The 47,668-nt window shown below is 59.0% G+C and carries 46 protein-coding genes, 1 tRNA gene and 3 pseudogenes; 30 read left to right on the top strand and 20 right to left on the bottom strand.

Features of this window, described 5'->3' with window-relative positions:
• From AC1DPR_RS25370 to AC1DPR_RS25290, 17 genes and pseudogenes are all read left to right on the top strand, one after another.
• Nucleotides 1–89, top strand: a pseudogene (locus tag AC1DPR_RS25370) (IS6 family transposase); the annotation flags it as partial.
• A gap of 207 nt (nt 90–296) precedes the next feature.
• A complete protein-coding gene (locus AC1DPR_RS25365; protein WP_477817410.1) occupies nt 297–917 on the top strand; it encodes a TetR/AcrR family transcriptional regulator in 621 nt (206 codons plus the stop codon).
• A 98-nt stretch (nt 918–1,015) separates the two neighbouring features.
• The gene (locus AC1DPR_RS25360; RefSeq protein WP_477817409.1) at nt 1,016–1,876 is read left to right on the top strand and encodes an SDR family NAD(P)-dependent oxidoreductase; all 861 of its coding nucleotides are present in this window, start codon (nt 1,016–1,018) and stop codon (nt 1,874–1,876) included.
• A 161-nt stretch (nt 1,877–2,037) separates the two neighbouring features.
• A complete protein-coding gene (locus tag AC1DPR_RS25355) occupies nt 2,038–3,042 on the top strand; it encodes an HlyD family secretion protein (protein ID WP_477817408.1) in 1,005 nt (334 codons plus the stop codon).
• 7 nt (nt 3,043–3,049) lie between these two features.
• A complete protein-coding gene (locus AC1DPR_RS25350) occupies nt 3,050–4,810 on the top strand; it encodes an ATP-binding cassette domain-containing protein (RefSeq protein ID WP_477817407.1) in 1,761 nt (586 codons plus the stop codon).
• Complete coding sequence (locus AC1DPR_RS25345) at nt 4,807–5,946, top strand: ABC transporter permease (RefSeq protein ID WP_477817406.1); 1,140 nt, start codon at nt 4,807–4,809, stop codon at nt 5,944–5,946. Before AC1DPR_RS25350 ends, AC1DPR_RS25345 begins: the two co-directional genes overlap by 4 nt.
• Nucleotides 5,946–7,061 (top strand): ABC transporter permease, encoded by a 1,116-nt coding sequence (locus AC1DPR_RS25340; RefSeq protein WP_477817405.1) that lies wholly within the window; start codon nt 5,946–5,948, stop codon nt 7,059–7,061. Before AC1DPR_RS25345 ends, AC1DPR_RS25340 begins: the two co-directional genes overlap by 1 nt.
• A gap of 385 nt (nt 7,062–7,446) precedes the next feature.
• Nucleotides 7,447–7,806 (top strand): hypothetical protein, encoded by a 360-nt coding sequence (locus AC1DPR_RS25335; RefSeq protein WP_025662693.1) that lies wholly within the window; start codon nt 7,447–7,449, stop codon nt 7,804–7,806.
• A 98-nt stretch (nt 7,807–7,904) separates the two neighbouring features.
• Nucleotides 7,905–8,039, top strand: coding sequence for a hypothetical protein (locus AC1DPR_RS25330; protein WP_477817404.1), 135 nt, complete (start codon nt 7,905–7,907; stop codon nt 8,037–8,039).
• A gap of 41 nt (nt 8,040–8,080) precedes the next feature.
• Nucleotides 8,081–8,218: pseudogene (locus AC1DPR_RS25325) on the top strand (HlyD family secretion protein); the annotation flags it as partial.
• Nucleotides 8,219–8,611: 393 nt separating this feature from the next.
• The gene (gene fdnG / locus AC1DPR_RS25320; protein ID WP_477817403.1) at nt 8,612–11,707 is read left to right on the top strand and encodes a formate dehydrogenase-N subunit alpha; all 3,096 of its coding nucleotides are present in this window, start codon (nt 8,612–8,614) and stop codon (nt 11,705–11,707) included.
• Nucleotides 11,707–12,681: a formate dehydrogenase subunit beta gene (fdxH, locus tag AC1DPR_RS25315; protein ID WP_477817402.1), complete on the top strand. Its 975-nt coding sequence runs from the start codon at nt 11,707–11,709 to the stop codon at nt 12,679–12,681. Before fdnG ends, fdxH begins: the two co-directional genes overlap by 1 nt.
• The gene (locus AC1DPR_RS25310; protein ID WP_477817401.1) at nt 12,678–13,364 is read left to right on the top strand and encodes a formate dehydrogenase subunit gamma; all 687 of its coding nucleotides are present in this window, start codon (nt 12,678–12,680) and stop codon (nt 13,362–13,364) included. The genes fdxH and AC1DPR_RS25310 overlap by 4 nt, the downstream gene beginning before the upstream one ends.
• Before the next feature lie 207 nt (nt 13,365–13,571).
• A complete protein-coding gene (gene fdhE / locus AC1DPR_RS25305) occupies nt 13,572–14,492 on the top strand; it encodes a formate dehydrogenase accessory protein FdhE (RefSeq protein WP_477817400.1) in 921 nt (306 codons plus the stop codon).
• Between the two features lie 4 nt (nt 14,493–14,496).
• Entirely contained in the window at nt 14,497–15,894 is a 1,398-nt protein-coding gene (gene selA, locus AC1DPR_RS25300) for an L-seryl-tRNA(Sec) selenium transferase (protein ID WP_477817399.1), read from the top strand.
• A 144-nt stretch (nt 15,895–16,038) separates the two neighbouring features.
• A complete protein-coding gene (gene selB / locus AC1DPR_RS25295) occupies nt 16,039–18,000 on the top strand; it encodes a selenocysteine-specific translation elongation factor (protein ID WP_477817398.1) in 1,962 nt (653 codons plus the stop codon).
• A 5-nt stretch (nt 18,001–18,005) separates the two neighbouring features.
• Nucleotides 18,006–18,101 (top strand) — tRNA-Sec (locus tag AC1DPR_RS25290).
• Nucleotides 18,102–18,236: 135 nt separating this feature from the next.
• Here AC1DPR_RS25290 and AC1DPR_RS25285 read toward each other — a convergent pair.
• From AC1DPR_RS25285 to AC1DPR_RS25230, 12 genes and pseudogenes are all read right to left on the bottom strand, one after another.
• Nucleotides 18,237–18,617, bottom strand: a complete 381-nt coding sequence (locus AC1DPR_RS25285) for a hypothetical protein (protein WP_477817397.1) — start codon at nt 18,615–18,617, stop codon at nt 18,237–18,239.
• Between the two features lie 70 nt (nt 18,618–18,687).
• Entirely contained in the window at nt 18,688–19,737 is a 1,050-nt protein-coding gene (gene selD / locus AC1DPR_RS25280; RefSeq protein ID WP_477817396.1) for a selenide, water dikinase SelD, read from the bottom strand.
• Nucleotides 19,738–19,879: 142 nt separating this feature from the next.
• Nucleotides 19,880–19,978, bottom strand: coding sequence for a hypothetical protein (locus tag AC1DPR_RS25275; RefSeq protein WP_477817395.1), 99 nt, complete (start codon nt 19,976–19,978; stop codon nt 19,880–19,882).
• A 696-nt stretch (nt 19,979–20,674) separates the two neighbouring features.
• Nucleotides 20,675–20,824: pseudogene (locus AC1DPR_RS25270) on the bottom strand (response regulator); the annotation flags it as partial.
• A 368-nt stretch (nt 20,825–21,192) separates the two neighbouring features.
• Entirely contained in the window at nt 21,193–22,308 is a 1,116-nt protein-coding gene (locus AC1DPR_RS25265; RefSeq protein ID WP_477817394.1) for a TRAP transporter substrate-binding protein, read from the bottom strand.
• 74 nt (nt 22,309–22,382) lie between these two features.
• A complete protein-coding gene (locus AC1DPR_RS25260; protein WP_477817393.1) occupies nt 22,383–23,963 on the bottom strand; it encodes a TRAP transporter large permease in 1,581 nt (526 codons plus the stop codon).
• Between the two features lie 16 nt (nt 23,964–23,979).
• Nucleotides 23,980–24,528 (bottom strand): TRAP transporter small permease subunit, encoded by a 549-nt coding sequence (locus tag AC1DPR_RS25255; RefSeq protein ID WP_477817392.1) that lies wholly within the window; start codon nt 24,526–24,528, stop codon nt 23,980–23,982.
• A 119-nt stretch (nt 24,529–24,647) separates the two neighbouring features.
• Nucleotides 24,648–25,295, bottom strand: a complete 648-nt coding sequence (mctR, locus tag AC1DPR_RS25250) for a two-component system response regulator MctR (RefSeq protein WP_477817391.1) — start codon at nt 25,293–25,295, stop codon at nt 24,648–24,650.
• Nucleotides 25,292–26,677, bottom strand: coding sequence for a two-component system sensor histidine kinase MctS (mctS, locus tag AC1DPR_RS25245; RefSeq protein ID WP_477817390.1), 1,386 nt, complete (start codon nt 26,675–26,677; stop codon nt 25,292–25,294). Before mctS ends, mctR begins: the two co-directional genes overlap by 4 nt.
• Nucleotides 26,678–27,039: 362 nt before the next feature.
• Nucleotides 27,040–28,269 (bottom strand): FAD-binding domain, encoded by a 1,230-nt coding sequence (locus AC1DPR_RS25240; protein WP_477817389.1) that lies wholly within the window; start codon nt 28,267–28,269, stop codon nt 27,040–27,042.
• Between the two features lie 236 nt (nt 28,270–28,505).
• The gene (locus tag AC1DPR_RS25235) at nt 28,506–28,649 is read right to left on the bottom strand and encodes a DUF982 domain-containing protein (protein ID WP_477817388.1); all 144 of its coding nucleotides are present in this window, start codon (nt 28,647–28,649) and stop codon (nt 28,506–28,508) included.
• Between the two features lie 118 nt (nt 28,650–28,767).
• Nucleotides 28,768–29,199 carry a hypothetical protein gene (locus tag AC1DPR_RS25230; protein ID WP_477817387.1) on the bottom strand — a complete coding sequence of 144 codons (432 nt, stop codon included), beginning with the start codon at nt 29,197–29,199 and terminating at the stop codon, nt 28,768–28,770.
• Between the two features lie 1,137 nt (nt 29,200–30,336).
• On the opposite strand from AC1DPR_RS25230, the gene AC1DPR_RS25225 reads away from it, so the two are divergent.
• The 5 genes from AC1DPR_RS25225 to AC1DPR_RS25205 all read left to right on the top strand — a co-directional run bounded on the left by AC1DPR_RS25225 (nt 30,337) and on the right by AC1DPR_RS25205 (nt 33,169).
• Nucleotides 30,337–30,555: a hypothetical protein gene (locus tag AC1DPR_RS25225; RefSeq protein ID WP_162764101.1), complete on the top strand. Its 219-nt coding sequence runs from the start codon at nt 30,337–30,339 to the stop codon at nt 30,553–30,555.
• Between the two features lie 439 nt (nt 30,556–30,994).
• Nucleotides 30,995–31,219 carry a hypothetical protein gene (locus AC1DPR_RS25220; protein ID WP_477817386.1) on the top strand — a complete coding sequence of 75 codons (225 nt, stop codon included), beginning with the start codon at nt 30,995–30,997 and terminating at the stop codon, nt 31,217–31,219.
• An 80-nt stretch (nt 31,220–31,299) separates the two neighbouring features.
• Nucleotides 31,300–31,755, top strand: coding sequence for an invasion associated locus B family protein (locus AC1DPR_RS25215; RefSeq protein WP_477817385.1), 456 nt, complete (start codon nt 31,300–31,302; stop codon nt 31,753–31,755).
• Nucleotides 31,756–32,416: 661 nt separating this feature from the next.
• Nucleotides 32,417–32,818 carry a response regulator gene (locus tag AC1DPR_RS25210; protein WP_477817384.1) on the top strand — a complete coding sequence of 134 codons (402 nt, stop codon included), beginning with the start codon at nt 32,417–32,419 and terminating at the stop codon, nt 32,816–32,818.
• Nucleotides 32,819–32,845: 27 nt separating this feature from the next.
• Nucleotides 32,846–33,169, top strand: coding sequence for a hypothetical protein (locus AC1DPR_RS25205; protein WP_477817383.1), 324 nt, complete (start codon nt 32,846–32,848; stop codon nt 33,167–33,169).
• A gap of 284 nt (nt 33,170–33,453) precedes the next feature.
• Here the strand turns inward: AC1DPR_RS25205 and AC1DPR_RS25200 are convergent, their stop codons facing one another.
• Entirely contained in the window at nt 33,454–33,867 is a 414-nt protein-coding gene (locus AC1DPR_RS25200) for a hypothetical protein (RefSeq protein ID WP_113489059.1), read from the bottom strand.
• A gap of 86 nt (nt 33,868–33,953) precedes the next feature.
• Nucleotides 33,954–34,394, bottom strand: coding sequence for a MarR family winged helix-turn-helix transcriptional regulator (locus tag AC1DPR_RS25195; protein ID WP_025662445.1), 441 nt, complete (start codon nt 34,392–34,394; stop codon nt 33,954–33,956).
• A 250-nt stretch (nt 34,395–34,644) separates the two neighbouring features.
• Between AC1DPR_RS25195 and AC1DPR_RS25190 the strand changes: the two genes are divergently transcribed.
• On the top strand, nt 34,645–34,827 hold the full coding sequence (locus AC1DPR_RS25190) for a hypothetical protein (protein WP_477817382.1): 183 nt from the start codon (nt 34,645–34,647) through the stop codon (nt 34,825–34,827).
• A 51-nt stretch (nt 34,828–34,878) separates the two neighbouring features.
• On the opposite strand, the gene AC1DPR_RS25185 is transcribed toward AC1DPR_RS25190, so the two are convergent.
• Nucleotides 34,879–36,225 (bottom strand): chloride channel protein, encoded by a 1,347-nt coding sequence (locus AC1DPR_RS25185; RefSeq protein ID WP_477817381.1) that lies wholly within the window; start codon nt 36,223–36,225, stop codon nt 34,879–34,881.
• A 636-nt stretch (nt 36,226–36,861) separates the two neighbouring features.
• On the opposite strand from AC1DPR_RS25185, the gene nhaA reads away from it, so the two are divergent.
• The gene (nhaA, locus tag AC1DPR_RS25180) at nt 36,862–38,058 is read left to right on the top strand and encodes a Na+/H+ antiporter NhaA (protein WP_477817380.1); all 1,197 of its coding nucleotides are present in this window, start codon (nt 36,862–36,864) and stop codon (nt 38,056–38,058) included.
• Between the two features lie 480 nt (nt 38,059–38,538).
• Here the strand turns inward: nhaA and AC1DPR_RS25175 are convergent, their stop codons facing one another.
• Both AC1DPR_RS25175 and AC1DPR_RS25170 read right to left on the bottom strand, forming a co-directional pair.
• Nucleotides 38,539–38,769, bottom strand: coding sequence for a hypothetical protein (locus AC1DPR_RS25175; RefSeq protein WP_062369725.1), 231 nt, complete (start codon nt 38,767–38,769; stop codon nt 38,539–38,541).
• A 540-nt stretch (nt 38,770–39,309) separates the two neighbouring features.
• Nucleotides 39,310–40,299 (bottom strand): zinc-dependent alcohol dehydrogenase family protein, encoded by a 990-nt coding sequence (locus tag AC1DPR_RS25170; protein WP_477817379.1) that lies wholly within the window; start codon nt 40,297–40,299, stop codon nt 39,310–39,312.
• 99 nt (nt 40,300–40,398) lie between these two features.
• Here AC1DPR_RS25170 and AC1DPR_RS25165 point away from each other — a divergent pair, with 99 nt between their 5' ends.
• The 3 genes from AC1DPR_RS25165 (at nt 40,399) to AC1DPR_RS25155 (ending at nt 42,881) form a co-directional block, all read left to right on the top strand.
• Nucleotides 40,399–41,301, top strand: a complete 903-nt coding sequence (locus AC1DPR_RS25165; RefSeq protein ID WP_477817378.1) for a LysR substrate-binding domain-containing protein — start codon at nt 40,399–40,401, stop codon at nt 41,299–41,301.
• 537 nt (nt 41,302–41,838) lie between these two features.
• Nucleotides 41,839–42,288, top strand: coding sequence for a MarR family winged helix-turn-helix transcriptional regulator (locus AC1DPR_RS25160; protein WP_477817377.1), 450 nt, complete (start codon nt 41,839–41,841; stop codon nt 42,286–42,288).
• On the top strand, nt 42,285–42,881 hold the full coding sequence (locus tag AC1DPR_RS25155; RefSeq protein WP_477817376.1) for a gamma carbonic anhydrase family protein: 597 nt from the start codon (nt 42,285–42,287) through the stop codon (nt 42,879–42,881). Before AC1DPR_RS25160 ends, AC1DPR_RS25155 begins: the two co-directional genes overlap by 4 nt.
• Before the next feature lie 458 nt (nt 42,882–43,339).
• Here AC1DPR_RS25155 and AC1DPR_RS25150 read toward each other — a convergent pair whose 3' ends face one another.
• On the bottom strand, nt 43,340–44,317 hold the full coding sequence (locus AC1DPR_RS25150; RefSeq protein WP_477817375.1) for a quinone oxidoreductase family protein: 978 nt from the start codon (nt 44,315–44,317) through the stop codon (nt 43,340–43,342).
• 100 nt (nt 44,318–44,417) lie between these two features.
• Between AC1DPR_RS25150 and AC1DPR_RS25145 the strand changes: the two genes are divergently transcribed.
• Complete coding sequence (locus AC1DPR_RS25145) at nt 44,418–44,822, top strand: winged helix-turn-helix transcriptional regulator (RefSeq protein WP_477817374.1); 405 nt, start codon at nt 44,418–44,420, stop codon at nt 44,820–44,822.
• Nucleotides 44,823–44,904: 82 nt separating this feature from the next.
• Here AC1DPR_RS25145 and AC1DPR_RS25140 read toward each other — a convergent pair whose 3' ends face one another.
• On the bottom strand, nt 44,905–45,249 hold the full coding sequence (locus AC1DPR_RS25140) for an ArsR/SmtB family transcription factor (protein WP_477817373.1): 345 nt from the start codon (nt 45,247–45,249) through the stop codon (nt 44,905–44,907).
• Between the two features lie 105 nt (nt 45,250–45,354).
• Between AC1DPR_RS25140 and AC1DPR_RS25135 the strand changes: the two genes are divergently transcribed.
• Complete coding sequence (locus tag AC1DPR_RS25135; protein WP_477817372.1) at nt 45,355–46,575, top strand: MFS transporter; 1,221 nt, start codon at nt 45,355–45,357, stop codon at nt 46,573–46,575.
• Between the two features lie 307 nt (nt 46,576–46,882).
• Here AC1DPR_RS25135 and AC1DPR_RS25130 read toward each other — a convergent pair whose 3' ends face one another.
• Nucleotides 46,883–47,215, bottom strand: coding sequence for a helix-turn-helix domain-containing protein (locus AC1DPR_RS25130; protein ID WP_018860348.1), 333 nt, complete (start codon nt 47,213–47,215; stop codon nt 46,883–46,885).
• Nucleotides 47,216–47,341: 126 nt separating this feature from the next.
• Here AC1DPR_RS25130 and AC1DPR_RS25125 point away from each other — a divergent pair.
• Nucleotides 47,342–47,668 (top strand): LysR family transcriptional regulator (locus tag AC1DPR_RS25125; RefSeq protein ID WP_477817371.1); only part of this gene is annotated, 327 nt, incomplete at its 3' end.

Raw genomic sequence — 47,668 nt, 5'->3', positions numbered from 1 at the left:
ACATCCCGCGCCACGACATCACCTCCAGCCATCATCGCGAACTGCGTGCAGCAGCGATGGACCTGTGGAAGAAAATCGCTCGGGCATGACAGACAAAAATAAGCCGGCGTTGTGTTCTGCGGCCACTTTGCCGTTAAGTTTACGATGCCGCTGGCACTGCTGGTTCGCTGGGCAACGTTGCTTGCGTCAGAAGCTGCCTTCGGTCCGGCAAGAATAAATACTCGCTCTTGAGATATCCGAAGGTTGAAAAGGCAAACTCGCACGCCAAATGACTTTGAGGTCATTTGGAGGCGCACTTGGACGATAAGCCGAAATGGAGGCGCCGCAAGGACGCGCGACCGGCAGAAATCATCAATGCCGCTATGGACGTATTCGTCGAAAGCGGATTTGCCAACGCCAAATTGGACGACGTCGCTCGCCGCGCGGGTGTGGTAAAGGGCACGCTCTATCGGTATTTCGACACCAAGGAAGCGCTGTTCCGGGCGGTGGTTCAACATGTATTGGTCAACCATCTGCAGGACGTCGAGAATGCTGCGACAGCCTTCCAGGGTTCGTTCGCCGAGTTCGTGCCGATGTTGCTGGGGAGGGCCGCTCACCGGTTGGGTGACGCCCGTCTTCCCGGATTGGCCCGCATGGTCCTGACGGAAAGCCGCGCATTTCCGGACCTCGCGGCAGTCTGGCACGACGAACTGGCTGCAAGGATGCTCAATCTTGTCGCTCGCATGATCACCAGAGCGCAGGAGGGGGGCGAGATCCGTCCAGGTGACCCGAAGCTCTACGCCTTTTCGATCCTCGGTCCGATCGCTATGGGCGTTCTGTTCCATGAGGTGTTCGGTTCTAAGCCGACTGCTCCCGATCTCGATCAGCTCGCCGTTCAGCACGCGGAGATAATTCTGCGTGGGCTGGCGGTATCCTAGCATGACTACAAGGAAGTCGATTACCGGATACTAGCACATCACGAGTCCGCATAACGAGGCAGCGTCAGTTCGAGCAATCCGAACGAAGGAGCGTGCATATGAGGAGGGAGAACAAGGTGGCTTTGATCACCGGGGGATATGGGGGCATGGGCCGTGCATCCGCCCGTCTCTTAGCACAGGAAGGCGCGACGGTATTCATCGCCGGGCGCAGCGAGGAGCGCGGCGATGCCCTGGCAGCCGAGATCAACGATGCGGGGGGGAAGGCGCATTTCGTCGAGCTCGACGTAGTGAACCAAGCTCACTGGGACGCCGCCATAGCCGAAATAAAGGACAAGGCAGGAGCGCTCCACGTGCTCATGAACATCGTCGGGAGCAATGCGCTTGTTCGCCTCCCCACGGTCGACATCGATGAATGGAACAAGATTTTCGAGATTAACGTCACGGGTACGCTGAGGGGAATCCAGACCTGCGCTCCGCTGATCAAGGACTCCGGCGGCGGCTCGATCGTCAACATCGGATCAGTTGCTGGCATCGCCGGAAACTTCAGCACCGGCTACTCTTCGTCCAAGTGGGCACTTGAGGGACTGTCACGGTCGGCCGCATATATTTATGCCGACTGGGGCATCCGCTGCAACGTCATCCAGCCCGGATTTATCGAGACCGACCTCACAGCGTCTATGAGTTCAAACCCGCTTTTAAAAAAAATGCAGTCGAAGGTGATGAACACGACGATCCTGCTCCGCAGAAGCGGCAAGGCGGAGGAGATCGCCTTTACTGCCTTGTTCCTTGCCAGCGACGAGTCCTCCTATATCACCGGGACCGACATCGTGGTCGATGGCGGATGGTTTTCCTCAGCACCCTATCTCGGCAACGAGCGTTCCCACCACATGCTCAAGCTGCTGGAGACCAAGGACAAAGCTGAACATCTGTGGGACGATTTCCTCAACTACTTCCGCTAGTCCTGGGTCCTGTTCGAAGCAAGAATACTCCGGAGACGTTTTCGAATGGGAAGCTAGCCTTCTTCTCCGTGGTTGCGGAAAACATGTCTCGTCCCTCCTCAAGAGAAGTGCCGAAGCTCCTTGACCAAGAAGTCGATTAGCCCATGGAGATAAATGAAGCCATGAAGCGCATTGTGATCATCCTCATACTGGCTGTCGCCATCGCAGGTGTTGCGTGGTGGTTTCTCCACAACCGCAACGGATCGGGCGAGCTCCGTCTTTACGGAAACGTTGATTTTCGGCAGGTCGATATCGCCTTCAATGGCAGCGAACGTGTCGCCGAAGTCCTCGTCGAGGAGGGCGACCGGATCAAGAAGGACCAGGTGCTTGCCAGGCTTGATACCAGCAGGCTCCGTCCACAGGTGGCGCAGGCGGAAGCGCAGGCTGCAAGTCAACGCGCGAACGTTGCCCGGCTGAAGAACGGCAGCCGCCCGGAGGATATTGCACAGGCGCGCGCCAATCTCGAATCCGCAAAGGTCGAGGCGGCGAACGCCAGGGCGCAATATGAACGCCAAAGCTCACTTGCTCTTCGAGCCGTCGCCAGTCAGCGATCGCTCGAGATGGCGGCATCCGAATCCAAACAGGCCGAAGCGAAGGTAGAAGTCAATCAGAAGGCACTGGACCTGCTTGTGATAGGTCCTCGCATCGAGGACATCGAGGAAGCCGAGGCACAGCTACGTGCGGCGGACGCCAACGTCGCCCTCCTTCATCAACAGCTTGCGGAAGCCGACTTGATAGCCCCGGTCGAGGCCATCGTACGATCGCGCCTGATCGAGCCGGGCGAGATGGCGTCGCCGACACGCACGGCGTTTTCGCTCGCGACCGTTAGCCCAAAATGGGTTCGCGCATATGTCTCCGAGACACAAATCGGGCTGCTGCGCCCTGGGATGAAGGCCACCGTCAGCGTCGACTCCTTTCCGGGGAAGCCAATGCCGGGGTGGATCGGTTTCATCTCCTCGGTATCCGAGTTCACGCCGAAGACCGTGCAGACGGAGGAGCTTCGAAGCAGTCTCGTCTACGAGGTACGCGTTTACGTGGACGATCCGGATAATGTCCTGCGCCTCGGAATGCCAGCCACCGTAAGACCGGACCCCGGCAGTGGCGGCGCGGCGACAGCACAGAAGTAGGTCGACCATGAGTGCCCAAGAGACAGCGCTGGTCGCCAAGGACGTACGCAAGACCTTCAAGCGCGATGCCGGCAAGCCGGTCGACGCCCTTGCCGGGATATCTCTTCACGTCGCGCGCGGAAAGCTGACGGCCCTGGTTGGCCCGGACGGCGCGGGCAAAACGACGCTGTTGCGATTGGCCGCCGGCCTGGTCGCACCAGACGCCGGCAGCATCGAAGTTATCGGTATCGATGTCGTCCGGTCGCCGCAGCAGGTCCAGGACAGGATCAGCTATATGCCTCAGCGTTTCGGTCTCTACGAAGACCTTAGCGTTCAGGAGAACCTCGATCTCTACGCCGATCTGCATGGGATCGAACAGAAACAAAGAAACGAAATCTACCCACGCCTGTTTGAGATGACCCAACTCGGGCGGTTCAAGGAAAGGCCGGCGGGCAAGCTTTCGGGCGGCATGAAACAGAAGCTCGGGCTTGCCTGCACGCTCGTCCGCTCGCCGCAACTGCTGCTCCTCGACGAACCAACCGTGGGCGTCGATCCGCTATCTCGCAGGGAGCTTTGGGAGATCGTTTATAAACTCATCCAGGAAGACGAACTGTCGGTCATCGTATCGACATCCTATCTGGACGAGGCAGAGCGCTGCGAACACGCCGTATTGATGCATGCTGGCCAGGTTCTCGCCGAAGGACGACCCACGGACATTACTGAGAAGGCAAACGGCTGCTGTTTTCTGATGAGGGATAGGAACGGCATGGTGGCTCGATCCCTTCAAGCCCGACTGTTCTCTCTCCCAGGCGTCGTCGACGCGGTACCGGAGGCCGGACGCGTTCGCGTCGTGCGCAAATCGGCAGAGGACAAGCGACCGCTCGAGGTGGAGGGAACGAAGCTCGAGAGCGAGGCGGTGCAGCCTCGTTTCGAGGACGCTTTCATGATGCTCTTTGCCGATGCCGCCGGCGACGAACGACCCCGGCGCCCGACACAGAATGCCAGCGGACCCAGGTTCTCCGAGGAAACGATTGTCGAAGTCCGGGACCTTGTCCGGACATTCGGCGACTTTACCGCTGTGGACCATGTCAGCTTCGCGGTGAAGCGGGGCGAGGTGTACGGACTTCTTGGCCCGAATGGCGCTGGCAAAAGCACCACCTTCAAAATGCTATGCGGCCTTCTTCCGGCGAGCGGCGGGACGCTTCAGGTAGCCGGCGCGAACCTTTTGACCGCGGGCGCGAAGGCACGCCAGCGGCTCGGATATGTTGCACAGAAGTTCTCCCTCTACGCCCAACTCACTGTCGATGAGAACCTGGAATTCTTTTCCAGCGCGTATGGACTGCGGGGACGCGCCAAGCGCGACAGGATCAATACCCTGAAGGCGCAGTTCGAGCTTGGACAATTCTCTGGCCTTCCGAGCGGACAGTTGCCCGGCGGTTTCAAGCAGCGGCTCGCACTTGCGGCAGCACTGCTGCACGAACCCGACATCCTGTTCCTCGACGAGGCGACTAGCGGGGCCGACCCGCTGGCGAGGCGGCAGTTCTGGGGGCGGATCACCACACTCTCAGAACAGGGTGTCACGGTCATCGTGACGACCCATTTCATGGAAGAAGCGGAGTACTGCGATCGGATCATCATTCTGGACGCAGGCAAGAACCTTGCAGAAGGCACCCCTCTCGAAATCCGCGCTCGTGCGAAAAGTGCGGAAGACGAAGCCCCGACCATGGAGCAAGCCTTTATAGCGATCGTGGAGAAGGAGCGGCAGAAATCCAAGGAGAGCGGCTCATGAGCGATCAGGGACAAGGTGGGCTTAGCTCGGCCCTAAGACGTATACGTGCGTTGGTACGTAAGGAAGGCTGGCAGCTTCTGCGCGATCCGAGCAGTATCGCGATCGGCATCATCATGCCCGTGGCTCTGCTAGTGCTATTCGGATACGGCATAAACTTGGATATCAAGAATGTTCCCGTGGCGATCGTCATCGAAGACGATTCTGCGGCGGCGCGGGGCGTGGCATCGAGTTTCGAGCTCTCGGATTATTTTTCCCCCCGACGGGTTAAGACGATGATGGAGGCCGAGAAAATGCTGATGTCGGCCGATGTCAGGGCGATCGTTCGCATTCCCAGAGACTTTGCGCGCTCGATCCAGCTCGGCACCGCGGAGGTCCAGTTGCTCGTCAACGGCTCGGATTCGAATACGGCGCGGATTTCGCTCGGGTATGCACAGGGCGCCGTCGGCGTCTGGGCGACCAAGGAGGCGGCTCGGAGCGGTGGTCAGGTTTCGGGGATCACGATCGTCAGCCGGCTCTGGTTCAACGAGGCGAACGACAGCACCTATTTCCTGGTGCCAGGCCTCATCGTGCTTGTGATGACACTGATTGGCGCATTGCTCACTGCGCTCGTAATGGCGCGCGAATGGGAACGCGGAACCTTCGAGGCGCTGTTCGTCACCCCGGTCCGCTCCGTGGAAATCCTGYTCGGCAAGACAATCCCCTATTTCTTGCTGGGATTGGCGGGGCTGGCGCTCTGCGTCGTCGGGAGCAAGCTCCTGTTCGGCGTTCCATTTCGCGGCTCGCTGGCCATCCTCACAATCGTCTCAATGCTCTATCTGCTCGTCGCCCTTGGCCTCGGCCTTGTTATCTCCGCGGCGACCAAGAGCCAGTTCGTCGCGAGCCAGGTGACCCTTTTCGTAACCTTTCTTCCGGCCATGATGCTGTCTGGCTTCATGTACGATCCGCGCAGCATGCCGTTCGTCGTCCAAGTCATCACCTACATCTTTCCGGCGCGCTACTTTGTGACGCTCCTCCAGACTCTGTTCCTCGCCGGAAACATCTGGAGCGTCATCCTACCGAATGCCGCGGTGCTCGCGGGTATGGCTATCGTGCTGCTTGGCCTCTCCGTGAAACTTACCGCGAAAAGGATCGCATGATGCTGGCGTCGCTGCTTCGAATCCTTACCATCATCCGCAAGGAACTCCTCGTGATCCTGAAGGACCCCAAAAGCCGCGCAAGCGTAGTCCTGCCGCCGCTCCTTCAGTGCCTCATCTTCGGCTACGCAGCCAGCTACGATCTCGACACCGTCCCCTATGCGCTGGTCGACCAGGATCACAGCGCCACGTCGCGAGCCCTTGTCGCAAAGCTGGAAGGTTCCGGCGTCTTCCAGCGCCAGGCGACTCTCTCCCAGACGGCCCAGGCGGTCCCTTTGCTCGACAAGAAACAGGTGGTGTTGACCATCGTCATCGGACAGGACTTCGAACGAAACCTTGAGAGCAGCGGAGCTTCGGTCGTCCAGGTGATCGCCGACGGCCGAAATTCGAACACCAGCGGCGTCGCCCAAGGTTATGCAAACACGATCATAGGAGACTTCTCGCGAAATTGGCTGGCGCAAAAAGGCTCTCCCGGCGCGGTTCAGGTGACCACCCGCGCTTGGTTCAACGCGCAGCTAGAGACTCGCTGGACGATGGTTCCCTCGCTGATCGGAACCATAACAATGATGATGACGATGCTGCTGACGGCGATGTCGGTGGCACGCGAACGCGAAGAAGGAACCTTCGACCAGCTCCTCGTAGCGCCCTTCACAGCGACCGAGATCATGGTCGGAAAGGCCGTGCCATCGATGATCGTCGGGATCGTGCAGGCGTCGGTAGTCCTGCTGCTCGCGCTGTTCTGGTTCCGGATTCCCTTCGCGGGATCGTTTGCCGCGCTCTATCTAGGATTGGCTCTGTTTCTGGCCGCCGCGATCGGATTTGGGCTGTTCCTGTCGTCGCTCGCCGGAAACATGCAGCAGGCAATGGTCCTGTGCTTCCTCTTCCTCATGCCCTTCATGCTGCTGTCCGGATTGATGTCGCCGACGGACAACATGCCGAAGGTGCTGCAATACGCGACCGTGATCAATCCGTTGAAATACGCGATATCGATCACCCGCCGCGTTTACCTCGAAGGCGCGCATGTAAGCCAAATGCTCCCCGACATGTTGGCCCTGCTTATTATCGCCGCGGTCACCTTACCAATCTCGGCCTGGATGTTCACGCGCCGACTGAACTAGAGGGCTCGATATTCGCTATCGACGCGAGGGCTGACCAACGGCCGCTTTCATTCTGTATGGCCCACGGCAGCCAGCCCGTTATCGACTCCTAAACCGACGTCGCTTACTCACTGGGTCACCACCTGTGCGTTGGGGGAGCTGCGTCGGCAAGACTCTCGAAGAACTGAGGGCCTCGGGACAGGCGCACGACATCAGATAGCGGTGGGCCGACCGGGTAATTCCTTCTGGTCGTCCATCATGTGCGTTGGCAATAGCCCCCACGCTAGCTTCAAACAGTCTAAGATCGGACGTCCGCCCAAAATCTGGGCTGGTATTGACTACGCTCGATGCCCTGCCGCTGGGCGTACGCTATGTTCACAGCAAACCACCTTTGAGGAGCATTGAAATGATGAAGCTAGCGGCACTGCTTGGAATCGCAATCACAACCGCTACGGTCGCATGGCCGGTCGATGCGCAACAGACCCGGCGCGAATATCGCAGGATGAACTGGAGCGAAAGTCTTCCGGAATATGTTCGCACCTATCATGGCAAGCGATTATCCGTAGTTAGCTATCGAACCGCAAGCTTCTCGGAAACTGGTGCACATCCAACTCCCGACAGTGCACAGCACCAGAAGGCCATCAGAGACGCGGCAAAGTCGAACAAGTGGCTTGTCGGGCAACTCAAGGCCAAGGGGCTCAAGCCCGACGACATTGAGTGGGTCATGAGGGCACGCAACGGCAACATGGTGTTCTATGTGGAATGAGCTGGTGATCATTTGTGGCCGTACTTGCCGCCATGCTCGGCGTCTCATACGTCCCTGATCGTATCGATTGGAACGAAAGCGTTCCAAGAGGTGCCTCGATGTGGAAACCGATTTTGAAAGCGCCGCTCGCGCTCGAACTAAAGCTCGCAGTCCTGGACGACGAGGGGATGCATGCGCTTGTCTTTCCCTATAGGAAAACGCCCGGCAGGCCGAGCAATCGCTGGCAACTCTGAAAGCTGGCGAAGCGGGGTGAAACGTGCCGAGGCCGCTATAGCCATCGCCCAGCAGGGGGAATTTCACGAAAGTCGTCCAGAGACTTCCCGTTCGGATCGCCATTGATCATGACCAACCGATGGCCGCGAGGTTGCGGCCAGGAATGTCGGTGGTCACTCGCGTAGACACGTTGCAGTGATAAATTAGAATTTCCGATCGCGAGCGATGGCAAGCAAGCAGCCATTGCACGCCTCCCGATCGCGCAATACGTGACGGGGCTTGCTCGGCTAAGCCATGCCATCGCCACGGAATTCATCCAGCGCTGCTCATGCACAAACATCAACAGGCGTCGTCGCATTCAACCGGAGGGGTTGAGCGACGTCTATAGTGTAAGAGGCCTACGTTCTGGCCTTTAGCGAGAACGTGCCGCGTGAGCTGGAAGGCAACTGGCAAAGCTGCGGTCAGGCACCCTGAACCTGAACCTGAATCGTGACACCGTGCTTTTGCCGTCGGAACGCGACAAGGGATTCTTTGAATAGGACGGCTTCTGTAGTAGATTTCAATGAGCAAGTTAGAGCCTGGAGGTAAATCCATGACTGTAGACCTCTCGCGGCGTGACTTCCTGACAGGTGCCGGCGCAACGGTCGTGGCGACATCTCTCAGCGCGATGGGGTTTGACGAGGCCGAGGCCGCGGAAGCGGCGCATGTCCGGCCCTTCAAGCTGACCACCACCACCGAAACGCGAAACACCTGTCCTTACTGTTCCGTCGCCTGCGGCGTTATCATCTATTCCAAGGGTGACCTGAGAAAAGGCGAGACGGCCAACATCATCCATATTGAGGGCGACGCCGATCACCCGACGAACCGGGGGACGCTCTGTCCCAAGGGAGCGGCGCTGAAGGACTTTGTGCATGCGCCGACCCGGCTGCAATATCCGATGCATCGCAAGCCCGGCGCGGACAAGTTCGAGCGCATTTCCTGGGATGAGGCCTTCGACCGCATTGCGCGACTGATGAAGGATGACCGCGACGCCAATTTCGTGGCGAAAAACCTGGCGGGCCTCGCCGTTAACCGTTGGACGACCACCGGCATGCTCGCCGCGTCCGCGACCACCAACGAGACGGCCTGGGCGACCTTCAAGTTCGCCAAGAGCCTGGGAATAGTCGGTTTCGATAACCAGGCGCGCGTCTGACACGGCCCCACGGTGTCCAGTTTGGGCCCAACTTTTGGCCGCGGCGCGATGACGAACTCCTGGACCGACATCAAGAACACCGACCTCGTCGTCGTCATGGGCGGCAATGCGGCGGAGGCTCACCCCTGCGGTTTCAAATGGGTGACTGAAGCCAAGGCCCATCGTGGCGCCAAGCTGATCGTTGTCGATCCGCGTTTTACGCGCACGGCCTCGGTTGCGGACTTTTACGCTCCAATCCGCCAGGGAACGGACATCGCCTTCTTGAACGGCGTGATGAAATACTGCATCGACAATGACAAGGTGCAGTGGGACTACGTCAAGGCCTTCACCAACGCCCCCTACATCGTGAAAGACGGCTTTGCCTATAAGGACGGGCTCTTTACCGGCTATGACCCGGAAAAGCGCGACTACGACCGGTCGACCTGGGACTATGTGCTCGGCGAAGACGGCTTCGTCACCGCCGACCCGACGCTCGCAAATCCCCGCTGCGTCTGGAACCTTTTAAAGGAGCATCTGGCGCCCTATACGCCTGAGATGGTCGAGCGCATCTGTGGCACGCCGAAGGACAAGTTCCTGAAGGTGGCTGAGATGATCTCGCAATGTTCGTCGAAGACGAAGACCATGACCTCGATGTATGCGCTCGGCTGGACCCAGCATTCCAGCGGCTCGCAGAACATCCGCGGCATGGCGATGCTGCAGCTCATCCTCGGCAATATCGGCGTGCGCGGCGGCGGCATGAACGCGTTGCGCGGCCACTCGAACATCCAGGGCCTCACCGACGTTGGCCTGATGTCCCATCTTCTCACCGGTTACCTGACGATGCCGACCGAAAAGGACACCGACTTCGAAACCTACATGTCGACCAAGCTCTTCAAGCCGCTCCGCCCTGGCCAGACGAGCTATTGGCAGAATTACCGCAAATTCATGGTCTCCTTCCAGAAGGCCATGTGGGGGGATGCGGCCCGCGCCGACAATGACTGGGCCTTCGATTACATCTCCAAGCTCGACGTGCCGTCCTACGACGTGCTGCGCGTGTTCGAACTGATGTTCGACGGCAAGATCAACGGCTATCTTTGCCAGGGCTTCAACCCCATCCTGGCTTTCCCGAACCGGGAGAAGAACACCAAGGCGTTGTCGAAGCTCAAGTGGCTCGTCACCATGGATCCGCTCGACACGGAGACGGCGCGCTTCTGGGAGAACCATGGCGACTTCAACCCGGTCGACACCGCGTCCATCCAGACCGAGGTAATACAGCTGCCGACGACCTGCTTTGCGGAAGAGGAAGGCTCGCTCACCAATTCCGGCCGCTGGCTGCAATGGCACTGGGCCGGCGGCTCGCCGCCGGGCGAAGCCAAGCATGACACCTATATCCTCGCGCAGATCTTCCTTCGGTTGAAAGCGCTCTATGAGAAGGACGGCGGCGTCTTCCCCGACCCCATCGTCAACCTCTCCTGGGACTATGCCGATCCGGGGGAACCGACGCCCGAGGAACTGGCCAAGGAGATTAACGGCCGCGCACTGACTGATCTCACTGACCCCGCCGACCCTGCAAAGGTCATTGTGCCTGCCGGCAAGCAGCTCCTGAACTTCTCACAGGTGAGGGACGACGGTTCGACCATGTGTGGCTGCTGGATCTATTCCGGCTGCTTCAACGAGCAGGGCAATAACATGGCCCGGCGCGACAACTATGATCCCGACGAGACGGGCGCCTATCTCGGCTGGACCTTCGCCTGGCCGCTCAACCGCCGCACACTCTATAACCGCGCCTCGGCCGATCTTGAAGGCAAGGCCTGGGACCCGAGCCGCAAAATCATCGAGTGGGACGGCACAAAATGGTCGGGCTACGACGTGCCCGACATCGCGCCCAATGCCAAACCCGGCGACGTCGGCCCCTTCATCATGAACCAGGAGGGCACCGCGCGGCTCTTCTCCCGCGGGCTGATGCGTGACGGTCCATTCCCGGCGCATATGGAGCCGTTCGAATCCCCCGTCGCCAACGTTTTTAATCCGAAGATGCGCGGTAATCCCGTCGCCCGCATCTTCGAAACGGACCTGAAGCAACTCGGCACGTCGGACGAGTTTCCCTATGCCGGCACGTCGTATCGGCTGACGGAGCATTTCCACTTCTGGACCAAACACAATCGCGTCAATTCAGTGCTGCAGCCGGAGTTCTTCGTGGAAATCTCGGAGGAACTCGCGAAGGAAAAGGGGATCACCAACGGAGGCTGGGTCCGGGTCTGGTCGAAGCGCGGCTCGGTCAAGGCCAAGGCCATGGTGACGAAACGTATCCGGCCGCTGACCTGCGACGGCAAGACGGTGCATGTGATCGGTGTTCCGCTGCATTGGGGGTTCACCGGCGCGGCAAGGAAGGGCTTCGGTCCGAATTCCCTTGCGGCCTTTGTTGGAGATGCCAATATCGAGACGCCGGAATCCAAGGCGTTCCTCGTTAACATCGAGCCCTCGACGGCACCGAAGGACAGGGAGGGTATTGCCTAATGGATATGGACAGCCCGCGCACCGCCGTCAGCAATCCGCCGGTCCAGCCGATGGAGGCGAACCTCACCGAAGCCGATCTCATCCGCCGGTCGGCGACCTCGAGACTGCCGGCGCCTGCCCGGCAGCTCACCCCCGTTGCCAAGCTCATCGACGTGTCGAAATGCATCGGGTGTAAGGCCTGCCAGTCCGCCTGCATCGAATGGAACGACACCAACCCCGTCATGGAAGAGAATGTCGGGACCTATACCAATCCGCACGACCTAACTGCAGACATGTTCACACTCATGCGCTTCACCGAGTGGATCAATCCGGACAACGACAATTTCGAATGGCTGATCCGCAAGGACGGCTGCATGCATTGCGCCGATCCGGGCTGCCTGAAGGCATGCCCAGCGCCGGGCGCGATCGTGCAATATTCGAACGGCATCGTCGACTTCATCCACGAAAACTGCATCGGCTGCGGCTATTGCGTGGACGGCTGCCCCTTCAACATCCCGCGCATTTCCAAGGTCGATCATCGCGCCTACAAATGCACGCTCTGCTCCGACCGCGTGGCGGTAGGGCAGGGACCCGCCTGCGCCAAGGCATGCCCCACACAGGCAATTGTCTTCGGCACCAAGGAGGACATGAAGGCGCACGCTGAGGAGCGGATCACGGATCTCAAATCGCGCGGCTTCGACAATGCCGGCCTCTACGACCCTCCGGGCGTCGGCGGCACCCACGTCATGTATGTGCTGCATCACGCCGACAAGCCACATATCTATGCGGGCCTACCAGATAATCCGCGCATCTCGCCGGTTGTCCAGGTCTGGAAGGGCGTCGCCAAATATGCCGGCCTTGCCGTCATGGGGCTAGCCGCTGCCGGCGCGATCCTGCACGGTGTCTTCGCCAAGCCTAACCGCGTGCAGGCTGAGGACGAGGAGAATGCCGGGCGCCTCGTCGACCAAGCGGGGACGCGCGAGGAGGACACATGAGCGAGCCGAGAGACTTGAGCCCGGAAGACGAAATCCACCGGGGGCCGCCGATCACTGTCGGCCGCTACGGGCCGGGCAAGCGGCTAAACCACTGGATCACTGCAACGTGCCTTATCCTGCTCGCGCTGTCCGGACTGTCGTTCTTTCACCCCTCGCTGTACTTCCTGACGGGTTTTTTCGGCGGCGGGCAGAATGCGCGAATGCTGCATCCCTGGATCGGCGTCGTGCTTTTCTTCTCTTTCTTCATCTTCTTCGCGCAACTCTGGCGCGCCAATCTTCCAAACCGGGACGACGTGCAATGGTCCTCCCAGATCGGCGACGTTGTCGGTGGCCACGAGGAGCGGCTGCCGGAAATGGGCAAGTACAATCCCGGCCAGAAGCTGATCTTCTGGGGCATGGCCTTCTTCATCATCGTCTTGATCTCGACCGGTCTTCTGATCTGGGAGCAATATTTCGGCGAAACGACGCCGATTGAGCTCCGACGCGTCGCGATCCTCATCCATTCGATCAGCGCTGTGCTGATCATCCTGCTCTTTATCTTGCACGTATACGCGGCAATCTGGACACGAGGAACGTTACGCGCCATGACCCGCGGCACGGTCACCGGCGGCTGGGCCTGGCGGCATCACCGCAAATGGCTGAAGGAACTCGCTGGACGGGGGAGGATCGATCCGGCAGAATGAGTGTATTAACGGTTGTGCTGGAACATTTCCCCTCTGTCACTTCGTGACATCTCCGCCACAAGGGTAGATGGAGAGGACGCCATCCGCCCCCAGCCAATCTCCCCCTATGGGGGAGAAGCCCGGCAGGGCCGAGGGGGTGTTTTAACTGGTATCGTGAACGACGCGTAGGGACTTTCTAAAACTTGGCCGGTTGGTCCGCGAGGTCAAATGTCCGCATCTTCCATTCAGCCTGATCCCTTAGCGATCGGGCGCATCCCCAAGACCCGCTTCGCCTTCACGCCTAATCCGGCGGCGACGTTTCAAGTGCGCGCCGCCCGCTTCGAGGCGTTGGCGCAGGCTAGCCGGCTGCGGCCCTATCTTCTCTTCATGGCAGGCATTGCCCGCATCCAGGCAAGCCTTGCCGACAGGCTGTCGCCGATTGAGCCGATCCCGGCCGACGCGATCGAACGGGCGCGCGAGGGAGCGATGCCGCCGATCGACCGGCGGGCTATGGCCGGAACGGCGGCCTATCGCGAGACGCTGTCGCTGTTTTTTGAAGCGGTCGGCGTGCTGGAGATGCCCGCTTCCGCCGCTGCCGCTCTTGCCGCCCTGCGGGCCTCGGGGGAGGAGAAGACAGGCGAGATTTCGGCCAACGTGCTGTCCGATACGCTTACTGGCGAGAACCTTGCCGAGCATCTCTATGTCGCCGCCGCCACGCAGGTCCATGCCGTGTGCCTTGCCGCAACGTTGGATGCCGAACGGCTCGTGCCGGTTCACGTCGGCCTCTGTCCTGCCTGCGGCGGCAAGCCCGTCGCCTCCGTGGTGACAGGCGTGCACGGCGTCGAGGGTGTGCGCTATGCCGTCTGCGCCTGTTGTGCCACCTCCTGGAACGAAGTCCGCGTCAAGTGCCTCGCCTGCGGCTCCACCAAGGGCATCGGCTACCGGGCGGTCGAGGCCGGCGAGGAGGACGCGACGGTGAAGGCGGAGGTCTGCGATGGCTGCCAGAGTTGGATGAAGATCCTCTACCAGAACAAGAACCCGTCGCTCGACGCCGTCGCCGACGACGTGGCGAGCCTCGGGCTCGACCTCGTGATGAAGGACACCGGCTACCGGCGCGCCGGTTTCCACCCCTTCCTTGCGGGGTATTAAGCCAATGCACGAGCTTGCCAATCTGCGGGCGCTGCCCTCCGTCGACCAGATGCTCAACACTCCCGAAGTCGCCCCGCTGGTTGAGCGCCATGGTCGCTCCATGGTGACGGATGCGCTGCGCGCCCTGCTTGGCGAGATCCGCAAGGGAGTGCGCGCCGGCGGCACCCTGCCGATGCCGGGCGACGTCTTCGCCTCGCTGCTCTCAAGGCTCGAGTATCTCGATCGCTCGAACCTTCGCCCGCTCTTCAATCTCACGGGCACGGTGCTGCACACCAATCTCGGCCGTGCGCTGCTTGCTGAAGAGGCGGTTGCTGCCGCGGTGGATGCCATGCGCGAGGCGGCAGCGCTGGAACTCGACCTTGATACCGGCAAGCGCGGCGAGCGCGACAGCCACCTGCGGGCGCTGCTATGCGACCTCACAGGCGCCGAGGACGCGACCGTCGTCAACAACAATGCCGCCGCTGTGCTGATCGCGCTTGGCACGGTGGGAGAGGGGCGGGAGGCGATTGTTTCGCGCGGCGAGCTTATCGAGATCGGTGGCGCCTTCCGCATGCCTGACATCATGGAGCGCGCCGGCGTGCGCCTCGTCGAAGTGGGTACCACCAACCGCACCCATCCCCGCGACTACAGCAAGGCGATCGGCCCGGACACGGCGCTGATCCTCAAGGTGCACACATCCAACTACCGCATTGAGGGCTTCACCGCCGAGGTGTCCGGCGCAGATCTGGCCGCGATCGCTCGCGAGGCGGGAGTCGTGGTCGTCAACGATCTCGGCTCGGGCACGCTCGTCGATCTCTCGCACTTTGGCATTGCCCGCGAGCCGATGGTGCGCGAGGCGATCGCCGACGGGGCCGATCTCGTCACCTTCTCCGGTGACAAGCTGCTCGGCGGTCCGCAGGCCGGCTTCATCGTCGGGCGGCAGGACCTGATCGCGGAGATCAACCGCAATCCGCTGAAGCGGGCGCTGCGCCTCGACAAGATCCGCATCGCGGCGCTCGAGGCAACGCTGAAGCTCTATCGAGACCCCGACCGCCTGGCCGAGCGCCTGCCCACCTTGCGCATGCTCTCGCGCCCCGAGGGGGAGATCCGCGCCCAAGCCGAACGGCTGCGGCCTGCCGTTGCTGCGATCGTCGCAAAGCATGGCTTGCAAGTGGAAACCCGCGCCTGCCACAGTCAAATCGGCTCTGGCGCGCTCCCGGTCGACACCATCCCAAGCGCCGGCCTGAGGATCGCCGGCAACAGCGGCAGCCGGCTGGAGGCGCTGGCGGCCGCCCTCCGATCCCTCCCGCGCCCGGTGATCGGCCGGCTGACCGAGGGCGCGCTTGTCCTCGATCTGCGGTGTCTGTCCGACGAGGCGGGTTTGCTCGACAGCCTTTCGCGGGTGGGCCATGGGCTGGATTGAGAGTCGTTTCAGGAGTGTCCCCTTCTGTCACTTCGTGACATCTCCCCCGCGAGGGGAGGGATTGCTGCAAGAATGCAGCCCTGGCTTCAGGCAAGGACGCCCGGCAGAGCAGAGGTGTGTGGCTCCCGCCTTCGGAGCCCCCTCATGATCATCGGCATGGCGGGGCATATCGATCACGGCAAGACCACGCTCGTTCGGGCACTGACCGGCGTCGATACCGACCGACTAAAGGAGGAAAAGGCGCGCGGCATCACCATCGATCTCGGTTTTGCCTATGCGCAGTTTGCTGAAGGGCGCACCACGGGTTTCGTCGACGTGCCCGGACATGAGCGCTTCGTCCATACCATGCTGGCCGGCGCCGGAGGGATCGACTATGCGCTGCTCGTCGTTGCCTCCGACGACGGCATCATGCCGCAGACGCTGGAGCACCTGGCCATCCTCGATCTGCTCGGCGTGACACGAGGCATCGTCGCGCTCACCAAGGCGGATCTCGCCGACGCCGCGCGCCGTCAAGCGGCGACGGCCGACATCCAGGCCATGTTGGCATTGACCGGCCTTGCGGAGGCGGAGGTCATCGCAGTTTCGATCGTGACTTGCGAAGGCATCGCGGACCTCAAGGTCAGGCTGGCGATGGCCGAGATGGACACACGCGTTCGGCCTGCCGGCGGCAATTTTCGGCTTACCGTCGACCGCTGCTTCACGCTCTCGGGCGCCGGTACAGTGGTCACCGGCACGGTGCTGTCGGGCTCTGTTTCGGTCGGCGATCAGGTGACGGTTACGCCTGCTGGCCTCCACGCCCGCGTACGCTCCATCCACGCGCAGAACCGCGCCGCGCCGCAAGGCGTCGCTGGCGAACGCTGCGCGCTGAACCTTGCGGGCGAGGGGATATCCAAGCAGGCGATCGGCCGTGGCGATATGGTGGTCGATCCCGTCTTGCACGCGCCGGCCGAGCGGATCGACGCCGAACTTCTGGTGCTTGCGAGCGAGGCAAAGCCAGTCGGCGAGTGGGCGCCTGCCCGGCTGCATCACGGCAGCGCCGAAGCGGACGTCCGTATCGTGCCGCTCGAGGGGCCGGTGAAGCCGGGGGAGCGGGGGAAGGTCCAGCTGGTGCTCGACCGGCCGCTTGCCGCCGCTGTCGGCGATCGCTTCATCCTACGCGACGTCTCCGCCAGGCACACGATCGGCGGTGGCCGGTTTCTCGATCTGCGTGCGCCGTTGCGCAAGCGCCGCGCGCCCGAGCGGCTGGCCGTGCTTGACGCAGCGGGTCTCGGCAATGCGGCCGATGCGCTGGCGGGCCTGCTTGCCGTCGCGCCTCACCTCGTCGATCTCGACGCCTTTGCCCGCGATCGCGCGCTGTCCGAGGAGGCACTGCAGGCGGCGATCTCTGCGGCTTCTGCTCACATCGTCGCCACCCAGCCGGCACGCCTCGCGCTTTCCCCCGCGCAACGGCACGCCTTTTCCGAGGACGTTGAGCGAAGGCTCTCAGTCTTCCATGCCGACAATCCGGACCTGCAGGGGATCGGCCGCGAGCGGCTGCGGCTCCAGGTCATGCCACGGCTGCCAGCACCGGCCTTTCTGGAGGCGCTGCGCTCGGAGCAGGCGGGGGGCCGGCTGGCGCTCGAAGGCGCCTTCGTACGGCTGCCCGGCCATGTCGTGCAACTGAGCGAGAAGGAGGAAGGTCTTTATCAAGCACTGTTGCCGCATCTTCAAGGAGAGGGGCGCTTTCGGCCACCGCGCGTGCGCGATTTCGCCGAAATGCTCGGCGAGGACGAGCGCACCCTGCGGCGGGTCCTGAAACTCGCCGCTCGCTTGGGTCGCGTCGACGAAATCCGTCACGACCATTTCTTCACGCGCACGGCCACGGCCGAAATGGTCGAGATCATCGCCGATGTTGCGGCAAGGGCTGAAGCGGACGGCTTTACCGCCGGCCTCTTCCGCGACCGCGTCAACAACGGTAGAAAGGTTGCCATTGAAATCCTTGAATTCTTCGATCGCCAGGGCATCACATTCCGCCGCGGGGATCTGCGGCGCGTCAACCCGCACCGGCTCGACCTCTATCGCGAGCCAGCCGCGGAAGACATCGCGCCGCCTCCAAGCGGCGCCTGAGTAACGGAAGAGCATCGTCTCCGGTGGGGCGTCCGGACTTCAAATCCGGGTGGGGCAGCGAGGCTGTCTCGGGTGGGTTCGACTCCCATTCTCTTCCGCCAGCCTTTCTTTGTCATGTCCCGATATCGCATGTAAACCCCTTCTGGCCTGCCGGCCATCTCGCCACAAGGAGACGTGGAGCGGCGGCGTGCCATCGCGCCGAGGCCGTGCGGCAGGAAGCCCCTCAAGGCTTTCATTCAACAACCATTATTCGGCGGATCCTTCGCCGACTCCGGTGGCACCTCCATCGCCAGATCGAGTCCCCGCGCGGTTGGCGGCTGCCAGGTTTTGGAGTGCTCGGTCGCGCCGTGCGGGCTGGTGCCGATGTGGGCACCGCCCGTGCCACCGGTCCAGCCGGTCGATCCGGCGTTGCCAGGCGCGGTGCCGTCGGCGCTGGCGCGGTCGGGGGGCGTTGCCGGTTGCGCCTTGCCGGCGCCGGTGGGGCAGGGGACGGGCTGGTTCTGAGCACTCAGCTCAGCCGGCAGAAGCAGAAGGAATGAAAGGGCGGCTGCAAGGGCTGCGGCGTGTTGCGGCGGTTTCAGGTCGCGCATGGCATCTTTCCCGGGTTGGACCGTCATGCAGCGCAAACGCTTGACGAGGTGAGCAGGTTCCCTCGGACCTCTCCTCGTCGCTCGTCGGGCAGGACCCTCAGCCGGTGACCGTGATCCCTGGGGTTCCCGCCTCGGCATGGCCGATCACCCGCGCGAAGGAATAGCCGGCATCGCGGATCGTGCCTGCCATCGCGTCCGCCCGGTCTGGGGCACATGCGACCAGCAGCCCACCAGATGTCTGCGGGTCGGTCAAAAGCGCGCGCCGCCAGTCACTGAGTTCCTCGGGCAGGGAGACCTCGGCGGCATAGCTCTCCCAGTTTCGGCGCGAGGCGCCAGTGACGAAACCGTCGCGCGCCAGCGCTTCGGCCTCCAGCAGGAAAGGCAGGCGCGAAAGCGAGATCGACAACGTCACCCCGGAGGCGCGCGCCATTTCCAGACCGTGGCCGAGAATGCCGAAGCCGGTGACGTCGGTAAGTGCGTGGACATCTGGATCGCGGGCAAGCTCGGCGCCGATCCGGTTGAGCAGTGTGGTGGAGGCGATCATCTCGTCGTAGCCGGCGAGTGAGAGCGCCTGCTTTTTCAGTGCCGCCGAATAGATACCGACGCCGAGACCCTTGGTGAGGATCAGCGAGTCGCCTGCGCGGGCGCCACTGTTGCGGCGAAGTTCGTCCGGATGGCAAAGACCGATGACGGCGAGGCCGTAGATCGGCTCGACGGAATCGATCGAATGGCCACCCGCGACGGGGATCCCGGCATCGGCGCAGATGCTGGCGCCACCTTCCAGGATCTTGGCGATGGTCTGCGGCGCCAGCTTATCGATCGGCATGCCGACGATGGCGAGCGCCATGATCGGCCGCCCGCCCATGGCATAGACGTCTGAAATCGCATTGGTCGCCGCAATACGGCCGAAGTCGCGCGGATCGTCGACCACCGGCATGAAGAAATCCGTAGTGGCGATTACGCAGGTCTTGTCGTCGATCTGCCAGACCGCCGCATCGTCGGCCGTTTCGCTGCCGACGAGAAGCTGCATGAAGGGCAGCATTGTCGGCTGACCGGCAAGCAGGGTCTGGAGGACCGAGGGCGCCAGCTTGCAGCCGCAACCGCCACCATGGGCGAGTTCTGTTAGACGAGGGACGAACGCTTCCATCTGTCCTCCACAGCCGGCTGCGAGCCTAATGCATGCTCCAGCAATGATACTGGAATTGACTTGATCCGCAACTGCCGAAGATGTCCTCACAAGCTCGTGACGTCGTCGTCAGTCCGTCGGGAACAACGACTTGCGGTGCCAGTCAAACTGATCGGCCGGTCGGGTATATGGTCGAGCGTCCTTGAACAGACAAATCCTGGAGGCGGCGGTTGTGCCAGCCGTGCCGATGCCGGCTTTGCATTCCACAATACGGGCAGATACCGAGAGGTTTCGAAGTGGCAGAAACAACTAAGTTTTCTTCATTTTGAAGGGTACAACCCAGAACCCTTGACCCCTGGGCCGGGGGACCATTTCAATTGCGCCCGCATCCCCGCAGATAGCAGTCGTGGTGCTAACACTCTGTTAACCACAGAAATTGAGGAAGACCCGATTAAGTGCCAAGCGACATTGGGATCTCGCCAATCACTCCACCCAAACCTGTTGCGGTCGTAGCCGGGGCAGACCCGGAGGCATTGCTGACGGGCTGGCCAGGTAAGCGACGCGCTTTGCACTTAGCGCAAGGGCTGGTCGGCAACGGAGACTTCGCGCAAGGCTTTCGTCGCAGGATTATGCGACAAAATCATTCTGTGCCGAAAGCCGTTTGCAACGATGGTCGTCAATGGTGGTTGAACCATCCCGCTGCTCCGGCGCCGACCACCGCGAACTGGACCAGCGCGATGAGCACGAGAGCACCGCCGACCAGGTAAGCCCGCCATCTTCTTTTAAAGTCCATGGTGTAATCCAACGATGCTTGATTTTTCGGCAAGCTACAGCAGAGCGTTGGGCGCTTGCAACACTCCCTAGCTCCTTTTTATAAGGTCGGTCCTCAATGACGATTGCGAAAGCGACGATGGCATGCCGGACTGAGTGAAGTGCTGATTCCGCAGCCGTAACGAGTTGCGAATGCGCCGTCGGCACCGATCTCCAGGCCGACGATCCTGTCCGCGGTGTCGGCAACGGCGGTCAGCATGATCATCGGTATCTTGGGCGTCGCGCGAATGTCCTGGCATTGCTCCAGCCCGCTTTTTCCGGGCGCGCCGGAGTCTACCCGGCGTTGGCCTCGCGCTTTGACTTTTGGCCCGTCACAACGGGGGAAGGCCGGGCTGCCGCCATTGGGCTCGCATTCGATCCCAATAATCGCCCCTCTGCACCAGCGACATCGATCGCATCTCGCCCAGAGCCGCACGCATTTCCGCATCGACGGCTCGTGTCAAGGCGCCGGCATATTAGCCATAAGCCGTCAGCCCTGATTGGATCTGAATGACGACTGCCTGAACTTGTTTGAATTGCCCGGAAGAGTTTTGGCTGGAGCCACCAGTTGCGGAGCGACGGGAGCAGGGGCATGAATGTGGACGCCGCTAGGCCGCCAGCTGCAAAGGTGAAGAGCCGGGGATGGACCCGGCTCCAATTTTTCCACTACTTCTTTGCTGCCTGAGCAGCGTACATGTAGCTGTCGTAGCTATATTCAGCGACGCGGAACCATTCGAAGCTCTCGTCGCGGAACTTTTTCCAGCCGGGATAGATTTTTGCCCAGGCTGGATGTTTCTGGCCGTATTCGCTGTAAAGCTCGAAGGAAGCCTTGTAGGCCGCATCCATAACGTCGCGCGGAAGAGGACGCAGCTTTACGCCCTTGCCGACGAGCGAGCGGATCGCCGCGGTATTCTTCACGTCGTAAAGCGCTTGCATGTTGACATTTGCCGCCTTGCAAGCTGTGTCCAGCGCTGCCTTGTAGACATCGGGCAAACCATCGTACTGTGCCTTGTTAATGAAGAAGTGGATTGTCAGGCCGCCTTCCCAGTAGGCTGGGTAGTAGTAGTTCTGGGCGATCTGGTAAAAGCCAAGCTTCTCATCGTCGTAAGGTCCAATCCACTCGGCGGCGTCGATGGTGCCACGCTCGAGAGCGGGATAAATATCGCCGCCGGGCAGCTGTTGCGGGACAACGCCAAGGCGTGACATGACTTCGCCGGCAACGCCAGCGATACGCATCTTGACACCTTTCAAATCGGCAACCGACTTAATTTCCTTTCGGAACCAACCGCCCATCTGCGCGCCGGTCGCACCACCCGGAATGCCAATGACACCGTAGTCGGAAAGGAACTCGTTATAGGCCTCGTTGCCGCCACCATGATAGAGCCAGGCGTTCTGTTGACGACCGTTGAGCCCGAACGGGATGGTGGAGCCGATGGCAAAGGTCGGATCCTTGCCCGTGAAATAATAACCGCAGGTATGGGCAAGCTCGACCGTGTTTGCTTTGACGGCGTCAATCGCCTGTGCACCCGGCACAAGCTCGCCTGCCTGGAAAACCTGGATCTGGAACTTGCCCTCGGTGATCTTGTTCAGGGCATCGGCCATCACCACCGCGCCGCCATAGATCGTGTCTAGGTTGTTTGGAAACCCCGACGTCAGGCGCCAGCGGATAGTCGGGGTGCTCTGCGCGACCGCCGGGGCGGCAAGCGATGCACCAGCAACTGTTGCGGCGCCGGCCAGTGCGCCTTTCGTCAAAAAGTTTCTGCGGCCTAGGTCTGTCGTCATGGACTTCCTCCTCGGTTATATGGCACCGCCGCTCGATTGCGACAGCGATCTTGTATGTGTCCGTGGCCTGACATTCAGGGATTGCTTCCGTTCTGCTCCGGCGCGCCGAAGCTTGGCGTCGGCGATCCAAAGTCAGGTGCCGGTGTGTCGAGCGCAGGCGGTGAGGTTTCGTCCTCGGACGGTTCGGCCCCGAACGGCGCTGCAGGGGTACCAAAGGGATTGGTCCCATCTTCGCCCGGCATCGGCACGTTGAGCTCGATCGTGGACGGATCGACGGCGACCTGACCGGACTTGTAGTGCGTGACAAGCTGTGGGAAGGCGATAACGATGATCACCATGGCAAGCTGGATGCCGAGATAGGGAAGGGCGCCCATGTAGATCTGGCCTGAGGTAACGGGCTGGATCGTCTGGCCGGTGATCCTGTCTTTGTAGGCCCGCGTTGGAGCCACCGAGCGCAGGTAGAACAACGAAAAGCCGAAGGGGGGATGCATGAACGAGGTCTGCATGTTGATCGCCAGCATCACGCCGAACCAGATCAGGTCGATGCCGAGGCTATCGGCGACGGGTGCAAGCAGCGGAATGATGATGAAGGCCAGCTCGAAATAATCGAGGAAGAAGGCCAGGAAAAATACAAGTAGGTTGGCAACGATGAGGAAGCCGACCTTGCCGCCGGGAATCGATGTCATCAGATGCTCGACCCAGACGTGGCCGTTGACGCCGTAGAAGGTAAGAGAGAAGACACGTGCACCGAGCAGGATGAAGATCACGAACGAGGAAAGCTTCGCCGTTGCATACAGCGCGGATTTGACCATCTTCAGATCGAGACGGCGATTGAGGGCGGCGAGCCCGAGCGCGCCAACCGCGCCCATCGCGCCGCCTTCTGTCGGCGTTGCCAGACCGATAAAAATCGTGCCGAGAACAAGGAAGATCAGGACGAGCGGCGGGACGAGCGAGATGATGACGCGTTGCAGAAGCTTCCAGCCTTTAATCGTGCGCGCTTCGGCGGGCAGTGCCGGTACGCTTGGCGGCCGGATGATTGACATCGTGATGATGTAGGTGGCGTAAGCGGCAACGAGGAGAAGCCCCGGGACGAGCGCGCCCTTGTACATGTCGCCGACGGAGCGGCCGAGCTGGTCGGCGAGAATGATGAGGACGAGGCTTGGCGGAATGATCTGCGCCAGCGTACCAGAGGCGGCGATCGTACCTGCTGCAACACGCCGGTCATAGCCATAGCGCAACATGATCGGAAGAGAGATCAGGCCCATCGAGATGACAGATGCGGCAACGACCCCGGTTGTGGCGGCAAGGATCGCGCCGACAAAGATAACGGCGAAAGCTAGGCCGCCGCGAACCGGACCGAACAGCTGTCCGATTGTGTCGAGCAGATCCTCGGCCATGCCGCTTCGTTCAAGAATTAGTCCCATGAAGGTGAAGAACGGGATCGCAAGCAGTGTTTCATTCGACATCTGCCCGAAGAATCGGTCGGGGATGGCGCCGAAGAGATTGACGGGCAGAAGACCCATTTCAATGCCGACAAAGCCGAAGATGAAGCCGACGAAGGCAAGCGCGAAGGCTACCGGATAGCCGATGAGGAGCACGACGATCAGCGAAAGAAACATGATCGGCGCGAGATTTTCCGCGAAGAATGCAAACATGATGGTGATCCGGCCCTTAGAGTGTCTGTGCTTCCGCGTCAGCCAGAGCGATCGCATCGGGCATGTCGCCTCGTAGGATCGCGATCCGCTTGATGAGTTCCGAGACACCCTGAAGAGCTAGAAGCCCGAATCCGAAGGGGATCATCGCCCAGACAGGCCAAAGGATGAGCCCGCCGGTATTGTTGGATATTTCTCCGGTCGAGAATTTCTCGACCACCGTCGGCCAGGAGAGGTAGATGGTGATGAGGCAGAAGGGGAACAGAAAGAAAATCGTACCGAGAATTTCGATCCAGAGCTGCGTCCGGCGGGAGAGATGACCATATACCAGGTCGACCTTGACATGCTCATTGCTCATCAGTGTCCAGGCAGCCGCGACCAGAAAGGCAGCGGAGAAGAGATACCATTGCGCCTCGAGCCAGGCGTTAGAGCTGAGATTGAACAGTTTGCGGGTCGTCGCGTTGATTGCGCTGATCAGCACGGCCAGAAGCAGAAGCCAGGAGACTGCTTTACCGAAAAATGTGTTGATCGCGTCTATCGCGCGCGAAAGCGCTAGAAGTCCGGCCATGAAATTCCTCCCCGAGGCCGCAAGCAGCGACCGCCAACGAGACCTACGGACTGTGGTTTGGGGACGCAATAATGGAAAAAGGTAATCGTCTGACCACTACCCAGTAGTGGGTATAGCGATCAATCGGGTTCCAGCAGCCCGTGCTCGATGGCGGTCCGCGTCAGTTCCGCGGTCGTGGATAGACCAAGCTTTCGCTTGATGGTCTTGCGGTGCGTTTCGATCGTGCCAACCGACAGATCGAGCTGTCCCGCAATGGCCCGATTGCTGTGGCCGGCGGCAAGAAGAGCCAGGATCTCGCGTTCGCGTGGCGTGATCGGAAGCGGTTCGGTTTTTGCCTTTTGCTGTCTCTGCAAGAGAGCGTCCGAGACACCGGTGGAAAAATAAGTGCGCCCTGCGCCAACGGTTTCGATGGCTGTAACAATCTCTTCGTTGGGCACGTCCTTGAGGATGTAACCGGCCGCACCTCTAAGGATGGAGGCGGAAATGTACTCGCGACTGTCATGCATGGACAACATCAGGACCTTCGTCGAGGGGAGCGCACTCCTGAACAGTTCGATGGCATCAATGCCGCTGATCTTCGGCATGTTGATGTCCAAGAGCACGATGTCGGGTGTTTCGACCGCAGCAAGTTCGAGACCTTGCGCCACCGCGGCGGCCGTGCCGACAACCCTTATGTGCTCGTAGGTTTCAAGGACCGCACGCAAGCCTTCGAGCACAAGCGGGTGGTTGTCGACAAGCAGGACGGAAATCGATCGGTCGTTGCTCATGCTGCCTTCGGGGRCTTCGTCGTTGCATTTGCCGACTTCGGGAACATTGCCGTCAGGGTCGTACCGTTTTCGTTCGTCTGAATGAGCAGTATTCCACGAAAATGGGCCATTCTTTCCTGCATGTTCCTGAGGCCCAACCCGCCCGAATAGTTCGCGCTCGTCGCTTCAGCCTTCTTCGTGAAGCCATTTCCATTATCGGAAATCGCCATGCGCACACGTCCCTTGGTACTCCAGATCCTGATCCTGACTCGTGAGGCAGCGGCATGCCGCTCGACATTAGCAAGCGCCTCCTGCGCGATGCGGTAGAGGGCCGTATTGGCTTCCGGCTTAAGGGTGTCGCAGCCCAAAGGTTCGACCGAGACCGGAATTCCCGTCCGCTCCTCGAAGTGATTGCCAAGCGAGGTGAGCGCAGCCGTCAGGCCCAGATCGTCGAGCATCCGTGGCCGCAATTCGTGCGAGAGCTCCCTGACTTCTTTGATCGCGTCGTTGAGTGCATCGATCCCTCGATCGATTGCAGCATCGGCGTCGGCGGCACCTGCCTTTACTTTTCGCGAGGCGAGATCGAATGAATAGCGAACCCCTACCAGATTCTGTGAAACACCGTCGTGAAGTTCGCGGGCAAGCCTCGCGCGTTCCTCCTCCTGCGTGTCGATGATCCGTTGAGTCAAAAGCTTCAGCTTCCCGTCTGCCATGCGCCTCTCGTGGAAAGTGATCCACATGCAAGTGACGAATACGAGAAGAACTGAAGGGACAGAAATCAGCGTGACGATGACAAATGTGCGGCGAATACTCTTTTTCAAGTCCGCCTTAGCGGTGGCAGTCTGGGCAAACACGTCGTCGAGATAAACGCCGGTCCCGATCATCCAATGCCATTTGTCGAGACCGGCGGCGAAAGACAGTTTATCCGCCATAACTCCTGAAGACGGCTTTTCCCATTTGTACTGGTGCAATCCACCGCCCTCTTTCGCCTTCGCAATCAGGTTGGCAATAACCTGATCGCCGTCGGGATCGACGAGAGCGAGCCAATTGCGGCCAGGCCGAAACGACTGACGGGGATGGACGATGCTGTTGCCGTCGTAATCATAGACAAAAAAATAGCCGTCCTGCCCATAATCCAGAGAGGTGAGGATTCGCTTTACCTGTTCCTTAGCGCTCTCATCGTTGGCATCGGCTTTTTCGTAGACATCCTTGATCGCGGAAAGCGCGAGATTCGTGAGGTTGAGAAGCTCGGTTTCCTTGGCACGGAGCATGTTGCGCTCAAACGTGGAAATACTGCTCTCGGCCAATGTCGATGATTGCCACGTCGTAAAGGCGGTGATCAAGGTAATCGTCAGGACAAGCGGAAGAATGGCAAGTGCCAGAATTTGATGACGAAGCTGCAAGAAAAGCCCCTCCCATGATATGACAAGCTTAATCCAGCGCGTGGGGGCACCTCAAGGCCTAGCATGAAATGGCTTGGCAAAAGGCTGTTGGCCCGAAAAGCATCCACTATAGTCGTTGAGAGGAAGGACCTGTCCTACCACTACGGCCGTCGCGTAGTTGCTTATTGCGAAATGCGCTTGAAAACGGTAGGCCTTCGCTTGGATCGTCGCGATACCTGAAGCGGGTGAAGGAGGGCAATCCGCCCAGGCGTCCAGGCATCCTGCTTTGCGTCACTCACCATCGGGCATCATCGCTATGGCATCGGCGCCTTTACCGTCCAATCGGCATTGAAACGTATTGATAGCATCGCCGCCGGGGGGCTTCATCGGAATCCGGATCCAGCGAATGGATCTTCTCCCTGGTTCGCGTGCAGATGATAAACAGGAAGATTGACGTCATCATGCATCTGGTGACGTAAGAGAAGCTGAGCGACGAATGGCCAAGCCATCATCAAAGTAAGAAAATTACGCAGCTTTATTCCGAACGCGGTTTTCGGAGCGAAGGCCGAAGCAAAGTGGCTTGCGGTCGTCTGCTTTCGTTGTAAGAACGGCATCATTCGCTTCTGGTACTGCGCGATCCCAATCAGGGGTGCATCAGTAGCGCGCGCCAACTCGCCGGCAAGCACATAGGCCTCGGTCATCGCCAATCCCGATCCCTCGCCAGCGAGCAAAGACACACAGGCTGCCGCATCGCCGACGAGCACGGTTCGACCCTCGGACCAACTGTTCATTTGGATCTGACTAATGCGGTCGAAATAGAACTCGTCAGCATCATCTAACCGCTTCAAGATCTGCGGACATTCCCAGCCGACATCCTTGAAGACCTCTCTAAGGGTCGCCTTGCGCTCCGGCTCGGCAAGCAAATTGTGCTCGCCAGCATCCGGATCATGATATACGAAGAGGAAAAGGGTCCTGTCGTCTCGCATCGAAAACCGCGATACCTGCCTGCCTGGTGTTGCATGGCTGACATAAGTCAACTCATCGCGGGGCCGATATCCCGACAGCTCAAAGGCGGCTACCTTGTAGCCCAAATAAGTCTCAAACTGCTTCTCATCCCCGAAGACAAGTTCGCGAACGCGGGAATGGAGGCCGTCTGCTCCAACAACCAGGTCAAACCTGCGACTTGCACCGTGTTCAAAGGTGACATGGACACCAAGCGCATCTTCGTTAATTGCTGCAATGCTGTCGCCAAAAATCGTTTCGACCTCACCGGCAGTCGCTGCATATATGGCGGACGAAAGGTCGCTTCGCTTCACACTGATGAAACGTTTGCCAAGGACACGTCGAAATACATCCGTTGAGAAGCCTCCGCGCCGCTGTCCACTGCTGTCGACAAAACGGACCTCCTTGACACCATACCAATAGTCTTGGAGATGGGGTACTATGCCCATCTTCGCTGCCACGTGATAGCCTAATCCCCAGAGGTCGATGATATATCCACTCGACCGCAGTCCCGATGACTGCTCGATCAGAACGGGCTCGTGGCCGTATTGATGAAGCCAATAGGCCAGTGTCGGTCCGGCGATCCCAGCGCCACTGATGGCAATTTTCATGACTTCGGCCCTTCCAGAGCAGCAAACGCTCGATCTCGCTGCTTCGCGGCGCACGGCATATTTAAAACACGTCGTCCGCATTCAACGGCAAATACGCAGTGGCAACAACAGAAGGGCCGCAGATGTCGTTGGCCATAGCCACCCTAAAGACATGCCGCGAACCGTCGGCGATCCCACTTCCTATTTCGTCCGGCCAACTACCAATCTCTAGGTCTGACTTTCGCATCCATCATAAGCTACCTGCCACTGCTAGTCCTCAGCTTCGCTTCTCTGCATGCCGCGACGAAGAATTTCCTGCTCGCCGCCGTAGGGGTCTGTCGCCTCAGTGCGTTTCGGCAACTAGCCACTGCCGCGCTATGAGAGGGGTCGGCCACTCGCATTCAAGGAAGTCGAGCGTATCGTAAATGCTTCTGAAAGACCTTTCCGTGCCGTTCTGAAAGCGAACCGTTATGGCGTTGGGCCATAGGACATCAGTCGTCACAATGCTCTCCTCCGTTGCTAACTCGCGCTGGCATCTGCGCTGACGGTCGGTAGGTCTTTCATCTCGATCAAGCGGTCGGCGCAAAGATTTGCAGCGCCTGGAACACTATTCTCCACCCCAACAAGCGCGACCCATCCTCCTTTTTCAATGAAGTCACCACGTTGCCACGAGTACGTTTTCTTTAGATCATTTAGATTTTTTGCGGCATCAGCCGATGAGGCAAACCGTTGCACACACACTGAGGCGACCAATTTCGAAGTTGCTTCGCGTGCGGCACGATCGGCCATGACGGACGCACGGCCAGAAGTCGTCCATCCGCCTGCGGTAAATCCCAACGCCATTGTCACGACCGACGCCCCCACCATCGACCAGATCCACAGCTTCTTCGATGGACTGTACTCATGCCAGCGCATCGCCAGTGTATTCTTCTGAGAGTCCGTGTTGGTCATTGTCATGTTCCTTTCCAATGCTCGCTTGCGAATGCCGGGGAGGCGGGGGAACAGGGCCGGCGCCTGATAGCTACCGGCCCGACTCGCAGCGGCCAGAGAAGGAGTGCGATGCACATCTGCGAGCCAATATGATTAAGGTGGTGCGACAATCGCCACTATCAAATAAAATGTCCGTGATCACAAAGTAAGAAAATAATAGGATAGAGTATATCGTGAATTATCTCATTTAGGAATGAGACCTATTGCTCGATAATATTTAGTTCTGTATCGAGTTTCGACAGAAATAGTTTATTCGCGCCAACATCATTGGCGAGATACGCGATATTCGTGTTTCTGACCTCCATCCAACGCTGCACAAGATTGTCCTTCAAAAGAAGTCTAATATCGTCGCTGTCTGCTCTGTTCGCTGCCTTGGAGTAGCGAATAGACGTTCAGCCGTTCGTCGGAGACGCCTCCTCAACTGTAAGCCGAGACAAGATATATTTTAGTTCTGTCAGAGCTACTCCAGAGGAGCGGGCCGCGATGATTTTCGCGGTTGCGACTTGGGCCAACTCATCGCTCTGCTTCAGGCCACGGCTTGCGCGCCATTCGTCAAGCAGCACGCTCAAGGCGACGATATCGACAATCTCTTCTACGGGCCTGGGCGGAGAGAAGTAATGCCACACTTGTTGGAACTCCTGTCGCTGATGAACCGCTGCCTAGGTCTCTACAAACTGCAGTCCCGGCAGACATGAGGATGTATCACGGCATGATATTCGCACGGGAATGCGAAATATGTCAAATATGAACCCAGCATGAACGATCATAACAATGTGAACAATTGTTTTACCTTGCCAGCTCCCTTCTGTCGCCGGGTGTTTGTCCAGCCTCTGAGCCTGCTCATGACCCTTCAGTCCGAGAAGGGTCGCTGATCTGTCCCACACACTGCTGCCGTGTAGAGTCCGAAGTCCTTATTATTCGAATGGGAGCCTGTCTCTGTTGAGGACAGATAGATCATCGCATGATATAAATTGTCAAATTGAGCTTTCTTCGCTTGGGCGGAGACAAAAGACCGGAACTTCGCAAACATGACGCGGTCGGAACGTGTTTCTGCCTCTACAAGCCTGATTGCCCAGTCTTGGGAGAAAGGATGACAGAATGTTCCCTAACGCTCATGAAAGCGACAAGCCGGCTGACCGGCGTTCCTCGCGATCTCTACAACTTCGTGGTTCTCGTGAACTTCCATCGCTCACCGAGGAACAGCAACAATTTCTGGATGACTATCGCTTCGGCCATTTGACTGAGGAAACCTTTCAGGCGCGACTGGCCGATGATCCCGTCCTGTCAGACTATGTTCGCATGGTGTGCAACACCTGACATCTCAGCTGGTTGTTTCCGTTTTGCGAAAACTCCGACGCAAGGCTGTAGCCATGTGGGAGGAGTCCGTGCAACGGAGAGCCGTCCGGCGCTCCACTCGCCACGTGGTGGCAGACGAAGGTCAACGCCAACCCTTGTAGGCTCGCGAATTTTATCCGATCACGAAAGCGCTATTCGGTGTTTGCTAGGCGACGGACCATGATGCGCTCGCGGCGCTCAGTGGTGTTTTCTGCAAAAATTCAGGGACACGCGCCATCCTTGCTATCTCTCTAGTGCTCGCCCGTCGGATGACCCTGGCGACCGGACCAAATTCTACCTCCAAAGCTTGCAGAAAAATCTCTTGAAACGCAGGTCGGGAAATATTTATATCACGGCATGATAAAAATTGTTTCACCGTCCACGGCGATCGGTCTCCGCTGACATGAGCAGGGGAGACCAAGTGGCCGACGAGGTCCTGGCCGACAGGTTGGGCCTGAAGATCCGCGAGTTCCAACGCTATCGGGCGCAGGGTCTTATCTCAGTGGAGGTCCGGGAGGGCGAAGGCTGCTTGCACGTCACTTGCCGTTTCGGCAATCGGATATGGGAAGGCGTCATCGAAGCGGGCGCGATCACCATCGAGCAAGTGCGATACTTGCGCGGTCTGCGAGCCCGTGCTCGCCGCTAGAAAATGAAAATCAACCAAGTTGAAAGAAGGATCGAACATGAAAAAGCATGCCTGGCTGGTCGCATTGATCGTTCTCGGAGGTGGAGCGGCCTCGGCCGAAGCATTGCCAAAGACGATCAGCAGCAGTGGCGACCGGGGGTGTCTATGCGTATCAACGAGGCGGCAAAACTGTGTGCTACGCGCTTTCGGTCCCGAAGGACTCTCAGCCATCGAATGTCGATCACGGAAAGAACTACTTCCTCATCGCCCCCGCCGAAGGCTTAGATCGCAAAGAACCCGAGGTCATTGCCGGCTATCCGCTCAGGCCTCGGTCCATGATTGATGTCTCCGTTGGCCCGAGCACGTTTCGTATGTTCACGAGGGACAACACGGGCTGGGTCAACGACACATCTCGTGCTCCCGAACTGATGAAAGTTTTGCGGGCAGGGCACACCATGGTCCTTCGGGCAGTATCCGCAACGGGCACCCGCACGACCTACACTTATTCGCTCGAAGGATTTTCTGCAGCCTTGGACAGCGTCTCCCACTGCAAGTGACGGGGCCAACGCCGCTTGTCGAGCCCAAATGCTGCGCTCTCCTCGGCGGTCCAGACCTCGCGACGCCGGTGGGTGCTTGTTGGGCCACGGCCGGCAAGGAGAAGATCAAGGTCGGCCTTGGAATGGCCGAACCGTTCTATAGTTCTGCGGGCCTCGTGCCGTCTGACCATAATGGCGGTGAAACGATGAGACGTCACGCTGACGACAGCCCTCTTGCTCGCCGCTTTCCATCAACATCAGGAGGCCCTCGCTGCAAAGGTGGAGGGTCGACGCTTCCCAATGTAGTCGGCGACGCGTAAGCCGCCACAAGACATCGGTGGACCCTTTCTTGCAGAGATCCTCTCAGAGATAGAAAAGCACGTACACGGAACCGCTGGAAATGCCTGCGCAAAGGACCGCCACCCCCGCCAGAAAGAGTTTCACGTCCATTCCTGGTACCTCAATTGAGGGCCCACTCAGCGGGGATCTGAGAAGCAAGTTTAGTCGCCTCGCCGGGAATAGAAGCGATGGCGAACATGATGGCGACATAGCTCGCAAATATTGCGGATATCAAAGCTGTTCTCGTCATAGCGCCCTCTATTGTATCATATGATGACATTCTTTAACGGCTCGTCCATATTGTCAATCCTGAATGCAGGCTGAACAAAATGATGGGGGAGCCATGAGCGACGAGAAAATTCTAATCGTAGAGGACGACGCCTTTCTGGCCGAGGACCTTCGCGACATCGTTTTAAGTTTCGGATACGAGACGTCAGGCATAGCCGACTGTTTCGAGACGGCCTACCGGCTGGCCCCCTTCAGTACGATTGCTCTGGTGGACGTCAACCTTCGAGATGGCGCGACCGGTCCGAGGATCGCCCAGTATCTTGCGAGTGAGCTCAGGTTGTTGGTGGTGATGGTGACGGGCAATCCTGAAGCCATTCAAGACGGCCTGACGGGCGTCGTAGGGATAATTTCCAAACCGGTCGATCCGCCCACGATCGGCAAAGTGCTGAGCTACCTTCAGACCATCCGCCGAGGAGGTCGGGGAATTCCGCCAAGCGGGATGCGGCTTTTTGCCTGAAAAAGCAAGACAGGGTCGGGGAACACCATGAACGACATGCGCGCCGAGCTCGGCCTTTGGGTCGGGCTGATCGAAACCATTCTCATCAATCGTGGAGTGCTCAATAATCAAGGGCAGCTGGCGACCGGGATGGGAATATCGCTGCCTCGGGATGTCGAGGAAATCCTTGACGGCTTCATCGAGAATCCGATCGAGCTTGTCGGCTTGCTGAAGATCTCTCGGGAAGCCCGCGATGGCCGGCCTCTGTCTCCAGCGGTCCTGATGGCCGCGCATCTAATGGCGAGGGAAGTTCTTCAGGCACTTCAAGACGGGAGCCGGGAGGGTGATGAGGACAACGTTAAGCGCACCTAAGTCAAATCGTGAGTGCAACTATCCTCGCTATGACGGCGATAACGACTACATTGCAGTATGATTGGGTTACCGGTCCATGTGCCTTCAACATAGCTATGCGCCCTCGGGGTCAGATTTCTGTTTCAAGAGGGCGCAACAAACCGCCACTCGGCGGAGGAGTACCGTGGGCTGTTGTTACTCTCGGTTGATCAAAGAAATGGTCCGCGTCAATGCAAATGGCCCGCCCGAAATCATTTCGGGCGGGCCATACGCCGACCGGGAAACTCTTAACATCCAGTCGAACGCTAGCTATCCGAGACGACAGGATCGGTAGCCTGCGGCAGTTCTTTCAACTTGATGAGCTGGTCGGCACAGGCATCCGTCGCGGTTGCAACCGTTTCGTCGATCCCGGCGATCTTTGCCCAACCGCCTTCCTTGATAAAGTCGTCGCGCTCCCATGACGATTTCGCCTTAAGGGATTTAAGATTGTCGGCGGCGTCATTTGCCGTGACGAAGTTGTGCACGCAGACGCTCGCCACCAGATCGGCCCTTGCGTCCCTGACGGCAATATCCGTCATGACACCTGCCCGGCCCGAAGTCGTCCATCCACCCCAAGTAAAGCCGAGCACCATTGTCAATGCCGATGCCCCGACGAGCGACCATCCCCACAATGTCTTCGATGGTCGGTAGCTCGACCAGCCGCGTTCGTGATCCGCCATAGCTGTTCTCCTCTTTTATATCATGTTATGATACAAAATCGGGCTCGCAGATCAATCACGGCGTGATCAAAAACAGGTGATCGCCTTCAGGCGAGTTCGGTGACCTTCCGAAGACGGGACAGGGATTCCGCCAACAGGGGCTCGTTCTCCAGCATGCCCTCGACGTGAACACGGGCAAGGGCCTCGAGGACATCGCGGCCCTTCGAGGTCATACCAATCATGACGCTGCGTTTGTCGTCCTCGGCTGGAATACGTTCTGCCAGGCCCGCTGCACACATCCGGTCGACGAGCTGAACGGCGCCATTGTGGTGCATCAGCATCTGCTCGGCGAGATCCCGTAGCCTGATCTTGTGGCGGGGTGAAGTGCGCACCACAAGGAGCGCCTGATACTGCTGCGACGTCACACCAGCTTCGGCAAGCGCAGCCTCGCTAAATGCCAGGAAGCGCCGCATTGCAAGTCGAAAACCGGCCAACCCATCGTAGACATGGTCGCTCAGCGCCGTTTTTTTTGCCTTGGGGCCAGGCATCGAATAAATCCTTTGCGTAAGTCATGATGTGATATAAAATCGGCGAACACGCCAGGAGAACGGTTCGCGAGTTTGCCAGCCAATGTGGGAGACAGTGCCAGGCACTGGCATCGACTTCTAACTCGCGAACCATAATCCCATCGAATTGCTCCGATGACTGTGCCAAAATCGTGACGTCTTGGAATTTTTGAGAGTTCTGGAGCGACCCTTTGTGAAAATGTCGATCGAAGTTGCTCGGTATGGGATTCGAATGGAAGGAGATCGCAGCTGGACGGTTTTCGATATCTATACGGGCTGGCCTTTCGAGTACCTCGGGCGATCACTTGATGGGCTCGAAGAGGCAGACGCCCGCCGGCTTTTTGTCGTTCTCAATGCGCTCCACCAGCACCGTATGCGGACGATCGACCAGGAAATTCAGGGTTTACGGGATTAGGTCCTCAAACTCCCTCGGGTACCGTGCCCAAGGAAGGGCGCGCTTGTTCCCTTATGGATGCGGGCTGTTCCCTTCCGCCCGCCGCGCCCGAATGGCTGCGGCGATGAAGACGCGCGACAGACCGTGATAAAGCGGCTCGCGAGAGAGGATGCGCGACGTCACGTAGCCGATCATAGAGACGGCCATGATCGGGATGACAGCCTGGTGGTCGCCGGTCATCTCGAGAATGATGACGAAGGCGGTCATCGGCGCCTGCACGACGCCGGAGAAATAACCTGCCATGCCAAGGATTGCCGACAGCGCGATGCTGGTGCCGAGGAGCGAGCCGACGGTGCTACCGAAACCGGCGCCGACGGCAAGTGATGGCGCAAAGATGCCGCCCGGAATGGCTGAAAGCATCGACAGGAAGCTGGCGGCCAGTTTCTCCACGAAGAACAGCAGCGGCAGCGCATGGCCTTCGACGGCGCCGCGGGCCTGTTCATAGCCGGTGCCGAAAGTCGTGCCGCCCGAGAGGATGCCGATCACGGCAATGGCGAGACCGCAGATACCAGCCAGAACAAGCATGCGCTTCAACGGTTGCGGCTGCGCCCAGCGGCGGATCTTCTGGCCGAAATGCAATGCAAAGCCGCTGAAGGCAGCGCCCAGCGCACCGCCGCCGATGCCGCAGACCAGGACGAGGCCCCAGTCGCGCAATTGCGTTGGCGCCACAGAGGCTTCGCCGAAATAGTTGTAGCTGCCTGCAAGCCCGAGTGCCGCAAGGCCGGACAAGATGACGGCGGTGAGCACCAGTCCGTTCGCCCGTGACTCATAAGTGCGGCTCATCTCCTCGATGGCGAAGACGATACCGGCGAGCGGCGTGTTGAAGGCGGCCGCGATGCCCGCCGCCGACCCGGCAAGTATTAGGCCGCGCGCCTGCGCCATGCCACCGAAGCGGGCGACGGCGAGCATGATCGACGCGCCAACCTGCACCGTCGGGCCTTCGCGGCCGATCGAGGCGCCGGAGAAGAGCCCGAGCACCGTCAGGACGATCTTGCCGAAGGCGATCCGGAGCGACAGGAGCCGTGACCGGTCGTCCTCGTCGCGCAGATGCCGGGCGGCAATCGCCTGTGGAATGCCGCTGCCCTGCGAATTCGGAAACAGTGTCGCCGCCAGACAGGCCGACAGCATGAAGACGAGGGGCGTCAGGACGAGCGGTAGCAGGAAGGCCCATTCACCCGAGGATGTCAGGCTCGAAAATCCGTGCTGAGCCAGATCGGCGAGCTTGGCGAAGCCGACGCTGATCACGCCGATCGCTAGGGCCCCGCACCAGAAAACCAGCCGCGGCTGCCAGAGAGAGAAGGATCCCCAGAAAACGCGAGAGCGACGGAGCAGCTTGAAATTACGATAGGAGGAGGGCATGGGGGACTCGGAAACAGGTCTGGGTCTTCGATCTTAGCGTAAGGGCTGAGAAAAGCGGACCCCTTGGGTGGTATCATTAGTTGGGCTGCGTCTTAGAGGGGCATTCCCATTGCAGCCGACAAGGCTCTGACCCGCACGACGAAGCAAATCGCGAGGACGCTATCGCAAAAACCGCCAAAACGATCGCGTATCTCTCTGCACGCTCGATGCCGTACAAATATCATCGCGTGACATAGAATGCGTTCGATTGTTGGTCAAGATCTGAAAGAATGGCGGAAAAATTAGAGGGGCCCTCAATATGAGGGCCGAGGTGGCTTGTATTGACCGTGCTGGATTAATCGACAAACCGGTGAAGAATTCCGACCTGCGCAAAGTGCCTGCTTTGTCAGACCGGCGGTGGCGCGACAGTATGACCGATGAGTAGCAAGGTCCACACGAGAATCAGAATAAGGGCGAGCCCCGCCAATGCGAGCAGTAACGTGGTCTTATTTGGCATGCCGACATTATATCTCATTGATTGTAGCAATGCGTTCACTCTTACGCTATCTCTGACGAATGGCGTGTGCTGCGTGCGCCGCGGGCTTCCCGAAATTGACGGAGACTGACGATCAACCTTCCAACAGGGAGCGCGAACCCATGTCCTCGCCGACCTCGACTGGCCGCATACAGTCCACACTTCGCCGATTTCTCGACAACGAAGCATCGGGCGGTCTTGCCCTGATGGCGTCGGCAGCACTCGCGCTTGTTGTCGCTAACTCGCCGCTTGCCGAGATCTATTTTCACGCGCTGCATGTGCATATTGGTCCGCTCAGCCTGCTGCACTGGATCAACGACGCGCTCATGGCCGTCTTCTTCCTGCTGGTGGGTCTTGAGATCAAGCGCGAGATGCTTGACGGCCAGCTATCGACATGGAGTAGGCGTATCCTTCCGGGCGCTGCGGCCGCTGGTGGTATGCTGATGCCGGCACTGATCTATGTGGCATTCAACCTCGGCAATCCGGCCAGCCTTCGAGGATGGGCGATCCCGACCGCGACCGACATCGCCTTTGCGCTAGGCGTGCTGTCGCTTTTCGGGAACCGAGTTCCTGCCTCGCTCAAGATCTTTCTGGCGGCGCTTGCGATCATCGATGACCTTGGTGCCGTCATTGTCATCGCGATCTTCTACACCACTGATATCAATGTCGTTGCGCTCGCCGGCGCTGCGGTGACCCTTGCTCTGCTCTTCGTGATCAACCGTGCCGGCGTCATGAGGCTCCCGGCTTACCTGGCGCTGGGAATTGTCTTGTGGCTGCTTGTCTTCGCCTCCGGCGTCCACGCGACGCTGGCGGGCGTCATGCTGGCACTCGCAATCCCGATCAAGCGTACCCCCGGCACACCGGAGGCCCGCGACCAGGAGTCCCCACTGCATCATCTTGAGAATCTCCTCCATCGTCCGGTTGCCTTCGTGATTGTTCCGATCTTCGGTTTTGCCAATGCAGGCGTATCGCTTGCTGGCACGTCGCTCATGACGCTCGTTGATCCTCACACACTTGGCGTCGCTGCTGGGCTATTTGCCGGAAAGCTATCCGGTGTTCTGGCCACCGTGGCGATCCTTGTGAAACTGAAATGGGCGCAGCTTCCGGCGACTGCCAATTGGTCGCAAATGACCGGTGTGGCCATCCTATGTGGTATCGGGTTCACAATGAGCTTGTTCATCGCGTTGTTGGCCTTTGATGATCCTTCAATCCAGGACAAGGTGAAGATCGGCATCCTGATAGGATCAGCCCTTTCGGGGATCGTCGGATCGGGTGTCCTCCTCGTCAGCCGACGGAAGGCAGTTGCGAAGGCTGCATGATCACACTTGCTTCTCGTTTGGTGAAGGCAATCTGCGCCGATCTTGAAGCGAGGAAAACGCAAGGATTCGCGGCGGGTATGGTTTAGGCGACGTTGTGGGCGCTCGCAACAGCCCTCTCGTGAGGTGCGTTACCCCCACATCCCCGCCGACGTTTTCATAATGCTCGGCGCAAACTCTCGGTCGACACCTAGTGATTGCAGGAGCAGGCCGCCGTACGAACTCCCTTTGCTGATCTACTTAGCTAATCGACCATTAGAATCGCCGTCGATTGTTCTGAATAAAGATAGCTCGCGACAATGAGGGGGCCGAAATGTCGCATCATTAGTACGAGCAAACACAGTAGAAGCGCGGAAACGCACATTGCAGACGCGAATATCTTTAGGGGCTTTATCGTAGACTGCATCCAACCTTTTGCCGCTGAGTTCATTTTTTCCTCCGGGGTCGGTGGCAGTGCTCACGATCGCTCCCGCGCCTTCCAGCCTAATTCTTGCAAGTATTGTCGTTCGCGAATGATATGCCGTCGCTCTTTGCCAGCTTCATGACGTAATCCTCCGCGAGATCCGCAACTTCAAGTGCGATTTCCGCTTCTCTCCAACCTGCAGCAACCGCCGCCTCAATCAATCGGTCAAGCTCGCGTTGAAATACTGCCCGGCGTTGAGAGGCGCGATGATCATGGTACAGCCCAAATAACGGCGGTTTGATTTCCCTCATTGCCTAATTATTACACAATCTCGCCGCTTTTCAAACACAATTGGCACAACAAAGCGTGACCTATATTGCTCACTTTTTGCATGCTCAGGCTTGTCCGCCAGCGGACTGAATGTTTGATGAAAGCGAGCCCACGCTCCGCAGGGGCCACCAAGCAAGCGCAACGGATCTAATCCGCACACACGAACTGCTATCGCGGCATCTTGTTAGCTGATCAACGCGACCCGGCTCATTAGGGAACCATGACCATCTGATTTGCTTACGTATGGCGTTTGATCGAGGATCGAAACCGGCACCACTCTAAGCGGGGAAAAAGCCCCGCGGGGCAGCTGGGCAAAGGGCCGTTATAGGCTTTGAGAGCAGTTCAGGTTCTCAAAGCAACGATTCAACCGCTGTCGGCGGAAACGACTAAGGTCGGAAGGTCGTCATATCTACCGGCATAGCTGCACCTTAATTTAGTTCCTACGCAACCAGTTCGGCCGGTGAGGCCAGGTTCGGCAGGCAGCTTGTTCCTCCCGAACTTGCCAGCGGTATCGCCTTTAGCTAGACCGCTACTACCACCTTTCCCAGATGTTGGTTCGTCTCGAGGAACCGGTGCGCCTCTGCGATTTCCTCAAAGGCAAATTTCCTTGCGATTACCGGCTTCAAAGCACCTGAGGCGAGGGCGCCAAGGATAAAGCGCTTTGCTTTCTCCAGACGGATAGGATCTCGAACGATTTCATGAACAAGATATCCTTTCAATATCAGGCTTTTCGAAAGCACAGGCCCAACCGGGAACGGTGTTGCATCTGGGCTTAGTCCGCCGTATTCGATCAGAATGCCACCCACAGCCATTGCAGTGGTGATGGCCGTGAAGGCAGGACCCGCGACGGGATCAAACACAACCCGAAATCCATTTTCTCCACCAGCGGCGATCAGTTGGGCCTGGAAATCATCATCTTCCGAGAAAATCACATCGTGAGCGCCAACATCCCGGAGCAACTGCGCCTTGGCTCTGCCGCGGGTGACTGCTATGGGGCGGGCTCCTATCAGATTCGAGATCTGGATGGCCGCAAGTCCAACACTGCTGGATGCAGCAGTCACGAGGACAGGTTCCTCTGCAGTCAATGAAGCAATGTCAATCAGTGCGCCATACGCGGTCAGGTACTGCATCCAGCTTGCAGCCGCCACCTCGAAGCTGATTGTCGATGGATGCCTGACGACTAGATGCGCTGGAAAAATGGCCATTTCCCCATACGCTGGCCACCTCTCCATGGACACGGAGGGAATCACGCTCACTCTGTCTCCCGGTGAAAGCCCTTCGACGCCACTACCGATCTCGTCAACGAAACCTGCGGCTTCAAGTCCCAGACCACTGGGAAGGGAAGGTGTCTGGATGTAGGTGCCGGAACGCATCAGAATATCGGCACGATTCACGCCGATGGCTTTGACCCGGATACGTATTTCGCCCGGACCCGGCTGAATGGGGGCGATATCTTCAATTCGTAGGACCTCTGGCCCGCCGATTTCGTGGAAACGCACTATTCGCGACATGACAACTCCTCATGTGTATTTTCGAATTAATTGATCTCAGATTGAATAGGTTCGAAAAATCCCGCTATTGGCAATTCTCACGAAACTAGGAGTTTCGAATTGGACCGGATCGAAAGCATGACAGCTTTTGTTAAGGCTGTAGAAACCGGCTCTTTTGCCCGGGCTGCCGATGTACTCGGGCTCTCCGCGCCCATGGTGGGAAAACACGTCTATTCCCTGGAGCATCGTCTGGGAGTGCGCCTGATCAATCGCACGACCCGGCGTCAATCACTCACCGAGGCCGGCCGGACTTACTACGACCAGTGCCGGACCATTCTGGCCGACATAGAGGCGGCAGAGACCATGGCCTCGGAAAATCTTGCCGAGCCACAAGGTAGGCTGCGCGTCACCGCGCCAAGCTTGCTTGGTCGGGTCTGTATCGCCCCTATCATGCTGAAGATGGCCGGTGATTTTCCCAAGCTTAAACTCGAGATGTCTTTTACCGACAATATAGTTGATCTCGATGACTACGATTTGGCGATCCGGAGTATCGGCGAGCATCATGATGCCGTCGCCGGAGGTGCTGGCATGATGACACGGCGCCTATCGACTCATCGGATGCTGATATGTGGTTCGCCAACTTACCTGGCCCAGCGCGGGCAGCCCGTTGACCTTGCCAGCATCGGCGCTCATGAGACCATCGCATTCGGCAGAATTGCGCGACCACAGAGGTGGCGATTCCGCGACGACAATGGAGCGCCAATTGATATCGAGCCGCATGGACGTTTCGTGATGGACGACCTTGCAGCGATTGCCGATGCCGCAGTGGCTGGGCTCGGCGTCGCTTGGCTGCCGAGTTGGTTGGTTCGTGAGCGCATTGAACACAGAGAGCTTGTGTCGGTTCCCTTTCCAGGGCGGAGTTACTCCTATCACAACCACGCTCTCTGGCACAAAGACGTACCGACACCCAAGATCCGGATTGCTCTGGATCATCTCGCTCTTGAGCTGCCCCGCCTCATGTAACGCTCCGAGGGACCTCGTTGATCGATGTCAGTGGCAGTTCCCAAAACTATCCGACGACGTCGGCCAGTAATGCCAAGGAGCCAAATCCCGCCAAACAAAAACACACAAGCCAAGCCACACCCGCCAAGTGCCTGTCCGCCGCCCCCAGAAAGAATGTCCCAACGAAAATCCCATTCAGTCGTTCGCGAGGTTCCGGACGTAGCAGATTGATCTCTTTGCCCCACAGTCTCTAGTCTACGGTCGTGCCGACATCGAGCATTATTACGGCCAACCCCAAAAGCGTCCTGGCGCCGACCCTCAGGTTGCGAGAGGTCGCCGAAATTTCGAAGCGATATGTCGCCGGAGCCTCTTGGGGTCGATCGCGGACGACACCATGACGCGGAGGGCGCGCGGGACAATGCTGATGATCTGCACAATTCTCTATCGGTTCCTTCTTGACGTCACGGTAAGAATAGATATGCATATGGTATGCAATTATTAGAAGCCAACAAACTCGGTGCCCTCGGCGCCATGATTCGCGACCGAACGGAAGCCTCCTTGGCGGGGCTTTCGCCGAGCGCGGCAGCCGTTCTATCGATGCTGCACTTCAAGCCCGGATTGACGACGACCGAACTCGCCGTGGTTGTCGGCGTCAGTCAACCTAATGCCGTGCGGTTGATCGACGGGCTAGAGCGTCAGGAATTGATTGAACGCGGCAAACCGGAAGGTCGCGTCACGCCACTGACATTGACGCAGGCAGGCCATGCGCAGGTGGAGGAGTTGCACGCTCTCCGGCTGGCTGCGCTCGACGACTTGCTGTCGGCGCTGCAACGGGACGAGCGGCAGCACTTTGCGTCCATGCTGGATACGATTCTTGCTGGTGCGACGACTTCCCGCGCTTTTGCTCGGACGACATGTCGACTCTGCGAGCATGATCTTTGCGGCCCCGAGGTCTGCCCGATCGCCTGTCGCGCAACTGAGATTGAGAAGAAGGAAAATCAAGAATGATCATTTCTTATGCAGAACATTCGCCGGCGATCGATTCCGACGCTTGGGTTGCTCCGGATGCTACAGTATCTGGTAATGTCGTCATCGGGGCTGGCAGCCGCATCATGCATGGCGCCCGCCTTGTTGCTGAGGCAGGCGGGTCGATCCGCATCGGCCGCAACTGCATTGTGTTGGAAAATGCAGTAATCCGAGCCACAGGTCGCCATCCTTGCACGTTCGGAGATCACTGTGTTGTTGGTCCCAACAGTCATGTGGTTGGCGCCAAAATCGACGATGAGGTCTTCGTTGCCACTGGCGCGGCGGTTTTCCATGGTGCTCACATCGGCCGTGGATCGGAAGTTCGCATTAACGGCATCGTTCACCTGCGCACCCGCCTTGAGCCGGGTACGACCGTGCCGATCGGCTGGGTTGCCGTTGGCGATCCGGCTCAACTCCTGCCCCCGGATCAGCACGAGGCGATCTGGCTGTACCAGAAGCCGCTTGACTTCCCCGGCTTCGTTTACGGTGTCGACCGAAGCGTGCCCAATGTGATGCAGAAAGTCACGGCGGGTCTTTCGGCCGCGCTCGGTGTGCATCGTGCGGAAAGCGTGTAAACAAGGAACGCGGTAGGGACGGCCATCGCTGCGCATCAGGCGCACGAGTTAGGATTCCGCGACAGGCAGCCCCACTTTTCGAAAGCTGGGAGAGGTGTCCGTTCTCCAGTTCAGCGATCAACCGTGGTCCACCATCTGAGGTATGCCGACGTGAATGGCGGAAATCTGCCGGTGGTTGGCGGCGCCAGAGTAGCCGATTATCTGCCCGATGAAAGGCTGACCAAGGTATTGGTCTCTCACCCAATCGCTTAGGCCAATTCGGGAGGAAGTTCGTGGGGAGTAGTATAAGCAACACGCCGCTTAGGCGCTATGGAACTGTTGAGCAAGGCGCGACTGCCTCATCCCATTAGGACTCGGTTGATATTGTCGCCGCTGATGCGGCGGTTTGCCGATGGCGAGGCGGGAGCGGAGCGTGATGCCGGGCAGATGCAATAGATCGGCGCGCCATCTTCGTTGGGCTACGTCACAAGCATGACTTTGCCCGTGCTTTGGCGAGTTTCGACAAACCGGTGTGCGTCGGCTGCGTTCTGCAAGGGAAACCGTCCCCCGATGACCGGGGTGAGACGTCCTGCGGCTGTCAACTGAAACAGCTCGGTCAAATCGTGGTGGACGGCGCCCGCCTGTAACAAGGGCAGCAGGGCGAACCCTTTGACGGTCTGCCCGTCCGCCAGCAGTTTGTTCATGCTCGGGATGTCAAGCGCGAATCTACCCAGAGCTCCAAATAGAAGTACTCCCGTCTGTGTCAACATTTCAACAAAAGACGAGGTTTGGGAGCCGCCGACAAAGTCATAGACAATGTCAAATCCCGCGTCGCCCGCTGCCGCCCGGCATTTTGCTGACCAGCCATTACTTCGATAATTGAAGGCGAGATCCGCTCCCAGCGACACGGCTGTTCGCAGCTTTTCGTCAGAGCCCGCGAGCGCCACAATTCTTTTGGCCCCGGCCTGCTTGGCAAGCTGGATCAGCAGTGTACCCACACCACCACCAGCGGCGGTAATCAGAACCGACTTGCCGTTCGGGGAGGTTTGCCGCACGGCGTGGAGCGCCGTGAGACCCTGGACCTGCAATGCAACCGCGGTTTCAAACGACACTGCTTCGGGGATTGGAACGGCAGCCGCGCCCTTTACCACCACGTATTCCGCATATCCGCCGTCACGGCCGATGGCGAACAATGGCACAGCCACCCGGCTTCCAACCGTGACACCAGTGTTCCGACCGGCTGCTTCAACGGTGCCGGCGATTTCGACGCCGAAGGTTGCCGGTAACGATGGCGTTACCGCATATTGGTCGCGCCGCATCAGAACTTCAAAAAAATTCACGCCCGATGCGCGCACGTGAACGAGGATCTCGTCATCCTCGCGGATTTCAGGACGTGTCGCTTCGACTACCGTTAGGACATCGGGCTCGCCGAACTCATTGATCTGTACGCTTTTCAATGTCTGAACTCCTCTGTGTAACCTCAGAGCGAGCTTTCTATCCATAAAGCGCAATGCTACTCTACAGACACTTCTCTCCTATACAGACCAGTTGGTAAGTATGGCCAAACCGATCAAGAAACTACCCGTCCTGCCGATAGAGCGAGCGATCCGCACGATATCGGGCCGCTGGAAGGCCGTGATCCTCTATCACCTTCTGAACGGGCCCAAGCGGCTGTCGGAACTTTCAAAACTCATCCCGTCGGTCAGCCAGAAGGTTCTCGTTCAGCAGCTTCGTGAGCTGGAGGAACATGGATTGGTGAACCGCACAGTTTTCCGCCAAGTCCCGCCTCGTGTCGACTATTCCGCGACAGAGCTGGGTCTCAGCCTGGAACCCGTTATGCTAGCGCTATGCGACTGGGGCCAGCGGCACGCAGTGGCGCTCGACGAGATTGATCGGCTGGTCGACTGTGTTGTCCGCCCGGTCAATGCTGGGCGCGGCTCGACCACCGTCGGCGGTGATTGAGCGATCCAAGCCACAACCCTTACATCTACTCGCCGCTACGAGTGGGGCACGTCATCTTTTGACTGGCAATCCAGACAGAGGCCTATTCAGGGCGCCACGCTCTCACAAGGTCTAGCAGGCCGGGAAACCGTGCGTCGAGATCTTCCGTTCTAACCCGGCTGCGTCGCTCGAGACCGTATTGCCTCTGATGGATTAGGCCGGCTTCGCGCAAAGCTTTGAAATGATGCGTCAGCGACGATTTCGGTCGATCGAACCCGAACCATCCGCAGGCATGGTCGTATCCTTCCGATTCCATCAGCAGCTTGCGGATGACGGTGAGCCGCAAGGGATCGGCAAGCGCGCCCATAACTGTTTCCAGCCGAAGGTCCTCGACAGACGGTTCAGGCAGCGGCGGTGGTAGATCGGAGGGGGCAATCAAATTGGTCATGAAACCGCTCATAGCACGAAAGTACGATTCTTGTCGAACTAGTATGTACGAAATAAATCGAACTATGCTAGTACGAGAAAACTCGAACTAGCATAGGAGTCTTCAATGTCATCAGTCAGTTCATGTCCGGTCGATCAACCTACATCCGAAATTGCAGCCAATCCGCCATGGCAGATGTGGGGGGCAGCCTGGATCGTCAGCGCCGTCTTCATTCTTTCGAACTCTGCGACCCCGCTCTACGTGCGATGGCAGGCGGCCGGGTTTTCGTCGGCCACACTGACAGGTATCTTCGGGGCCTATATTCTAGGTTTGCTTCTGACGCTGCTGGCGGCCGGCCAGCTCTCCGACCGGTTCGGTCGGCGCCCGGTGTTATTGCCCGGGCTCATGGCGGCGATCGCGGCGAGCTTGCTCTTCGCGCAGGCTAACTCGATCATTGCGTTGATCGTTGCGCGGTTCCTGTCTGGCATGGCAGTCGGGGTCGTGGTCTCAGCGGGTATGGCGGCAGTGGTCGATCTGGGCGGTCCGGAACGGAAGCGGCAAGCTTCGCTGATCGCGTCTGTCTCGATGGTGCTAGGTGCCGGACTTGGCCCCCTGCTGGCAGGCGCTATCGCGTCATCGATTGCAGAACCGGTCGTGCCAATCTTCCTCTCTGAGCTGGTCATTCTCCTGACGGCGGTACTCGTCTTGCTCCTATTGCCACTGAAGCACCGCAACAGTCGTACGGATCAATCATGGCGTCTGCATCTGCCCAGCTTGCCGCGGGGCAATCGCCGTCATGTTCTCTTTGGCGTCGCCGTGTTCGGACCGGGTATCACGTCCACCTCTTTCGTCCTCGCACTCGGCCCATCGCTTTTGTCGCGCTTGCTCGGGGTCACGAGCCCGCTGATTGCCGGAGGTATGGCTTGCGTCATGTTTCTGGCTGCGACCGGAATTCAATTCGCCGCGCGTCCACTTTCCATACGCGCGATCCTTATGACCAGTGCTACGGCAACTGTATTTGCGATGGCGGGGGTCGCTCTTGCCGTCCAATCATCAAACGCCGCCGCATTGGTTGGCGCTGCGGTTTTCGCTGGCTGTGGCCAGGGGCTCGGGCAGCTTGGCGGGCTGACCTTGATCGGGCTGCACGCGCCAGGAAATCATCGTGCTGAAGCCAACGCTGTTCTCAACATCGGAGGCTACATCCCCGCAGGTCTGATGCCGGTCGCAATTGGCTTGGTCATAGACAAGGCTGGCCTCTCCATCGGTGCAACGTTGTTTGCGGCAGCGCTTGCTACGACCGCTGTCCTGGGCGGGCTGGCAGTCGCGCGAAGTCTGGAACGGGAATAGTTCGATTAGGATGTCACACTGGCTGACCCTCGGCGCCGTTTTTTGACTCGAGGGTTGGTTGCACAGTCGCAGTGGCCATCGATCAGCGACCGTCGCGATTCTTCAATCAGTATGGCTGCATCTCGAGCAGGTCGCCAAAATCATCCAGTTTCGTCAGGTTGGCAGCGATCGTCTTGGCGAGCTGGGCAAGCCCACATGGGAGTCCCAGAAATTGCCTTCAGCCTCGAAGTTCAACATATCACGCACTTAGCTCATTGCGCGAGGCGCCGCCGGTTCTAGTCTCTTCAGGACCAGACAAATGGTGGGTCTAGCGACGGGACTTTGCGGCGACAATCGCCTCCGCTTGTATGACGCACAGCTCGATTTCTTGCTTTGTCATTCCATTGGCGGCGTTCGTGAAGCGTTCAATGAAGTCTGCTAGTTCTGGGTCGCTAGCAATCGTCGATACGCCAAGCATCCAGTTTGGTGAAGTGCCGAGGGCAGAAGCAATTCGCACCAGCGTGACCAAATCTGGCTCGCGGCGACCCGAAACATAGTGTGCATAACGGCGCTCTTCGAGCCCCGCTCGCCGCGCTGCTTCGGCGTTCGAAATACCTAGTTGCCGGGCTCTCTCCTGCAAGCGTCTAGCGAGTGTCTCCATAGGAACACTTTGTTCCTCACTGACACGTCTCTGGCTACGAACAATATGGAGTGATATAAGAACGAAATGTAGTGTCGTGCTCACGCAAAATTTGGAAACATTCTGATCTGAGGGAGACAATCGGATATGGAACTTCGCCAACTCTCCTATTTCAAAGCAGTGGCCGAGGAACTGCACTTCGGCCGGGCAGCAGCCAGGATGCACATTGCCCAGCCGGCGCTCAGCAATCATGTGATGTCGCTGGAAAGGGAGCTTGGCTGCCCGCTGTTCATCCGCTCGACGAGAAGGGTGGAGCTGACCAGGGCAGGTGAGACCTTTTACGATCGCTGTGTGCGGATCTTGAGCGACATCGACCTGACCACCGAACTGACGCGGGCAGCCGGCGGCAGCCGCATCCGCCAGATCAGGATCGGCAGCATCTACCCGGCCACCATGGGCATGCTGCCAACCTTC

Source organism: Rhizobium sp. 01T417 (assembly GCF_056398905.1).
This window is presented reverse-complemented; position numbering and strand designations above follow the sequence as displayed.

What these genes read in the sequence shown, in the direction of transcription:
- AC1DPR_RS25195 (WP_025662445.1), bottom strand. Translation starts at nt 34,394, where the DNA reads ATGCCTGGCCCCAAGGCAAAAAAAACGGCGCTGAGCGACCATGTCTAC.
- nhaA (WP_477817380.1), top strand. Translation starts at nt 36,862, where the DNA reads ATGTCCTCGCCGACCTCGACTGGCCGCATACAGTCCACACTTCGCCGA.
- AC1DPR_RS25335 (WP_025662693.1), top strand. Translation starts at nt 7,447, where the DNA reads ATGATGAAGCTAGCGGCACTGCTTGGAATCGCAATCACAACCGCTACG.
- AC1DPR_RS25240 (WP_477817389.1), bottom strand. Translation starts at nt 28,269, where the DNA reads ATGAAAATTGCCATCAGTGGCGCTGGGATCGCCGGACCGACACTGGCC.
- AC1DPR_RS25225 (WP_162764101.1), top strand. Translation starts at nt 30,337, where the DNA reads ATGTTCCCTAACGCTCATGAAAGCGACAAGCCGGCTGACCGGCGTTCC.
- AC1DPR_RS25360 (WP_477817409.1), top strand. Translation starts at nt 1,016, where the DNA reads ATGAGGAGGGAGAACAAGGTGGCTTTGATCACCGGGGGATATGGGGGC.
- AC1DPR_RS25350 (WP_477817407.1), top strand. Translation starts at nt 3,050, where the DNA reads ATGAGTGCCCAAGAGACAGCGCTGGTCGCCAAGGACGTACGCAAGACC.
- AC1DPR_RS25200 (WP_113489059.1), bottom strand. Translation starts at nt 33,867, where the DNA reads ATGGCGGATCACGAACGCGGCTGGTCGAGCTACCGACCATCGAAGACA.
- selB (WP_477817398.1), top strand. Translation starts at nt 16,039, where the DNA reads ATGATCATCGGCATGGCGGGGCATATCGATCACGGCAAGACCACGCTC.
- AC1DPR_RS25310 (WP_477817401.1), top strand. Translation starts at nt 12,678, where the DNA reads ATGAGCGAGCCGAGAGACTTGAGCCCGGAAGACGAAATCCACCGGGGG.
- AC1DPR_RS25265 (WP_477817394.1), bottom strand. Translation starts at nt 22,308, where the DNA reads ATGACGACAGACCTAGGCCGCAGAAACTTTTTGACGAAAGGCGCACTG.
- fdxH (WP_477817402.1), top strand. Translation starts at nt 11,707, where the DNA reads ATGGATATGGACAGCCCGCGCACCGCCGTCAGCAATCCGCCGGTCCAG.
- AC1DPR_RS25135 (WP_477817372.1), top strand. Translation starts at nt 45,355, where the DNA reads ATGTCATCAGTCAGTTCATGTCCGGTCGATCAACCTACATCCGAAATT.
- selA (WP_477817399.1), top strand. Translation starts at nt 14,497, where the DNA reads ATGCACGAGCTTGCCAATCTGCGGGCGCTGCCCTCCGTCGACCAGATG.
- AC1DPR_RS25340 (WP_477817405.1), top strand. Translation starts at nt 5,946, where the DNA reads ATGCTGGCGTCGCTGCTTCGAATCCTTACCATCATCCGCAAGGAACTC.
- selD (WP_477817396.1), bottom strand. Translation starts at nt 19,737, where the DNA reads ATGGAAGCGTTCGTCCCTCGTCTAACAGAACTCGCCCATGGTGGCGGT.
- mctR (WP_477817391.1), bottom strand. Translation starts at nt 25,295, where the DNA reads ATGAGCAACGACCGATCGATTTCCGTCCTGCTTGTCGACAACCACCCG.
- AC1DPR_RS25285 (WP_477817397.1), bottom strand. Translation starts at nt 18,617, where the DNA reads ATGACGGTCCAACCCGGGAAAGATGCCATGCGCGACCTGAAACCGCCG.
- AC1DPR_RS25355 (WP_477817408.1), top strand. Translation starts at nt 2,038, where the DNA reads ATGAAGCGCATTGTGATCATCCTCATACTGGCTGTCGCCATCGCAGGT.
- AC1DPR_RS25255 (WP_477817392.1), bottom strand. Translation starts at nt 24,528, where the DNA reads ATGGCCGGACTTCTAGCGCTTTCGCGCGCGATAGACGCGATCAACACA.
- AC1DPR_RS25185 (WP_477817381.1), bottom strand. Translation starts at nt 36,225, where the DNA reads ATGCCCTCCTCCTATCGTAATTTCAAGCTGCTCCGTCGCTCTCGCGTT.
- AC1DPR_RS25260 (WP_477817393.1), bottom strand. Translation starts at nt 23,963, where the DNA reads ATGTTTGCATTCTTCGCGGAAAATCTCGCGCCGATCATGTTTCTTTCG.
- AC1DPR_RS25275 (WP_477817395.1), bottom strand. Translation starts at nt 19,978, where the DNA reads ATGCAAAGCCGGCATCGGCACGGCTGGCACAACCGCCGCCTCCAGGAT.
- AC1DPR_RS25230 (WP_477817387.1), bottom strand. Translation starts at nt 29,199, where the DNA reads ATGACCAACACGGACTCTCAGAAGAATACACTGGCGATGCGCTGGCAT.
- AC1DPR_RS25170 (WP_477817379.1), bottom strand. Translation starts at nt 40,299, where the DNA reads ATGTCGCGAATAGTGCGTTTCCACGAAATCGGCGGGCCAGAGGTCCTA.
- AC1DPR_RS25330 (WP_477817404.1), top strand. Translation starts at nt 7,905, where the DNA reads ATGTGGAAACCGATTTTGAAAGCGCCGCTCGCGCTCGAACTAAAGCTC.
- AC1DPR_RS25210 (WP_477817384.1), top strand. Translation starts at nt 32,417, where the DNA reads ATGAGCGACGAGAAAATTCTAATCGTAGAGGACGACGCCTTTCTGGCC.
- AC1DPR_RS25235 (WP_477817388.1), bottom strand. Translation starts at nt 28,649, where the DNA reads ATGCGAGTGGCCGACCCCTCTCATAGCGCGGCAGTGGCTAGTTGCCGA.
- AC1DPR_RS25190 (WP_477817382.1), top strand. Translation starts at nt 34,645, where the DNA reads ATGGAAGGAGATCGCAGCTGGACGGTTTTCGATATCTATACGGGCTGG.
- AC1DPR_RS25130 (WP_018860348.1), bottom strand. Translation starts at nt 47,215, where the DNA reads ATGGAGACACTCGCTAGACGCTTGCAGGAGAGAGCCCGGCAACTAGGT.
- fdhE (WP_477817400.1), top strand. Translation starts at nt 13,572, where the DNA reads ATGTCCGCATCTTCCATTCAGCCTGATCCCTTAGCGATCGGGCGCATC.
- AC1DPR_RS25155 (WP_477817376.1), top strand. Translation starts at nt 42,285, where the DNA reads ATGATCATTTCTTATGCAGAACATTCGCCGGCGATCGATTCCGACGCT.
- AC1DPR_RS25140 (WP_477817373.1), bottom strand. Translation starts at nt 45,249, where the DNA reads ATGACCAATTTGATTGCCCCCTCCGATCTACCACCGCCGCTGCCTGAA.
- AC1DPR_RS25175 (WP_062369725.1), bottom strand. Translation starts at nt 38,769, where the DNA reads ATGAGGGAAATCAAACCGCCGTTATTTGGGCTGTACCATGATCATCGC.
- AC1DPR_RS25145 (WP_477817374.1), top strand. Translation starts at nt 44,418, where the DNA reads ATGGCCAAACCGATCAAGAAACTACCCGTCCTGCCGATAGAGCGAGCG.
- AC1DPR_RS25205 (WP_477817383.1), top strand. Translation starts at nt 32,846, where the DNA reads ATGAACGACATGCGCGCCGAGCTCGGCCTTTGGGTCGGGCTGATCGAA.